Below are 57,409 nucleotides of genomic sequence, written 5' to 3'. Positions count from 1 at the left end.
TATGCTTGCTATTTTGAATATGATTCTGATGGGCGACGGCAGTTCCAACATCTTAAACAAAGACTCGTTGACCGATTTTGACGGCAAATACGGTTTCGGTAAAACCGACCACAAATTCCCCGCCGATGCCTTTATCCTCAATCCCCCGTATTCCGCCAGCGGCAACGGCATGAACTTTGTCGAACGTGCCCTCAGCATGATGAAAAAAGGCTACGCCGCCATCATCATCCAAAATTCCGCAGGCTCAGGAAAAGCCCGTGAAATCAACAAGCGGATTCTGCAAAACAATACTCTGCTTGCTAGCATAAAAATGCCTCTTGATTTATTTATTGGTAAATCCAGCGTACAGACCAATATTTACGTCTTCAAAGTCGGCGAGGCGCATGAAAAAGACGAAACCGTCAAATTCATCGACTTTTCAGACGACGGCTACACCCGCACCAACCGCAAAAAAGCCAGCAACAATTTGAAAGACACGGGTAATGCGCGCGGACGCTATGAAGAACTGGTGCAACTGGTGCGTTTCGGCAAAAAGAAACTCAACATATTTAGTGAAAAAGAATACTATGAAGGCACCATCGACCCGAAAAACGGCGCAGACTGGAACCAAACCGCCCCGATAGACACCCGTCCGACGCTGGACGATTTCAAAAAAACAGTCAGCGATTATTTGGCTTGGGAAGTTTCCAACTTGTTAAAACGTGGAAGCGGACAGAACGACACGCTGGGAAAGTAGATGCCCGCTTGACTGAGATGTTGGAATCGGTTGAGTGGGATAATTTTACGTTAAGTCAGATTTTTAACAGAATTGAACAAGGGAGAAGGCTGAAAAAAGACGACCAAATTCTAGGGGAAATCCCTTTTGTAATGGCAGGTGTAACGAATACAGGGGTGGTTAATTACATTTCAAATCCTGTTGCGAGTTTCCCAGCCAATTCAATTACAGTAGATATTTTCGGAAATGCGTTTTATCGGAGTTATGCTTTTGGAGCAGGCGATGATACGGGTGTTTATTGGAATGATGAAATTGAATATTCGCCGAGAGCAATGATTTTTTTGACTTCGGTTATTTCAAAATCCTTGTTAGGAAAGTATTCATACGGTTCTAAATTGAGAAGTTCACAAAGTTTTGGTTTTAAAATACGATTACCTGTCCAAAACGGTCAAATAAACCTTGACTTTATGGAAAAATTCGTAGCCGAGCTGGAAGCTCGGCGTACCGCCGAGCTGGAAGCTCGGCGTACCGCCGAGCTGGAAGCCTACCTTTCAGCCGCAGGCCTGAAAGACTACACGCTGACGGCTGACGAAGAACGGGCGTTTGCAGATTTTGGACAACAGCAATGGAGAAGGTTCAATCTACACACTTTATTTGGAAAAGCCACACGTGGCAAACGCCTGAAAAGCGATGACAGAATTTCAGGCTGCCTACCATTTGTTACCGCAGGCGAAGCGGATACGGGCATTTCCGCCTTTATCGGTAATCCAGTTCACCGTTTCAAAGCCAATACGGTTACGATAGATATGTTTGGCTCGGCAAAATACCGTAATTACGAATATGGCGCAGACGACCATGTAGCAGTCGTGCATACCGATGAATTGGAAAAAATGGCGGTGTTGTTCATTACTTCTGCCATCCATAAGGCGGCATATACGGGGGAATTTCATTACGGACGGAATTTTTATGCCAAAGATGCCGATGACCTGATGATTAATTTACCCGTAAAAGATGGCGAACCTGACTACGCTTATATGCAAACCCTGATTTCCGCCGTACAAAAACAAGTCATCAAAGATGTGGTACGCTATGCCGATGAAAAAATCTCTGCCACCCAAACGGTAATAGCAAGGTAAACCCATTTAAAATTGAAGGCCGTCTGAATGCGAAAACCGATTTTCAGACGGCCTTTTGATTTGTTCCCAACCTCACAAACCCTTAAAAATCAGCTATAATGCCCAACTATTTGATTTTCGCTTATCCCATATTGAAATGGCACAAAAAATTCAATCTGTAAAAGGCATGAACGACCTTTTACCTGTCGAACAAAAAGATTTCAAACTGACGGCTGCGTTTTGGCAGGCGTTTGAAGATACGGTTAGTCGTTGGACACGCGCTTACGGCTATCAGCAAATCCGTACGCCGATTGTCGAGCAAACCGGTTTGTTTGTCCGCTCCATCGGCGAGGAAACCGATGTGGTCGGCAAGGAAATGTACACCTTCTCCGACTCAAACGATTCTTTGAGTTTGAGCCTGCGTCCTGAAGGTACGGCTTCTTGTCTGCGTGCGGTGGTCGAACACAACCTTCTGTACAACAGCCCGCAAAAGCTGTGGTATATGGGGCCGATGTTCCGTCGCGAGCGTCCGCAAAAAGGCCGTTATCGTCAGTTCCATCAGGTCGGTATCGAGGCTTTGGGTTTTGAAGGGCCGGATATTGATGCGGAAATCATCGCGATGTCTGCCGACTTATGGGAAAAATTGGGTATTCGCGAATACCTGACTTTGGAAATCAACAGCCTGGGCAACCGTGAGGAACGCGCGGCACACCGTGCGGCATTGGTTGAATATTTGACCCGCTATGAAGCGCAACTGGACGAAGACAGCAAACGCCGTCTGAAAACCAATCCTTTGCGCGTTTTGGATACGAAAAACCCTGATTTGCAGGAAATCTGCAATGCGGCGCCGCGTTTGGTGGATTACTTGGGCGAGGCTTCGCAAAACCACTATGCACGCTTCAAGGCGATGTTGGACGGTTTGGGTATCCAATATGTTGAAAATCCGCGCTTGGTACGCGGTTTGGATTATTACAATCAGACGGTTTTTGAGTGGACGACCGACAAACTCGGCGCGCAGGCGACTGTGTGCGGTGGCGGCCGTTACGATGGTTTGATTGAAGAACTTGGCGGCAAACCTGCGCCGTCTATCGGCTTTGCGATGGGTATTGAGCGCCTGCTGCTTTTGGTGAGCGAATACGGCTCGTTGGAAGTGAACGCTGCGCCTGATGTCTATGCAATGCACCAAGGCGAAGGTGCGGATTTGCAGGTGATGAAATACGCGCAAGCCTTGCGCGCACAAGGTTTTAATGTAATGCAGCATTCCGGCTATCAAAGCTTGAAGGCGCAAATGAAAAAAGCAGACAACAGTGGCGCACGCTTTGCCCTGATTGTGGCTCAGGATGAGCTGGCAAACGGTACGGTTACCCTGAAAGATATGCAGGGCAAACATGAACAGAAAACCGTTGCCGCCGCTGATTTGACAGACACTTTACAACAATGGAAGAACGCATAAATGGCAGCCCATTTGGAAGAACAACAAGAGTTAGACAACTTTAAATATTTTTGGAAACGCACCGGCCGTTGGATCTTTGCCTTGCTGATCGTGGCGGCTTTGGGGTATTTGGGTTACACCATTTACCAAGGCCAAAAAGCTTCAAAAGATCAGGAAGCAGCAGCCGTATTGGCGCAAATGGTGGAAAAGGCGCAGCAAAAAACTGACCAAAAAGCCATCAACGCCGATTTGGCCGAATTGCAAAAAAACTATCCTGATTCCATTTCGACAGCCCAAGCTACGTTGATGGTAGCGGCGACCGAGTTTGATGCCGGCCGTTATGATGTGGCGGAAGGTCATTTGAATTGGGTGCTGAAAAACCAAAACGCACCGCTGGTTCAAGCTTTGGCGGCGCAGCGTTTGGGCGTCGTCCTCTTGCAGCAGAAAAAATACGATGCCGCCATCAATGCCCTGAATACTCAGGTTGAGGCTGATTTCGAACCTTTAATGCTGGAAACCAAAGGCGATGTTTACGTTGCCCAAAATAAAACCAAAGAAGCCGTACAAAGTTACGAAGCTGCTTTGAGCAAATTGCCGCAAACCGCAGTAGGCCGCGAATTGCTGCAAATGAAAATCGACAGCTTGAAATAAGTTTGTTTGAAATCAAGGCCGTCTGAAGTTGCCATGACTTTTCAGACGGCCTACACTTATCCTTATCAACCGTGTTTTTAAAACACCTGCTTGTGTTCCGCTCCCGATTTTAGGCGGCACTTGACACAGAAAGACTCCATCATGAAACCAACCATCGCGCTTGTCGGCCGCCCCAATGTCGGCAAATCTACTTTATTCAACCGTTTGACGCGCACCAAAGACGCGCTCGTGCATGACTTGCCCGGCCTGACGCGTGACCGCCATTACGGTCATGGCAAAGTCGGCAGCAAACCTTATTTGGTCATCGATACCGGCGGTTTTGAGCCGGTTGTGGACAGCGGCATTTTGCACGAAATGGCAAAACAGACCTTGCAGGCTGTTGATGAAGCCGATGCAGTGGTGTTTTTAGTGGACGGCCGTACCGGCTTGACCCCGCAAGATAAAATTATTGCCGACCGTTTGCGCCAAAGCCCGCGTCCTGTTTATTTGGCCGTGAATAAAGGCGAGGGCGGCAATAGGGCCGTGCTTGCTGCCGAGTTCTACGAACTTGCCCTGGGAGACCCTTATGTTATTTCAGGTGCGCACGGCGATGGCGTGTATTATCTGATTGAAGATATTTTGGAAACCTTCCCCGAGCCTGAAAAGGAAGAGGAAGAAGCGAAACATCCTGTTTTTGCTGTAATCGGCCGTCCAAATGTCGGTAAATCGACCTTGGTAAACGCCATCCTCGGCGAAGAACGTGTGATTGCCTTCGATATGGCAGGCACGACGCGTGACAGTATCCATATCGATTTTGAACGCGACGGTAAACCGTTTACCATCATCGATACCGCAGGTGTACGCCGTCGTGGCAAAGTGGATGAAGCAGTGGAAAAGTTCTCCGTTATCAAAGCCATGCAGGCGGTTGAGGCGGCAAACGTTGCTGTTTTGGTGTTGGATGCGCAACAAGATATCGCCGACCAAGATGCGACGATTGCAGGTTTCGCTTTGGAAGCAGGCCGTGCTTTGGTGGTGGCGGTCAATAAATGGGATGGCATCAGCGAAGAGCGGCGCGAGCAAGTGAAACGCGATATCAACCGCAAACTGTATTTCCTTGATTTTGCTAAGTTCCACTTTATTTCTGCGTTGAAAGAGCGCGGTATAGACGGTTTGTTTGAAAGCATTCAGGCTGCCTACAATGCTGCGATGATTAAGATGCCGACGCCGAAAATCACGCGCGTATTGCAAAGTGCGATCGAGCGTCAACAGCCGCCGCGTGCTGGCTTGGTGCGTCCGAAAATGCGCTATGCCCACCAAGGTGGCATGAACCCGCCGGTAATTGTGGTACACGGCAATTCGCTGCACGCCATTTCAGACAGCTACACGCGCTATTTGACCCAAACGTTCCGCAAAGCCTTTAATCTGCAAGGCACGCCGCTCAGAATTCAATATAATGTTTCGGAAAACCCGTATGAAAATGCGGAAGACAAACCGAAGAAAAAAACGCTGCGCCGTGTCAGCCTGAGCAACCGTATCGAGAAACGCGAAGGCCGCAAGGAAGAGAAAAACCGCTTCAAGAAAAAAACCAAAGTCAGCGTAAAAAAACAATTCAGCAAATAAGTATAAAGGCCAAAGGCCGTCTGAACGATTTCAGACGGCCTTTTATGATGGAATGTAAGTTATTCATGTTTCATGATATTTATCGATTGGATTTACTGGAATCAAAATACATAAAATCGGGATTGGGAAGGGGTGTAAAGATGAAAATGAAACAGTCGGTTTGTCGGGAATTTCCCTTATTGCTGGATTCCTAAACGGTGTGATAGAAAAAAATAGTTGGTAATTTATTCTATTCGGGGCTACAATCCCATCAAACGCCGATTTTGGCGTCTTTACAATCATAATAATGGAGCTCAAGAATATGACAGCTAAAGGACAAATGTTACAAGATCCTTTTTTGAATGCGTTGCGTAAAGAGCACGTTCCGGTTTCAATCTACTTGGTAAACGGCATCAAGCTGCAAGGCCAAGTGGAATCATTCGACCAGTACGTTGTTCTGCTGCGTAATACTTCCGTCACTCAAATGGTTTACAAACACGCTATCTCAACAATCGTTCCTGCACGCGCAGTCAGCCTGCAACACGAAAACAAACAACCTCAAGCCGCTGCCGCAGCTGCTCCGGTTCAAGTTGAGACTGTGCAACAACCTGCCGAATAAATGATGTAACGCATTCCTGTTTTTCAATACCTTACCGCTTTTGCGGTAGGGTATTTTTATTTTCAGACGACCTTTATCATGCTGCTTGAAAACATTCTTCCCTTTGCCCACTCCCTGTTACGACAAGCCTTAAAAGCAGGCGGCCGCGCTTTGGATGCGACGGCCGGAAACGGACATGATACTTTGCTGTTGGCACAATTGGTTGGCGAAACGGGTAGAGTGTGGGCGTTTGATGTGCAATCTAAAGCACTGGCACAGACTCAAGGCCGTCTGAAAGAAAACGGTGTAGATGGCCGGGTAGCCCTGATACATGATGGCCATGAAAACCTTTTGTCTTATATCGACGAGCCTTTAGATGCCGCAGTATTTAATTTCGGTTGGCTGCCGGGCGGCGATAAAAGTTGTACGACTGAAGCAGCAAGCAGCATCCGTGCGCTGACGGATACTTTGGGTTTACTGAAAGAGGGCGGCCTTGCCGTGGCGGTATTGTATCCGGGGCATGAAGCCGGCCGAATAGAAGCTGAGGCGATTGTGCAATGGGCGGAAACTTTGCCGCAGGAAGCTTTTGCCGTATTACGCTATGGCTTTGTCAACCGCCGCAATGCGCCGCCCTATCTGCTGGCGGTTGAAAAGTTGCGTCAGAAATAGATGTTTGCGGTAAAATAGCCGCTTTCATTCCTTCTACCGACAAGAAACTGTTATGCAATACCTGTTCGTCAAATACAGCCACCAGATTTTTGTAACCATTACCATTTTGCTGTTTAACATCCGCTTTTTCATGCTTTGGCGGCATCCTGAAAAACCATTGGCAGGCATTTGGAAAGCCATGCCGCATTTGAACGACACTATGTTGCTGTTTACCGGCTTGTGGCTGATGAAGATTACCCATTTTTCGCCGTTCAATGCGCCGTGGCTCGGCATGAAAATCCTGCTGTTGCTGGTTTATATTGTGTTAGGCATGATCATGATGCGTTCGCGTCCGCGTTCACCGAAATTTTATATCGTCTATATTTTGGCCATGTCGTGTGTTGCCACGATTGTTTTCCTTGCCAAAACCAAAACGCTGCCGTTTTAAAAGAGGCCGTCTGAAATGTATCCGCATTTAGCCGTTGTCGCTTTGGGCAGTAATCTTGCCAATCCTGCCGAACAGGTTCGCGCCGCTTTGGCCGAATTGGACGCGCATCCGCATATCCGGCTCGAAAAGGTTTCTTCCCTGTATCTGACTGCGCCGGTCGGCTATGACAATCAGCCCGATTTTGTGAACGCCGTGTGTGCCGTGAAAACTTCATTGGACGGCGTGGCGCTGTTGGCAGAGTTAAACCGCATCGAGGCGGAATTTGGTCGAGAGCGTAGCTTCCGTAATGCGCCGCGCACCTTGGATTTGGACATCATCGATTTTGACGGTATCCGCAGCGATGACCCGCATCTGACCTTGCCGCATCCGCGTGCGCATGAGCGCAGTTTTGTGATGTTGCCGCTGGTAGAAATCCTTCCGGATTTCGAGTTGGGCGAGCATGGCCGTGCGGCTGATTTGGCTCAGGCTTTGGGCGGGCAGGGGATTCGCCTGTTGAAAGAATAAAGGCCGTCTGAAAAACAGGCTGAAACAAGAAAGGGCGTGTTGGACACGCCTTTTTTGCTATAAAATATTGTTGGGAAACACATTATAAAGAGTTACTATGAATCCTCGTTATATTGTTGTCGAAGGCGCCATCGGTAGCGGCAAGACCGCTTTGAGCCGCCGCTTGGCAGAGCATTTCAGCGCGTTGCTGTTATCGGAGAATCCGGATCACAATCCGTTTCTCATGAAGTTTTACAGCAATGTTTCCAATAATGGCCTGGCCGCCGAGCTTTTCTTCCTGACGCGCCGCGCTGAAAGCGTGAATATTATTGAAGACCATTGTGCGCAAGGTGGAATGGTTGTGGCTGATTTTCTGCCGGAAAAAGACCGCATTTTTACGCCCATCGTTTTGAATGATGACGAGTGGCAGCTTTTTGCCGATATAAAGCAACGCATTCTGCCGCAATACGCGGAACCTGATGTGGTAATTTATCTGCAAACCGCTGTCGAAAACAACCGCAAACGCCTGCAAAAACGTCAAGAGGGTATCATCAGCTTGTTTCCCGAAGGCTATTTGGGACGGGTGCATGACGAATACAGCCATTTCTTCCATTTGTATCAAAGCGCGCCTTTGCTGACCGTCAATGCCGATGAGTTGGATTTGGCCGGCAATGACGACCACTTCCAGCTTTTGTTGCGCGCATTGGAAGATTTTCAAGGTACGCGCAGTTATTTGAATTTAAGCGAAAAATAAACGCAGGCTAGGTTTAGGCCGTCTGAAAGGAATAATATGTCGAAATATCAATTCACACTCCCATCTTCTTCCGGCAGCGATTTTAACTCCGCCGAACATTTGCCGTTGGTTGTCTATTTTTATCCTAAAGACAGCACGCCTGGCTGTACCACCGAAGGCTTGGATTTCAATGCCCGATTGGAACAATTCAAAGCATTGGGCTATACCGTTGTCGGCATTTCGCGCGACGGCGTGAAATCGCATCAGAATTTCTGCGCCAAACAAGGCTTCCAGTTTGAATTGTTGAGCGATAAAGAAGAAACCGTCTGCAAACTGTTTGACGTGATCAAGCTGAAAAAGCTTTACGGCAAAGAATCCCTCGGCATCGAGCGCAGCACGTTTGTGCTGGACAAAAACGGCGAAATCGCCCATGAGTGGCGCAAAGTCAAAGTAGCCGGACACGCGCAGGAAGTTTTGGATACAATCTCTCAAGCCTCTTAATAGGGCTTTGAAAACCTAAGGCCGTCTGAACGAATGTAAAGCCATGTCGTTCAGACGGCCTTTCAATCAGTTTGATGAATATGGACGATTTAATAGACAAGCTGCTTGAATCCCTTTGGCTGCAAGACAGGCTCAGCCACAATACGCTGCAAAGTTACCGCCGTGATTTGGTCAAAGTCGCCGCGCGGTTGGCCGAGGGTGGGCAGGATTGGTTGAGTGCCGATGAATTTGCTCTGTCTGATGCCGTGTATGCGGAAGGGGAAAAAAATACGTCCCAAGCGCGGGCATTGTCGGCTTGCAAGCGTATGTACGGCTGGTTGGAAGAAACAGGCCAAAGAGCAGACAATCCCACCCGTTTTCTCAAGGCGCCGAAATCTGAACGCAAACTGCCCACGCTGATTACCGAAGCCCAAATCGACGCGCTGCTGGCTGCACCGGATGTGGAAACGCCGCACGGGCTGCGCAACAAAGCCTTGCTCGAAGTCATGTATGCAACAGGTTTGCGCGTGACCGAAGCCGTCAAATTGACACTCAGCGATATCGATTTACATCGCGGCAGTATCCGTACCATAGGCAAGGGCGACAAATTGCGTCTGGTTCCGTTGGGACAGGAAGCGGCATATTGGGTGGAACGCTATTGCAACGAATCGCGCCCATTGTTGCTGAAAAACAAAATCTGCGACGAAGTGTTTGTCAGCCAGAAACGCAGCGGTATCAGCCGTCAGCTTGCATGGATGATAGTCAAAGAATATGCCGAAGCGGCCGGTATTGCTTCGCTCAGTCCGCACGGCTTGCGCCATGCTTTTGCCACGCATTTGGTCAATCACGGCGTCGATTTGCGTTCGGTCCAGATGATGTTGGGACATTCCGACATCAATACCACGCAGATTTATACCCATGTTGCCAATATCCGTTTGAAAAACATGGTTGATGAACACCATTCCCGTTCATAAATAAAGGCGGCATCTCGAAGATGCCGCTTTTTGTTATCGAGGCCGTCTGAACGGTTATAAAGTTTATTATTTATAAAATAACAATCAAAATACAAATTTACATAGAAAAATTTCAAAACAAAAGGACAGTGCCAATATTGCAATGCAAACCGTTTTTATTTATATTTACGTTCAAGAATAAATCCTACTCTCAATTACAGAGGGTAACAAAATTATTGGAGCACATCATGTTTGTCTGCATCTGCAACGCCATTACTGACCACGACATCAAAGAGACCATCGCCGCCGGTGCAACCACCATGAGCGATTTGCAGGCTCAATTAGGTGTGGCGACTTGTTGCGGTTGCTGCGGCGAATTGGCAGCGTCATTTTTGACTGCAAGCAGTGCCCAAAATACCGTGACTGCCGGTATCAACGTTCAGTCTTAATTTCAGAATACACACAAAGGCCGTCTGAAGGCGTGACAGAAATCCTTGATTTCGTTTCGCGCCTATTCAGACGGCCTTTGTCATGCCTGTATGGTTTGGAAGCATTTTGCTATACAATGGCCGCTTTTGTCCCTCCGAGAGTAACCGCCATGAAACTGACCTTGATGTTTCGGGAATATTGCAGCCTGTGCCACAAAATGCGTGAACAATTAAAGCCTTATCAGGAGCAGTTTGGATTTGAGCTGGATATTGTCGATGTTGATGAAGATCCGGTTTTAGAAGAAAAGTACAATGAGCTGGTACCTGTTTTGCTAGATGGCGATACCGAAATCTGCCATTGGTTTTTGGACGAAGAAAAACTGAAAGCGCATTTGAGCGCGTAACAAACCGTTGACCATATTGTCTTTCAGACGGCCTTTGGCTATTTATGCCGTCTGAACATTGATTTTATTATGACTGAAAAACTTTCTCCCGATGCGCTGATTGAAGCGGCGCTGTTGACGCAAGTCGAACCCTTAAACGAAAAAGCCATGCGCGAATTGTGCGTGCCACCGTTGTCGCAAGACAAGCTGATTGACGTGTTGGCGCAACTGAAGGCCCGCTGGCAGGGCAGGGCTTTGCAACTGGTGCATACCCATGAGGGCTGGCGTTTCCAAATCGCCCAAGCTGCCTTTGAACGACTGGGCAGCCTGCAAGAGCAGCGCGCGCCGCGTTATTCCCGCGCCGTGATGGAAACGCTGGCGATTATTGCCTATCAACAACCGGTCACGCGTGGCGATATCGAAGGCATACGCGGCGTGGCGGTGTCGCAAAATGTCATGCAAACCTTGCAGGATAGGGGCTGGATTGAAGTCATCGGCCACCGTGATTCTGTCGGCCGTCCGGCTTTGTGGGCAACCACGGCAACATTCTTAAGCGATTTGCGTTTGGAAAGTTTGGAAGAATTGCCGCCGCTGACTGAATTGGGCGAGCTGGTGTTGCCTGATTTGATGGAAACGCCGCCGACGGGCGATGAGGAATCTGAAGAAGCAGTTGAATCAGGAAGCAGACTGATTAACTGATTTGAATGTAAAGGCCGTCTGAAATAATTGTGTTTCAGACGGCCTTTATTGTTGTGTAACATCATGATTTTAAATATAATTTTCATTTAACTTAGTAACTTATTGATTTTGTGATATAATTTAGAAATTATTAGAATAAATATCTCTCATTCTGGAATAGTTTGAGAAGGCATACGGAAACGTTTCTTTCTTTATCAATCGGCAGCCCGTTTGTTCTTCAAATATGCGCTGTATCAACTACGGAACCGATATGAAATTCAAACAATTCATTCAAAACAAATCTTCTTTCAACCCAAGCGTGGTCGGTATTACGCTTTTCTTCGTCCTTTTGCTTTTGTCAGCTGCTTTGGTTTGGCCTCAAAATACTGAGGCTTTGTTAAATGCCATGAAGCAGTTTATCTTTCAAAATGTCAGCTGGTTTTATATTCTGACTTTCTCTGTATTCCTTATTTTCTTATTGGCGCTTCCCATCAGCAGCCTCGGCAGTATCAAGTTGGGTACAAACGAGGACGAACCTGAGTTTTCGTTTTTATCATGGCTGGCCATGCTGTTTGCGGCCGGTATGGGCGTGGGCTTGATGTTTTTCGGTGTGGCCGAGCCGTTATCGCATTTTTCTTCCCCGATTGCCAAAGGCAATGCGCAAGAGGCGATTCTGCATACGGTGTTCCACTGGGGGATTCATGCCTGGGCAATCTACGGAATCATTGCGCTTGCCTTGGCGTATTTCGGTTTCCGCTATAAATTGCCGCTGGCGTTGCGCTCATGCTTTTATCCGATTTTAAAAGACAAAATCAACGGCAAAATGGGTGATGCCATCGATGTGATGGCTTTGATTGCGACTTTGTTCGGTATTATCACAACCTTGGGATTTGGCGCGGCACAAATGGGTTCCGGTTTGTTGAAGATGGGCTGGGTGCAGGACAACAGCTATGTCTTGCAGGTCGGCATTATCGTTGTTGTGATGGCGATTGCCATATTTTCCGCAACTTCGGGCGTGGGCAAAGGCGTCAAAATTTTGAGTGAAACCAACTTGGTATTGGCACTGTCATTGCTGTTGTTTGTCTTGTTGAGTATGCCGACGACGTATTTGATTTTCGCATTCAGCGACAATTTGGGCACTTATTTGAGTAACTTCGTTTCGTTCAGCTTTAAGTCATATACCTACGAGCCTGAGCATACAAAATGGTTTACCGGCTGGACGGTGTTGTATTGGGCTTGGTGGTGTTCGTGGTCGCCTTTTGTCGGTTTGTTCATTGCCCGAATTTCGCGAGGCAGAACCATCCGCGAATTTATTTTTGGCGTATTGGCAGTGCCTAGCCTGATGAGTATTTTGTGGTTTACCGTATTTGGCAATTCAGCCTTGTGGCTGGACACGCATGTGGCAAACGGTGCCTTGTCTGCCTTGACCAACGAGCCTGAAAAATTGTTGTTTGCCTTTTTGAATTATTTGCCGTGGCCGGTTGTCAGCAGCTTGGTAGCATTGCTGGTGATTTCGCTGTTTTTTATCACTTCTGCCGACTCGGGCATTTATGTGCTGAACAATATTGCTTCGCGCGATAAAGGGCTGGCTTCGCCCAAGTGGCAATCGGTTATGTGGGGCGTGTTGATTTCGGCTGTGGCTATTGTATTGCTGGGTGCCGGCGGTTTGCCTATCTTGCAAACCATGACCCTGATTGCGTCTCTGCCGTTTGCGGTGTTGATGATTTTTATGATGGTTTCTTTGTGGAAAGCCCTGAACAACGATGCCAACTATTTTGCAACCGCCGTCAATCCGAGCAGTATTTTCTGGTCGGGCGATCATTGGAGGGAACGCCTTGGCCAAATGATGAATCAGACGCAGGAAGTCGATATCATCAAATTTATGAAAAATACGGCGCTTCCGGCAATGCAGGAATTGAAAAACGAATTGACCGAAAAATACAATATGGACGTAGAAATCCGTTGCCTGTTGCAACAGGATGAGCCGTCGGTGGAGCTGGTGGTGCATAAAGGGACGGTAAGGGATTTTGTCTATGGGATTAAATCCGTAAAGCGGGAAATTACCGACCAGTTGATTCGTGAAGACAGCCTGCCTCATTTCAAATATGCAGCAACGTTCATACCGTTGACGTATTTTTCGGATGGGCGCGATGGATACGATGTGCAATATATGACGCAAAAAGAATTGATTGCCGATATGCTCAAGCAGTATGAGCGTTATCTGAACCTGCTTGCAGGAGTAGGGCAGGAATTGATGGGGCATGAACAAGTAGAACTGGCAGAGTAAAATAAATTTAGGCCGTCTGAACATGTAGCAATATTCAGACGGCCTTTTTATTGCCCGCTTAAAAAATAATTTGTTTAAAATAAATATCTTAGATAAATCATAAGAAAAATCTGATTTAAACTATAAAAAACCTTAGTTATAATCAACTTATCTAAAGCTATTCCGCATGAGTGCGGGTGATTTACTAAGGAATACTGCAATGCTGTTGGCACTTTCTTTGCGTGATTTTGTCATTGTTGAAAACCTGAATCTTGATTTTCAAAACGGCTTTACCGTTTTAACGGGCGAAACCGGCGCAGGCAAATCGATTACTCTGGATGCGATTGGCCTGTTGTTGGGCGATAAAGCCGACTACAGCCAAGTGCGCAACGGCGCCAAAGAGGCGCAGTTGTCGGCTTTGTTTGACATCAGCGGTTTGCCCGAACTGAAAGCGCAGCTGCAGGAGCAAGGCCTTTTGGAAGAAGATGCAGAAGAGCTCAGCATCCGCCGTATTATCGATGCCAAGGGCAAAAGCCGCAGTTATATCAATAATCAGGCAGCAACGCTGGCGCAGCTGAAAGCCATTGGCGAGCAGTTAATCGATATTCACGGCCAAAATGCCCATCATTCGTTGAATCAAGAATCTGCGCAACGCGAGTTGTTGGACGCATTTGCCGGCAGCAAAGAGCAGGCGGAAACGGTCAAGCAGCTTTATCAAAATTGGGTCAATGCGAAAAAAGCCCTGCAAGAAGCGCAAGAGCAGGCAGAAACCATGGCCATCGAACGCGAGCGTTTGGAATGGCAGTTTAATGAATTAAACCAATTGGAGCTCAAACCCAACGAATGGGAAACCTTAAGCCAAAGCCACGACAGCCTGGCGCATTCGGCCGAGTTGCTGCAAACCGCCGAGCAGGTGGGCGAAAGCATAGACGGCGACAACGGCATCCAACGTCAAATCTACCAATGCCAAAAACTGCTGGGCAATCTGCAAAACATTGAGCCGCGCTTTGCCGAAAGTCTGAATATGTTGGCAAGTATTGAAGCAGAATTGGGGGAAATCAGTGCTAATATGCGCGATGTGGCCGGCCGCAGCGATATCGATCCGAATGAATTGGCCGCACAAGAAAGCCGTATGGGCGAATTGATGAGCATGGCGCGCAAATACCGCATTGAGCCGGAAGAGCTGCCGCAAAAGTTGGCGGAAATTGACGAGCGCCTGCAAAACCTGCAAGCGGCCGCTGATTTGGAAGCCTTGGAAAATACGGTTGCGCGCAATCTTGCCGAATACCACGAAGCCGCTCACGTTCTCTCCGCCATGCGCCATCAGGCTGCCGGCCGTTTGGGCGAAGAGACCACTGAGCATATGCAGCATTTGGCCATGAAGGGCGCACGTTTTGACATCGTCTTGTTGCCGTCTTCGCCGACCGCGCATGGTCTGGAGCAGGTGCAATTCCAAGTGGCGGCAAATAAAGGCAATCCGTCCCGTCCTTTGAACAAAGTAGCTTCCGGCGGCGAATTGGCGCGTATCAGCTTGGCTTTGCAAGTGGTTGCCAGCCAATACACGCAAGTGCCGACATTGATTTTTGACGAAGTGGATACCGGTATCGGTGGCGGCGTCGCCGAAATGGTCGGTAAAGCTTTACGTGCCTTGGGTAAAAAACATCAAGTCTTGGCGGTAACCCATCTTCCCCAAGTCGCCTCTTGCGGTGAAAACCATTGGCAGGTACGCAAACATAGCGAAGGCGAACAAACCGTCAGCGAAATCAGCGTATTGGATCATCATCAGCGCATTGAGGAAATCGCGCGTATGTTGGGCGGCGAAATCATTACCGATACCACACGCAGCCATGCTGCCGAACTCTTACATCTGGCCGCCGCCTAAAAGTCTTAAGGCCGTCTGAAAATGAAATTCAGACGGCCTTTCCCGTATTTTGCGCCCTTTCAGACAAGCAGAATACAAGGTATGATTATAGCGTCTGTTTATAAGGAAATTTTGATGAAAGTCCTGTTTATCGCCGATCCGATGGCAAGTTTTAAAACCTATAAAGACACTACTTACGCCATGATGCGTGAAATGGCAAAGCGCGGTTGGCAGCTTTTTCATACCTTGAGCGGAGAATTGTCCGTCCGTGAAGGCTGGGTGGTGGCTCAGGCAGCGGCATTTGAGTTTGTCGGTGCGAAGAACGATGACGATCACGAATGGTTTAAAGCAGAGGCAAAAGTTCAGACGGCCTTAAAAGATTTCGATGCGGTCATTATGCGCACTGATCCGCCGTTTGATATGCAATATTTGTACGCAACCCAATTTTTGACATTGGCACAGCAGCAGGGCGCAAAAGTATTTAACAGCGGACAAGCAATGCGCGATTTCAATGAGAAATTGGCTATTTTGAACTTCAGCCAGTTCACCGCCCCCACTTTGGTAACCACGCGTTCTGCCGATGTTCGTGCCTTTTTGAAAGAACACGGCGACATCATCATCAAACCGTTGGACGGCATGGGCGGTATGGGTATTTTCCGCCTGACCGAATCCGATCCCAATATCGGCAGTATCCTTGAAACCCTGATGCAGCTTGATTCACGCACCATCATGGCACAACGCTATATTCCTGAAATCGTACATGGCGACAAGCGCATTTTGATTATCGGCGGGGAAGTTGTTCCGTATGCTTTGGCGCGTATTCCGCAAAACGGTGAAACGCGCGGCAACTTGGCTGCCGGCGGCCGCGGCGTGGCGCAGGAATTGAGCGAGCACGACCGTGAAATTGCAGAAACCCTGGCGCCTGAATTGAAGCGCCGAGGCATCTTGCTTGCCGGTTTGGATGTCATCGGCAACAACCTGACCGAAGTCAATGTAACCAGCCCGACCGGCTTCCAAGAAATCATGAAGCAAAAAGATTTCAACGTTGCCGCTATGTTTGCAGATGCCGTAGCATCTTGGGCAAAACAATAAACCCAAAGGCCGTCTGAAAATTGACCCGACCGTTTCTTTTCAGACGGCCTTTTTATGTTGAGAATATGATGGAACCATCTTCCTACGCATCTGAAAAAAAAGGTAAAAACGGCATTAAGCGCATTATCAATGCGTTTGGTTATTCCAAAGACGGACTGGCTGCCGCGTATCGTTATGAAAGCGCATTTCGCCAAGTTTTTTGGTTGAACCTGATTTTAATTTTCTTAGCGTTGTTTCTTGATTTCGGATCGGTCACCAAAATGGTGCTTGTTGTCGCATCGTTTATTTCACTGATTACCGAATTGTTTAATACCGCCATCGAGGCAGCCGTTGACCATACTTCTACTGAAAAACACGAGCTGGCCAAGCGTGCCAAAGATGCCGGCTCGGCCGCGCAATTGATGGCTTTGTTCATGTTATTTATTGTTTGGATTATTGCATTAACTGCTTAAAAATGTGGTAATATAGTAATTCGTTAGGATTAGATAGTATTAATTAATCTATATCAAAGTTTTCAGGCGGCCTTTGGTTGTAAGATGAAGGCTGTATATCCCAGCCATTTGGCAAACACAAGGAGCAAAACATGAAAAAATTAATGGCAACCCTGATTCTGGCAGGCTTGGCAACTTCCGTATCTGCAGCCGGTATCCATATTGAAGACGGTTGGGCACGTGCCACTGTCGAAGGTATGAAAATGGGTGGCGCATTCATGAAAATCCAAAACGATGAAGCCAAACAAGACTTCTTGGTAGGCGGCAGCAGCCCTGTTGCCGAACGTGTTGAAGTACACACCCATATTAACGACAATGGTGTTATGCGTATGCGCGAAGTTAAAGGCGGCGTGCCTTTGGCGGCAAAAAGCGTAACCGAGCTGAAACCGGGCAGCTACCACGTTATGTTCATGGGTCTGAAACAACAATTGAAAGAAGGCGAAAAAGTGCCTGTAACCCTGAAATTCAAAAACGCCAAACCTCAAACTGTCGAGTTGGAAGTGAAAACCGCGCCTAAAGCCGAAATGCAGCACGATCACGGCGCACACGGTGGCGCACATCAGCACTAATTGCTTGAATTTGCATATAAAGGCCGTCTGAAAGTCATTGGGCTTGCAGACGGCCTTTTCTGTCGTCAAATCAAAATGTGCTAAAATCACGCTTTAAAAAATGTATTTGAAACCCACATTCCCCTCATGAATACTCACAACACACCAGCAAACATCATCGTCGGCCTCTCCGGCGGCGTCGATTCCTCCGTTACCGCGGCCCTGCTCAAACAGCAAGGCCATCAAATCAGCGGCGTGTTCATGCAGAACTGGGAAGATGACGACAACGACGAATATTGCAGCATCAAACAAGATTCCTTCGATGCCATTGCCGTTGCCGACATCATCGGCATCGACATCGACATTGTCAATTTCGCCGCACAATACAAAGACAACGTATTTGCCTATTTCCTCAAAGAATACAGCGCAGGCCGCACGCCGAATCCGGATGTATTGTGCAATGCCGAAATCAAATTCAAATGCTTTTTGGACTACGCCATAGAGCAGGGCGCCGATACCATTGCTACCGGACACTATGCCCGCAAAGAAGTTCGCAACGGTGTGCATTACCTGCTCAAAGGCTTGGATCAAAATAAAGACCAAAGCTATTTCCTATACCGTCTCAAGCCTTTCCAACTCGAGCGCGCGATTTTCCCATTGGGCGAGTTGGAGAAGCCTGAAGTCCGCCGTCTTGCCGAAGAATTCAAATTACCGACCGCAACCAAAAAAGACAGTACCGGCATCTGCTTTATCGGCGAACGCCCGTTCCGCGAGTTTTTGCAAAAATACCTGCCGACCAATAATGGCAAAATGGTGACCCCTGAAGGCAAAGTGGTTGGCGAACACGTCGGCTTGATGTTTTACACGCTGGGCCAACGCAAAGGCTTGGGCATCGGCGGCGCAGGCGAGCCGTGGTTTGTTGCGGCCAAGGATTTGACCAAAAACGAACTGATTGTCGTCCAAGGCCATGACCATCCTTTGCTTTATACGCAAAGCCTGGTTATGAACGATTTGAGTTTCACATTGCCCGAACGCCCGAAAGAAGGCCGATATACCTGCAAAACGCGCTACCGTATGGCTGACGCGCCTTGTACGTTGCGTTACTTGGATGATGAAACCATTGAGCTTGTCTTTGACGAGCCGCAGTGGGCAGTAACGCCCGGCCAATCTGCGGTACTGTACGACGGCGATGTGTGCTTGGGCGGAGGTATCATCATGTCCACCGACAAGCCTGTCATTATTACTGCTTAACACAATGGCTGTCTGAAAACGAAGCGGCGGATTAAATCAAGCCTTTCAGACGGCCTCCATTCTAAAAACGACTAAAACAAAGACTGAATCAACATGGAAAAACTCTGGCTCAAAAGCTACGAAAAAGGCGTCAATGCCGAAATCGACATCACGCAATACAGCTCTATCAGCGACGTATTCCGTCAAAGCGTCGAAAAATTTGCGGACAAACCGGCTTTTCAAAACATGGGCAAAACGCTGACTTATGCCGAAGTGGGCAAGTTGGCGACCGATTTTGCGTCTTACCTGCAAAACGTATTGAAACTGCCGCGCGGTGAGCGTGTGGCGATTATGATGCCGAACGTTTTGCAATATCCGATTGCGCTTTTCGGTATTTTGCAAGCAGGCTTGGTGGCAGTGAATACGAATCCGCTTTATACGCCGCGCGAGTTGGAGCATCAGTTGAAAGACAGCGGCGCGACCACGATTGTCGTGTTGGAAAACTTTGCCAATACGCTGGAGCTGGTGTTGCCGCGTACACAAATCAAACATGTGATTGTCGCATCGATCGGCGAGATGTTCGGCATGATTAAAGGCGCGTTGATGAACTTCGTCATCCGCAAAGTGAAAAAAATGGTGCCGGAATACCGCATTCCCAATACCGTGACTTTTCAGACGGCCTTGAAGCAAGGTGCGGCAAATACGTTCAAGTCCGTCGAATTGACGCGCGATGACACAGCCTTGCTGCAATATACAGGCGGTACGACCGGTTTGGCGAAAGGCGCCGTCCTCAGTCACGGCAATATCTGCGCCAATATGTTGCAGGCAAAAGAATGGATTAAAAACAGCCTGCGCGAAGGCGAAGAAACGGTTATTGCCGCGTTGCCGCTTTATCATATCTTTGCCTTGACGGTAAACCTGATGATCTTTGCGAATACCGGTTCTAAAATCATCCTGATTACCAACCCTCGCGATATGAAAGGATTTATCGGTGAATTGAAAAAAGAGCCGATTAGCGTGTTCATCGGTGTGAATACCTTGTTTAATGCGATGGTCAACCGTCCGGATTTCGCCGAAGTCGATTTTTCCCGTTTGAAGCTGACTTTGGGCGGCGGTATGGCAACGCAAAAAGCCGTTGCGGAAAAATGGAAAAAAATCACCGGTACGCCGATTGTGGAAGCTTACGGTTTGACCGAAGCCAGCCCGGGTGTGTGTTGCAATCCTTTGAATATCGAGGCTTACAGCGGCGGTATCGGTTTGCCGGTTCCTTCGACCGAAGTCGAATTACGCGATGCGGACGGCAAAGAAGTGCCTATCGGACAGCCGGGCGAATTGTGGGTACGCGGTCCGCAAGTGATGAAAGGCTATTGGAACCGTCCTGAAGAAACCGCCAAAGCAATCGATGCACGCGGCTTTTTAGAGACCGGCGACATTGCCGTGATGGATGAAAAAGGCTGGCTGAAGCTGGTGGACCGCAAAAAAGATTTGATTGTGGTATCCGGTTTCAATGTATATCCGAACGAAATCGAAGAAGTGGTGGCCAGCAACGACAAAGTCTTGGAAGTCGCCTGTATCGGCGTGGCAAGCGAGAAAACCGGTGAAGCGATTAAGGTCTTCGTCGTACGCAAAGACCCGTCTTTGACCAAGGAAGAACTGATCGATTTCTGCCGCAAAGAACTGACGGCGTATAAAGTGCCGAAAGACATCGAATTCCGCGACGAGTTGCCAAAATCCAACGTTGGCAAAATCCTGCGCCGCGAGCTGCGCTGATATATAGAATCAGTATGATAAGGCCGTCTGAAAACGCTGTTTTCAGACGGCCTGAAGCTTTTGCCGTTTGCCAGAATATGCTGCTTCAAGTTAAAATCACACATTCCAACATGGGTATCACATCATGACTAAATTCATTTTCGTAACCGGCGGCGTTGTATCTTCTTTGGGTAAAGGTATCGCCGCCGCTTCTATTGCTACTATTCTCGAGTCGCGTGGCTTGAACGTGACCATGCTTAAGCTTGACCCGTATATCAACGTTGACCCGGGTACCATGAGCCCGTTTCAACACGGCGAAGTATTTGTGACCGATGACGGCGCGGAAACTGACCTCGACCTTGGTCACTATGAGCGTTTCATCAACGCCACCATGACCCGCCGCAACAGCTTCAGTACCGGCCAAGTCTATGAAAACGTGATTGCCAAAGAGCGTCGCGGCGACTATTTGGGCGGTACCGTACAAGTGATTCCGCACATTACTGATGAAATTAAACGCCGTATCCATGAAGGCGCGGCTGGTTATGATGTGGCGATTGTTGAAATCGGCGGTACAGTCGGCGATATCGAATCGTTGCCTTTCTTGGAAGCCATCCGTCAAATGCGCAGCCAGCTCGGCCGTAATAATACATTGTTTGCCCACCTGAGCTATGTTCCCTACATTGCCGCCGCCGGCGAAATCAAAACCAAACCGACCCAGCATACCGTTAAAGAAATGTTGAGCATCGGTTTACAACCGGACATCCTGATCTGCCGTATGGACAGAGAAATGCCTGCGGACGAGCGCCGTAAGATTGCTTTGTTCTGTAACGTTGAAGAACGCGCCATCGTGGGCAGCTACGATGTGGACAGCATTTACGAATGCCCTGAAATGCTGCACAACCAAGGCATCGATAGCATCATTACCGAGCAGCTTCAACTGAATGTCAAACAAGCCGATTTGACCGAATGGAAGAAAATCGTTCACGCGATTCAAAATCCGAAACATACCGTCAAAATCGCGATGGTCGGCAAATACGTTGATTTGACCGAGTCCTACAAATCATTGATCGAAGCACTGAAACACGCCGGTATTCACACTGAAACCGACGTACAAATTACCTTTGTCGACAGCGAAAGCATTGAGAAGGGCAATGGCGACGTTTCCATGCTCAAAGACATGGACGCGATTTTGGTGCCGGGCGGCTTCGGTTCACGCGGCGTGGAAGGCAAAATTGCCGCCGTACGCTATGCGCGTGAAAACAACGTACCATACTTGGGCATCTGCTTGGGCATGCAAATTGCCCTGATCGAATACGCCCGCGATGTTGCAGGCTTGAAAGGTGCGAACTCTACCGAGTTTGACTTGAAATGCGCTGCGCCTGTCGTTGCCCTGATTGACGAATGGCAAACTGCAGACGGTAGCGTAGAAACCCGTGACGAATCTGCCGATTTGGGCGGTACCATGCGTTTGGGTGCGCAAGAAGTTGACCTCAAACCGGGCAGCCTTGCCGCAAAAATCTACGGTAGCGAACATATCCGCGAACGTCATCGCCACCGCTACGAGGTCAACAACAACTATGTGCCTCAGTTGGAAAAAGCTGGTTTGGTCATCGGCGGCGTATCCGCAGGCCGTGAGCGTTTGGTTGAAACCATCGAATTGCCAAATCATCCTTGGTTCTTCGCGTGTCAGTTCCATCCGGAATTTACTTCCAATCCGCGCAAAGGCCATCCTTTATTCAGCGCGTTTGTGAAAGCCGCGTTGGGTAACAAAAAAGCCTGATTGATGTGATTGAAAAAGCACCCGTTATCCGGGTGCTTTTTTCTTTTCAGACGGCCTTAGAAGTTATTTGTCTTCATTGACTTCGCGGTCGTTCAAAGGTTGTACGGGACGGTTGTTTTCGCCACCGATAATGTCGCGCATGGCTTTAAACTGCGCCGCATCTGCCTGAACCGGAGTTTTTAAGACAACCCAAGTCACGTTTTCGCTGCAAGGCGGCGTTGTCAGCGAGCCTTTCAGCTGAAATGACTTGCTATCTTTAGGCAGCAGGGCTTGGATATTCAAGTTTTTCAAATCTACGGATTCGCCTGCTTTCAGTTTTTTGGCAATGAGTGCGGACAAGGCAGGGTTGTTTTTGCCCGGTTTAAATACAGAGCCGATGACCGCCAAAGTACCGTCTTCGGCTTGATGGACGAAATGCGCTTCCATCGGGAAATGTTTGCCTTTGAAAGTATGTTCGCTCGGCGTATGGAAGTGGAATTGTTTTAAGGTATAGGTTTTACCGTTAATCACGATGGTTTGTGCCTTGCCTTGCGGCGTGGCTTGAAGGGTATGGCCGTTATTTTCTACTTTGTAGTCGGCGACGTTGTAACGGTATGCCAGTTGTTTGCCTTTTACTGCTTTTGTTGCGGAGAAGTCCACAGGAGATTGCTGTTTGCCTGTTTTGCAGACAGCAAAGTCTTCACTTAAATCGCCCCAGTGTGCAGCATCGTTTTCACCTGTGTAAGACCAATGTGCATGATGGGTTTCAGCGGATACTGTTGCAGCGGAGACAGCCATGAGCAAAGATAAAAAGAGGTGTTTGTTCAACATAAAGGCTCCTGTTTATTCACATTAGGTAAAAGGAAAAATTTATACCAAATAAATTATTGATATAAAAAAACTTCTTCATAAGAAGAAAGTTAATGATAGTGGCAATCGGAGAATGTTGGGTTGATATATGGCAAACATTTATCAAGCAATCATTTTTGATTAAATGATTGCAATAAGAGGGTTGATTGTCTTTGTTGTCACTTTGAATAGGAGAGGCCGTCTGAAATTTCTTTCAGACGGCCTGTTTTATTTGATTATGTTGTAAAAAGTCTAAACTCTAATGAATAAAAGTGTTTCTCAAGATGAAAGTAGTTGTTTGTAGCGTTGGAAAACATTAATATTGCTAAACGTGTTTTCACGAGATTTTAACTTTGTTTTGGAGAGAATAATGAAAAAATCGATTATCGCTTTGGTTATTGCCGGTTTGCCGCTGGCTGCATCTGCAGAAGTGATTCTGTATGGTCAAATCAAAAGCAGCGTGACCGTCGGTCAGGTCAAAATCAAAGGTGATGCAGGTTCGGAAACCAGCTCTACCGCAACCAGCATCAATGACAATACCTCCCGCATCGGTTTCAAAGGCAGCGAAAATTTGGGCGGCGATTTAAAAGCCATCTGGCAAGTTGAACAAAAAACAGCCATTACCGGCGGTTCCCAAGGCTTTGCCACTCGTGATTCCTTCATCGGCCTGCAAGGTAACTTCGGTAAGATTCGCGCCGGTAAGCTCAGCAATATGCTGAACGAAATGGACACCATCGATCCATGGATGTATAAAACCAATGCCGCAGGCTTGGGCATCTTTACCCGTACCGGTAACCGTAATGCCGCCGTACGCTACGACAGCCCGGATTTCGGCGGATTCAAATTCAACGTGTCTTATGCACCGCGTGACAACCGCAATCCTTCAGACAAATACACGCACACCAAACCGGCCAAAGACCAGTACACCGGCGGCGTGAGCTTCTCTAAAAACGGCTTTACCGCCAATGCAGCTTACGGCCACTACAACGGCGCGTACACCGACAAATCAGGCAAAGTCAAAGCGGCGCAAATCGCCAAAGTCGAAACTTATTACGACAAAGACAATCTCTTTGTCGGCGGCGGCGTACACTATGCCAAAGGTCATGAGACAGGCAACGAATATTTAGGTTATTTCACCGATGGTTTTAATCAGTACAAGGGTAGTGTCATCACTACCGACACAGGCAAAGAGGAAGCCGTGAAAGTGGTTGATGCAGCGGTAACCGTCGGCTACAAATTCGGCAATGTTACCCCACGCATTACTTACGCACACGGCTGGCCTGCCAAGGGCGTGAACAGTGGCGAAAAATTGGTGGATAAATTCGACCAAGTCGTTGTCGGCGGTCAATACACCTTCAGCAAACGCACCGGCGTAGTTGCCCAACTGGCGTATCTGAAAGTCGGCAACAAAACCCGTCTGACTGCAGCCAACAAAGGCGGTATTGAACAAAAAGCCGCTTCTGTAGGCCTGTATCACAAATTCTAAGCCGTCTAGAAAGACAAGGCCGTCTGAAATTTCAGACGGCCTTTTTGTTGATTAAACAGGTTTATTTGTCGTGGTTGCTCAGCGTGGTACCGTGACGGCCGCCGCGTTCTTTCAAACGTTGTACCAAGCCTTCGACCGTTGTCGGCATGCCGTCGATACAGAATGCCTGATACAGGGCGGTGTGCAGGGCGTCGTTGCGGCTAAACGCATTGCCGATCAACTTCCAATCGCCTTTGCGCGGCTCGATCCAGCGGCGGTTTACTGTGTCGCCGTAAGCGAATACTTTGTAAGAAGAACGCTTGTCGTTGCTGTAAGTAAAGGATGTGCGGGCGCAATAGAGGCCTTCGACGGAGAGGTTGTCGTAGCCTTTGTCGGAGCGAACGTTCAAGACGTAGCGGATGCTGTTGTCCGGCGCAGGCATGATTTGCAGGCTGCTGAGCAGGATTTTGGGCTGCTTGCCGTAGGTTTCGTTGACATAGAGGTCGAACCAATCGCCCGATTGGGTATCGGGCAGGGGCGGCAACTCGGCTTTGTGTTCTTTAAATTCGCGTGCGGCAACTTCTTCAGGGCTTTCCTGATAACGCGTGTTGGTCAGCGTATCTTTTTGGCTGAAACCCAAAGCAAATGCTTGAGTAGCGGCAAGGCTGAGAGCGAGAAGGGCAAAACGGCGCATAGACAGCTCCAAAGTGAAAAACAGCTTTATTTTATGGGCTTGCAGGGTGGGGTGCAAGTAAGTGCGGTATAATTGACGTTAATTCTGATTAATATGACGAGTTTTCATACTAAGGACATAGCGGTAAAAATACAGGAAGGTTAATCGATCGCAAAGCAGCTTTGAAACAACGATTTAATCAAGAACAAGATAAATGCTAAGGGGAAAATATGAAATTAGACAATGTACTAAGTGAGTTAATAGAGCTATATTCAAGAACAACCCCATTTCCTTCAAATAAATTAGAATTTTCATTTGAAGAGCTGGATATTTCATCCTCATCTTTTCAAGGGGAGCTTTTATATTATTATCAGCATGTCCAAATGAAGGGAGATTGCTATTTTGGAAATAGTAATTTCAATTTAATATTGCTGCCTTTACATTCTGAATTTACAACAGTCGAACATTGGGCTTTGCAAGATTATGAAGAATTTATAGATGGGAAATATCAAATTTTTGCTTGTACAGATAGTGATGCCATTATTTTTTGCGATGTAACTCATTTAATGTCTCCTGTATATGCAGGAAGACCAGGAGACCCGAATTTTTATCAGTTGAGTAATAGTCTGACAGAATTTTTTATGTTTTACATTGCTTTCACAAAGATGCAACAAACAAGAGAATTTGAAACATCTACTGAGTATTTTGCAGAAACATCCATATTGATTGAAAAATATATTTCTAAAAATTCACAAAATACCGCAAAAAAATTTCTTTTACATTAAAAATGCTGAATTCCCTAAAATAGTTAAAAGTTAAATTTATCATTGCGTTAGTTATAGCTGAATAGTTGTGCCGCTGTTGGTAACGCGGCAATAAAACCTAACCCCAATACACCTATGGAGCCTTATGAATACACAAACTCTGGATGTCATCGGTTTGAAATGCCCGTTGCCGATTTTGCGTGCCAAAAAAGCTTTGGCGCAAATGCAGGAGGGCGAAGTGCTGACCGTATTGGCCACCGATGGCGGTGCGCCCGGCGATTTTGAAGCGTTTTGCCGTCAGACCGGACATGTTTTGTTGGAATCGAGCGAGGCCGACGGCGTGTTCAAGCTGGTGTTGAAACACAAATAAAGGCCGTCTGAAATGTCTAAAGCCGTCGCGTTGTCTGCCGTCGTATTGGCCGTCTGCCTGAGTGCATGCGGCAATGAAAGTGTTTCGGCACAGAGCGCTGCCGATTATGCTCAAAATGTAACCGACTTATTCCGCCAAAGCTGCGTGGCCGCAGACGGCGATGCCGCCCTTGTCGGCGAGTTTGCCAATGCCAACAAACTGGTTTTATTGTCGAAAAAAGAGATTGCCGATTTGCCTGCCGGAATGATGGATTTGGAGGCATTAAGCATTTGGAAGAAAACGGTAAACGGCGCAGATTATTATTTGAGCCTGACCGAAGACAGTTGCAGCGTGCGCACGGCCAAAGCCAACGACCATCTGATTTTCAAACAATTTTTGGCTTTGGCAGAAAATCCGCCGCAAGGTTTGAACGCTGAGTTGCGTGCCGATAATTTGGCGGAAGCCCCGTTGCCTATGCGTCAGATTTCCTACGCATGGCGCGCGTCCGGCAGTCCGAAAGAAACCTTGCTGACCGTCAAAACAACTTCGTCCGAGCATTTTCCGGTACAGGCTGTTTTTTATTTGACCCATCATTCTTACGACAATAAGGCCGCCGTTTTGCCTTAGGCCGGTTGACGATTGAAACATCAAATTAATAGAAACCGTTACCGCCGAATAAAGGCCGTCTGAAACATTATCAAACCAAACCACTCGAAAGTAAGCTATGCAAACCCTGACCATCATCCGCCCCGACGATATGCACTTACACCTGCGCGACGGCGACGCGCTCAAAGCTGTTGCCCCGTACACCGCCCGACAAATGGGCCGCGCGGTTATCATGCCCAACCTCAAACCGCCCGTCGTCAGCGTTGCCGATGCTCAAGCCTACAAAGCGCGCATTATGGCCGCCCTGCCTGAAGGCAGTACCTTCCAGCCGTTGATGACGCTTTATTTGACCGACAATGCCACGCCCGAACTCGTGCGCGAAGCCAAGGCTGCCGGTATTGTGGCTTTCAAACTCTATCCTGCGGGCGCGACCACCAATTCTGATTCCGGCGTAACCGACTTGTTCAAACTGATTCCCGTGTTGGAAGAAATGGCGAAGCAGGGCATTTTGTTCTTGGTTCACGGCGAAGTAACCGACCCTGAAATTGATATTTTCGACCGAGAGGCCGCCTTTATCGAGCGCGTAATGAAGCCAGTTTTGGTGCAAGTGCCGAATCTTAAAGTCGTGTTTGAACACATCACCACTGCCGAGGCCGCCCGACTGGTATTGGAAGCAGGCGATAATGTGGCCGCATCCGTGACGCCGCAACACTTGCTGCTCAACCGCAACGACCTTTTGGTCGGCGGCGTGCGCCCTCATCATTTCTGCCTGCCCGTACTTAAACGCGAAACCCACCGTCAGGCTTTGGTTGCCGCCGTTACCGGCGATAAGGCGCACAAATTCTTCCTCGGCACGGACTCTGCGCCACATGTCAAAACTGCCAAAGAAAATGCTTGCGGTTGCGCCGGTATGTTCAGCGCGATGACCGCCATCGAGCTTTATGCCGAAGTGTTTGAGAAAGCAGGCGCGTTGGACAAACTGGAAGCCTTTGCTTCTAAAAACGGCCCGCGTTTCTATGGCCTGCCTGAAAATTCCGATACCATCACATTGGTCAAACAAACGCAAACCGTACCTGCCAGCGTGCCTTACGGCGATGGCGAGCTTGTACCGATGAGGGCCGGCGGTGAGATTGAATGGACGGTGCAATATTAAATTTGCCGTCAATAAGGCATAAAAAGAAACAACCTGCTTGAAAAGGCAGGTTGTTTTTTATTGTCGTTCAGACGGCCTGTTATGGGGAGGAAAGACAGACAAGGCCGTCTGAAAACTGGATTATATTGTGTGTTTATTCGGTCAACATGGGTTTCAGCGCTTCCCAAGCCTGCGGCAGTTGGGTAAAACCGTCCGAAGCCATCAAATGGCCGCCTTCGGGAATATGGGTAACAGGACTTTTGAGTTTGGCCGCCATGTCCAAAGTCAGTTCGGGTGGAACATGGGTGTCGTTGTCGGAAACCAGGCAGTGTTTGGGCATGTCAATTTTGCGCAGGATGTCGAAATCAGGCGACGCTGCTTTAATGTAGGCATCGAGCGCAGGTAGGGGCGGCAGCATATCGGCAAAACCGGCGGCAAGCAGCAGGCCGCCGATTTTTTGCGGCTGTTGGCGGCTGAGGAAGTGAAGGAGGGTAATGCAACCGAGGCTGTGGCCGACTAGGAAGGTATGGGCATCGGGCTTGCCAATGTGCTGGTCAAGGGTAAACTGCCACGCGGTCGTGCTTGGTTTGTCGGGATTGGGCATGGCGAGGGAGATTGCTTGTGCGCCGGTGCTTTTGATTTGGGCGCAAAGCCAGTCAAACCAGTTGCCGCGCGGATTGCCTTCAAAGCCATGTACGATATAAACGCGTCGATTCATGTTTCTCCTCCTTCAGACGGCCTGAGATCTTTGTCTACATCTCTGCCTGCAAGTGTTTATTATACCATGTTTGTTTATGTTTTATTGTTTGTCGCTTGGTAAGGATTTTTAATTAAGCTTTTGTTGTTAAATGATATTTGCAAGAATAATAAAGCAAACAACACGGCAGGGGCAGATGGCTTTGCCGTGTTGTTCGGGTTTGAAATATATAGGGGCCGTCTGAAAAAAACGGTTTAGAAATAGCCTTGTTTTTTGCGCTCTTCCATTGCCGCTTCCGATACGCGGTCGTCCATGCGTGTGGCACTGCGTTCGGAAATGGTCGCGGCGGCGGTTTCGGCAATGATGTCTTCGGGTGTGGCGGCGGTACTGGCAACCGGGCAGGTGCAGGAAATATCGCCGACGGTACGGAAGCGGACATCACGGATTTGGGCAACTTCGCCTTCGCGTTTGGGGGTCAACGGGGTAACGGGAACAAGCAGGCCATTGCGTTCGACAACTTCGCGCTTGTGGGTGTAATAAATCGGTGGCAGGGCGAGTTTTTCGCGTGCGATGTATTGCCAGATGTCCAATTCCGTCCAGTTGGAAATCGGGAACACGCGCATGTTTTCGCCTTGGAACAGGCGTGTGTTGTAGAGCGACCATAATTCAGGACGTTGGTTTTTGGGATCCCATTGGCCGAACTCGTCGCGGAAAGAGAAGATGCGTTCTTTGGCGCGCGCCTTTTCTTCATCGCGGCGCGCGCCGCCCATCAGTGCATCAAAGCCTTGTTCTTCGATGGTTTCAACCAGTGTAACGGCTTGGGCGGCGTTGCGCGAATCGGTTTCGCGGCGCAAGACGACACTCCCTTTGCGGATGGATTCTTCTACGCTGCCGACCACAAGTTGTACGCCAGTGCGTGCGACCGTGTCGTCGCGGAACTGGATGACTTCGGGGTAGTTGTGGCCGGTATCGACGTGCAGGAGTTTGAACGGCAGTTTCAGCGGACGGCCTTCGATTTGGAAGGCTTTGACGGCAAGCGCCAGCAAGACGACGGAGTCTTTGCCGCCGGAAAACAGTAGGGCCGGGTTTTGGGCGTTGGCAATCACTTCGCGGATGATGTAGATGGACTCGGCTTCGAGCCAGTCGAGGTGGTGGTTTTGGATGGACATTTTTTCTCTCTTTGCAATCTTGGCGATAGCCGATACTTTAGTGAGGCCGTCTGAAAAAGGGAAAGAATGGTTTGTTTGTTGCAAAGATGTTTTTGTTATATTGCTCGAATGTGTTTTCAGATGGCCTTTGTGCTTTAACTTATTTTTAACCCGATTTCTCTGACGAAGCGCCTGTCTTCGCGTACACTTTGGTTTTTTAGAAATGAGAATGGTTTATGTATCACGGCGAGAGATTTAATGCGTACAGCCATTTGGCCGGTTTCTTATTGGCAGTGGCGGCGTTGGTGCTGATGCTGGTGAAAGCGGTGGAATCGGCGGACGGCTATCGGATTGCCGGTGCACTGACTTATGGAGTTTGCCTGCTGCTTCTGTATTTGGGCTCAACCTTATACCACAGCATTCCGCAGCCGAAGGCCAAGGCGATTTTGCAAAAGGTCGATCATTGCATGATTTATCTTTTGATTGCAGGCAGCTATACGCCGTTTACGCTGATTACCCTTCACGGCGGCTGGGGCTGGTCGCTTTTCGGTGTGTCATGGGGGCTGGCTTTGCTGGGCATTGTGCAGGAGCTGACGATTGGGCGCAAAAGCGAGAAGCGGCTGCTGTCGATGGTGATTTATGTGTTGATGGGCTGGTTGATTGTGGTGGCGGTATGGCCGCTGATACAGTCGCTTTCGGCCGGTGGATTATTTTGGCTGGTGTTGGGCGGCGTATTGTATAGCGCGGGGATTTATTGGTTTATCAACGATACGAAAATCCGCCACGGCCACGGTATTTGGCACTTATTTGTCTTGGCAGGCAGTTTGACGCAATTTATCAGTATTTATTTTTATGTGTTGTAGTTTCAGACGGCCTGAAATAAAAAACCTCTCAGTTTGACTGAGAGGTTTTTGTTTGTCGTTAACCTGGGTTTTTGTCGTGGAATTCGTGGAATTCATAGTGATAGGTCAGCTCTTTTCCGGCTTTGGTTTGCGCCAGATAATCGTCGTAAACCGCACGGATTTCCTTACGCAGCAGGAAGAGGGCGATTAAGTTCGGCAAGACCATAAAGCCGTTGAACATATCGGACATACTCCAAACCAAATCCACTTTGCCCAATGTACCCAATACGATGGCCACCAAAACCAGTGCGCGGTAGATGCCCAAGTGTTTGCCACGGAACAGGAAGCGGATATTGGATTCGCCGAAGTAGTACCAGCCGATGATGGTGGTAAAGGCGAAGAAGGTCAGGCAGACGGCAAGCAGTTGCGAACCGAAACCCGGGAAGGCTTTGTTAAACGCCAGTTGGGTAACTGCCGCGCCGGTTTCGCCGGACAGGTTGGCATCGGTCAGCAGGATAATCAGCGCGGTTGCCGTGCAGACCATCAGCGTATCGATAAAGATACCGATAAACGCGGCCATACCTTGTTGCACAGGGTGTTTGACGTTGGCGGTCGCATGAGCGTGCGGGGTTGAACCCATACCGGCTTCATTGGAAAACAGGCCGCGCGCCACACCGAAGCGGACTGCCTCGCGCATACCGATACCGGCCGCACCGCCCAATACCGCTTCAGGATTGAAAGCGGCGACAAAGATATTGTGGAACATCGGGATGATGTGGTCGGAGAATTTGAACAAAATAATCACCGCACACAAGATGTAAATCACCGCCATAAACGGCACGACAAATTGCGCGATACCGGCAATGCGGTTGATGCCGCCGATGATGATCAGACCGGCGAATACCGCCAAAGCAATGCCGACAGCCATCGGGGGAATATCGAAAGCCAAATTCATGGCAGAGGCGATAGAGTTGGATTGGGTCGCGTTACCGATGAAACCCAGAGCGATAATCAAGGCGATGGAGAAAAAGCCGGACAGGAAACGCGCCGCGCCACGGCCGATTTTCGGGGTCAGGCCGTGCGTGATGTAAAACGCAGGGCCGCCAATGTATTTGCCGTGGCTGACCACGCGGTATTTTTGCGCCAAAACGGCTTCTGCAAAAATGGTAGACATGCCCAAAATGGCAGACAGCCACATCCAAAAAATGGCACCCGGGCCGCCGGCAGTAATTGCAGTGGCGACACCGGCAACGTTACCGGTACCGATTTGCGCGGAAATCGCTACGGCAAGCGCTTGAAATTGAGACAGGGATTTGCCTTCGTGGTCTTTGTCTTTTTTGCTGAACAAGCCGCCGAAAACGGATTTGAAACCCGTCCCCAATTTGGTCACTTGCGGTGCGCCCAAGTACAGGGTAAAGAATAGGCCGATACCGATTAAGGCATAAATCAGCAGGTAGTCCCAAAGAACCTGATTGACTGCACCCACCAGAGCAGACAATATTTCTTCCATAATAAAACCTTTAATAAAAACAATAAAAATAAAATGATACGGGTAACTACTCCCACTCATTTTTCGCGTTTGGCAATATCGGCGAGCAGGCCGTTTTGCCATTTGATACCGGTTAAGTTGTTAACAATTTTGACCGATTTTGTCATCATACCGTAAACCTTCGTGAATTAAAACGAAAACTGACAAAGGGTTGCCGCAAATGTGCTTCTTTATTTAAAAAAGGTTTTTTTGTTTTCAGACGGCCTGTTTTTGCAAATGTTTGGGCCGTCTGAATATTTTGGGTAAAGACAACTTATGATAAAATGCACGCCTTATAAATGAAGCAAATTCCGCCTCAACGCGTGAAAAAATGAAAGGAATCAATATGGCAGGCCATAGTAAGTGGGCAAATATCCAACACAAAAAAGCCCGACAAGATGCCAAACGCGGCAAAATCTTTACCCGTCTGATTAAAGAAATTACCGTTGCTGCCCGCATGGGCGGCGGCGACCCCGGCGCAAACCCGCGCCTGCGCCTGGCTTTGGAAAAAGCTGCTGAAAACAATATGCCTAAAGACAACGTGCAACGTGCCATCGATAAAGGTACGGGCAATCTGGAAGGCGTGGAATACATCGAGTTGCGTTACGAAGGCTACGGTATTGGCGGCGCAGCTTTGATGGTGGACTGTCTGACCGACAACAAAACCCGTACCGTTGCCGATGTGCGCCATGCGTTCACTAAAAACGGCGGTAACTTGGGTACCGACGGCTGCGTAGCGTTCAACTTCGTTCATCAAGGCTATTTGGTGTTTGAACCAGGTGTTGACGAAGATGCGCTGATGGAAGCGGCTTTGGAAGCCGGTGCGGAAGACGTCATCACCAACGACGACGGTTCCATCGAAGTGATTACCGCGCCGAACGACTGGGCAGGCGTGAAAGCGGCATTGGAAGCCGCAGGCTACAAATCTGTTGACGGTGACGTTACCATGCGCGCCCAAAACGAAACCGAGCTGAGCGGCGAAGATGCGGTTAAGATGCAAAAACTGATTGACGCATTGGAAGATTTGGACGACGTACAAGACGTTTACACTTCTGCCGTGTTGAATCTGGACTAAATGGTTTAAAGAACAAAAGGCCGTCTGAAATTTCAGACGGCCTTTTTATATTGAAACCAATCAGATTTTTCTGGTTTTCAACCAAGCCCAAAGCAGCAGCAATACCACGAAGCTGAAATACAAAATACTCCACACCGGCAGGGCGACGCCGAATAGATAGTCCGGCTCGGCGCAGTTGCCAAAGCCGCGGACGATGGGTTCAAACCAATCGAACAAAGGCCAGTCGCGCAGGCGGAAGGTCCAAGGTGCGCCGCAAGAAGGGGCGGTGCCGGGCGGCAGGCTTTGCAACCAAATTTGATAGGCGGCGACACCGGCGCCGTAGACGGCCGGAGCGGCAATCAACAATGCAGAGAGCGAACGGGCAAATTTGGAAGATTGCGAGCTGAACGCTGTAACAATGGCCAACAGCCCGACACCCAATACGCACAAGCGTTGCAGGATGCACAATACGCACGGGTTCATGCCCAAAACGTATTGGGAAATAAAGGAGCCGCAGGCGGCAAATATGGAGAGGACGACTAAAAATAAAACAGTCTTGCGGAAAAAGTTCATAAGATAAAACCTTTCAGACGGCCTGGACGCAAAACAGCCGATAAATAATGTTTACTTTAACACAAAACGCATATGCTTTTTTTGGTTTGACGGTTTTTTGCGTATGTTTGTTGATATTGCGTAACGATATACATAGAAACAAAATGTGTCGTACAGAAAAGGCCGTCTGAAATGTTCAGACGGCCTTTAGGGGAGAGACGTTTTATTTTTTCCCGTGAGATTTTTTGACATCTGCTTCAGTAATCGTACCGCCGCCATTATTAAAGGCGTTCATGATGTAAGTGGCAACGGCGGCAACATCGGCATCATTGATGGCGGTAGAAGGCATGAAGCCGTTGTAGGGTTTGCCGTTCACTTTAATCGGGCCGTTGATGCCCTTGGTCATGCTTTGCAACAGGACTTGAGGTTTTTTGTTGATATAGTCGGACTGGAACAGTGGCGGGAACATGGCGCCACGGCCTTCGCCCTTTTTGCCGTGGCAGGCGGCGCAGTTGGTTTCGTAAATCTTTTGTCCTTTGCTCATCAGCGTGGCATCAGCGGCAAAAGCGGTTGGGAGGCTGAGTGCGGTCAGGAGGAGCAGGATGGGGCGGAGTGCAGTCATGATGTGTTCCTTTTTGAGTCGTGTTTTTGATGGCTACACGCTTGGTTTGCGTTTGAATAACTTGATGATAACGCTAAAGGCCGTCTGAAAGTGGATTTTTCAGACGGCCTTTGGTTTAGGTCAAATCCAGCCTTGCAGATTGGCCCGGCTTAATTGGGCAAGTGCGGCAATCCAGTCGGCGGAATCGTTGAGGCAGGGGATGTAACGGTATTCTTTGCCGCCAGCGGCGTGGAATTGTTCGCGTCCCATAATGGCGATTTCTTCCATGGTTTCGAGGCAGTCGGCCATGAAACCGGGGCAGAAGACGTCGAGTTTGGTCGTGCCTTGTTTCGGAAGCTCATCAAACAAGGCTTGCGTGCTGGGCTTGACCCATTGGGATTTGCCAAACTGGCTTTGGAAAGAAACGATGTATTCTTGTTCGGACAAGCCCAATGCCTGCGCGAGCAGTTTGGCGGTATGGTGGCACTCGTCAGGATAGGGGTCGCCGTCGTCATGATGCTTTTGCGGAATGCCGTGGAAGCTCAACATCAGTTTTTCGCCGCGTCCGTTTTGGGCCCAATAGGCTTCGATGTGCTGCTTCATGGCTTGAATATAAGCGGCATCGTCGTAATAACGGGAAACAGTGCGGACGCTCATTTGGTTGCGTTGCAGCAATAATTCTTGGAATACTTTGTCCAAAGCCGCGCCGGTGGAAGAGCCGGCATATTGCGGATAAAGCGGGATGACCAGCAATTTGCCCACGCCTTGGGCTTTGAGTTCCGCCAAAACGTCGGCAACGCTCGGGTTGCCGTAAGTCATGGCATGACGGACGATGACATCGGGCAAATGTTTGGCCAGGGCTTCTGCTTGGCGGTGTGTGTAAACCTCAAGCGGCGAACCTTCTTTAAACCAAACTTTTTCATAGGCATGCGCGCTTTTTTTCGGGCGAAAAGTTAATACCAAGCCGCGCAATATCGGTTGCCATAAGAGCTTGGGCAATTCGACAACGCGTTGATCGGACAGAAATTCTTTCAAGTAGGGCTTGACTGCGGCAGCAGTGGGCGCGTCAGGCGTGCCGAGGTTGAGCAGCAGGACGGCGGTACGGTTTTGTGCGGTGTAGGCTAGGGCCGGTTCGGTATGGAAACGGGACATGGTTGTGCTTTATTAATGAAGAATATTGAGGCCGTCTGAAAAGTAGTTTGAATCAAAACCTGGTTTCAGACGGCCTTTAAAAGGATTAATCCACACCACGGGCGCGGTTTTCATGGAATTGCGCCTGCCAATCGGCAAATTTGCCTTGTTCGATGGCTTCGCGCATTTCTGCCATGATGACTTGGTAGAAGTGCAGATTGTGGATGGTGTTGAGCTGTGCGCCCAAGATTTCGCCGACTCGGTGCAGGTGGTGCAAGTAGGAGCGGCTGAAATTCTGACAGGCGTAGCAGGTGCAGCTTTCATCAATCGGACGCTTGTCGAGTTTGTGTTTGGCGTTTTTGATTTTCAAATCGCCAAAACGGGTAAACAGCCAGCCGTTACGCGCATTGCGGGTGGGCATGACGCAGTCGAACATATCCACGCCGTGTGCCACGCCGTACACCAAGTCTTCAGGCGTGCCGACGCCCATTAAATAGTGTGGTTTGTGTTCCGGCAGGATAGGGCCGACGGCGCGCAACATGCGGTACATTTCGGGCTTAGGTTCGCCAACGGACAAGCCGCCGATGGCCAAGCCGGGGAAGTCGAGCTCTTCCAAACCTTTCAGTGATTCTTCGCGCAAATCTTCATACATCGCGCCTTGTACAATGCCAAACAGCGCATTCGGATTTTTCAGGTCTTCAAAAGCCTTTTTGCTTCGCTCCGCCCAGCGCAGGCTCATTTGCAGCGATTTTTGCGCTTGGCTGTGTGTTGCTTCGCCCGAGGTGCATTCGTCCAACTGCATCACGATGTCGGAATTCAACACAGTTTGGATTTTCATCGACACTTCTGGTGAGAGGAACAGTTTGTCGCCGTTGATCGGGCTTTGGAATGTACAGCCTTCTTCGGTCAGCTTGCGCATGTCGGACAACGAAAACACTTGGAAACCACCTGAGTCGGTCAAAATCGGCTTGTCCCAACCGATAAATTCGTGCAGGCCGCCGAATTGTTCGATGACTTCTAAACCTGGGCGCAGCCACAGATGGTAAGTGTTGCCTAAGATGATTTGCGCTTTGATGTCATGCAGGTTTTGCGGGTTCATCGCTTTGACCGAACCGTAAGTGCCGACCGGCATAAATACCGGCGTTTCGATTTTGCCGTGGTTCAGTTCCAAAGTACCGCGTCGGGCATGACCGTCTTTTTTGTGTAAGGTAAATTTGAGCATAATAATAAGAGATTGGACGTTCGCGTGTGTGCGAAATGAAAGGGCAGATTATAAAGGATTTTTCGTTGGTTGACGGCTGGATTTTATCTTTGTCAAAACAATGCTTCAGACGGCCTGAATAATAGAAGAAATAAAAAATGAGACATAAATCAAACAAAAATATCCAGGCCGTCTGAAAAGTATTTACAGATGCTTGCAAAAGGGAACACGCTTCGTTACAATAAGCGACTTAGATGAAGGCACATAGCTCAGTTGGTTAGAGCACCACCTTGACATGGTGGGGGTCGTTGGTTCGAGTCCAATTGTGCCTACCAAATTTCCATAACGGCTTTATGCCGTTATTTTTTAATGTTTTGGAGCTTTCTGATGTTGAACATTACCTTGCCGGACGGTTCGGTCCGCCAATATGAATCACCCGTTACCGTGGCGCAAATTGCAGCGTCTATCGGTGCAGGTTTGGCAAAGGCAACGGTAGCAGGCAAGGTTAACGGTAAATTGGTGGATGCTTGCGATCCGATTACCGAAGATGCCCACGTTCAAATCATTACGCCTAAAGATAAAGAAGGCGTGGAAATTATCCGCCACTCCTGCGCGCACTTGGTCGGTCATGCGGTCAAGCAGCTCTACCCTGATGCCAAAATGGTTATCGGCCCGGTGATTGAAGACGGGTTCTATTACGATATTGCAACTGAAAAACCATTTACGCCTGATGATGTAGCCGCCATCGAAGCGCGCATGAAAGAATTGATTGCACAAGACTATGACGTCATTAAAGTGATGACGCCCCGTGCAGAAACCATCAAAATTTTCCAAGATCGCGGCGAAGAGTACAAATTGCGTCTGATTGAAGACATGCCTGAAGTGGAAGCAATGGGTATGTATCATCATCAAGAATACGTCGATATGTGCCGCGGTCCTCACGTTCCCAATACCCGTTTCTTGAAAAACTTCAAGCTGACCAAACTGGCAGGCGCATACTGGCGCGGCGACAGCAACAATGAAATGCTGCAACGTATTTACGGTACAGCTTGGGCAAGTAAAGACGAATTAAAAGCCTATATCCAACGCATCGAGGAAGCGGAAAAACGCGATCATCGTAAGCTGGGTAAACAATTGGATTTGTTCCACCTGCAAGATGAAGCGCCAGGCATGGTGTTCTGGCATCCTAAAGGCTGGGCTTTGTGGCAAGTGATTGAGCAGCATATGCGCAAAGAGCTGAATACTGCCGGCTATAAAGAGGTGAAAACACCTCAGATTATGGATAAAACCTTCTGGGAAAAATCCGGCCACTGGGAAAACTATAAAGACAATATGTTTGTGACCAGTTCAGAAAAACGAGAATACGCGGTTAAACCGATGAACTGTCCGGGTCATGTGCAAATTTTCAATAACGGTTTGCGCTCATATCGCGATTTACCGATGCGTTTGGCTGAGTTCGGTTCTTGCCATCGTAATGAACCAAGCGGTGCGTTGCATGGTCTGATGCGTGTTCGCGGTTTTGTGCAGGATGATGCGCATATCTTCTGTACTGAAGATCAAATCGTTGATGAAGCACGTGCATTCAATGAATTGCTGGTTCGCATTTACAAACAATTCGGCTTCCATGATGTTGCTGTGAAGTTGTCCCTCCGCCCTGAGCAACGTGCAGGTTCTGACGAAGTCTGGGATAAAGCCGAACAAGGCCTGCGTGATGCGTTGACCGCTTGCGGCGTAGAGTGGGAAGAATTGCCTGGCGAAGGCGCATTCTACGGTCCTAAGATTGAGTACCATGTCAAAGATGCCTTGGGTCGCTCTTGGCAGTGCGGTACCCTGCAATTGGACTTCGTATTGCCGGAGCGTTTGAATGCAGAATATGTAACCGAAAACAACGACCGTGCGCGTCCTGTAATGTTGCACCGTGCTATTTTGGGTTCATTGGAACGCTTCATCGGTATTCTGATTGAAAACCATGCAGGCTCATTCCCATTATGGCTTGCGCCGGTTCAAATGGTGATTATGAATATTACCGAGAACCAGGCAGATTATTGTCGCGAAGTAGCTGCCAAGTTGCAGGCAGCAGGCTTCCGTGTTGAATTGGATTTGCGTAACGAAAAAATCGGTTACAAAATCCGCGACAACAGCCAATACCGTTTCCCTTATCAAATCGTTGTCGGCGATAAAGAGAAACAAGAAAACAAAGTTGCGGTACGCCGCAAAGCAGAAGACTTGGGTTCTTTGAATGTCGATGATTTCATTGCACAATTGCAGCAAGAAATCACCGACGCCCTCGTCAATCATTAATTTTTATAGGAGTATTCATCATCGCTCAAGAACGCGAAGCACGAATCAATGGTGAAATTACCGCCAAAGAAGTGCGATTAATCAGTGAGTCAGGCGATCAGCTTGGTGTCGTTTCAGTTCGTGAAGCTCTGGCTATGGCCGAAGAGCAAGATGTCGATTTGGTAGAAATTTCCCCGACTGCCAAACCACCTGTATGCAAACTGATGGATTACGGTAAATATAAATACCAACAAGCCAAGAAGCGCGACGAAGCCAAGAAAAACCAAAAGCAGGTACAAATCAAGGAAATTAAATTCCGTCCGGGTACAGATGAAGGCGACTATCAAATCAAGATGCGCAACATCAACCGTTTCCTTGCCGATGGTGACAAAGTCAAAGTAACATTGCGTTTCCGCGGTCGTGAAATGGCCCACCAACAATTGGGTGCACAACTGCTTGAGCGCGTAAAAGAAGATTTGGCGGAAGTAGCGCAAATCGAGTCCTTCCCTAAAATGGAAGGCCGCCAAATGGTGATGATGATTGCGCCTAAGAAAAAATAAAGCTATAATCCAAGGCTTATTTCGATTGCCGCTCGAAATAAGGTTTAATTAGCGGCAAAAACCGTGGTATTTTGGGTTTCAAGCGTTTGAAATTTATTTCAAAACCCCCTTATACCTTATCTAATAACGAATGGAGTTTTCCAATGCCTAAAATGAAAACCAAGTCTAGCGCGAAAAAACGCTTTAAAGTACTGGGTAACGGTGGTGTAAAACGCGGTCATGCGTTCAAAAGTCACATCCTGACTAAAAAAACCACTAAAACTAAACGTCAATTGCGCGGCACCGCTATGGTGGATTCACGCGATTTGGCTTCTGTTGCTAAAATGTTGCCCTACGCTTAAGGAGTTTAGAATATGCCACGCGTAAAACGCGGTGTTACCGCTCGTGCTCGTCACCAAAAAGTCTTCGCGTTAGCCAAAGGCTATCGCGGTCGTCGTAAAAACGTTTACCGTGTTGCCAAACAAGCGGTAATGAAAGCCGGTCAATATGCATACCGTGACCGTCGCCAACGCAAACGTCAATTCCGTCAACTGTGGATTGTTCGTATCAACGCAGGTGCCCGTGAAAATGGTCTGTCTTACAGCAAATTCATGAACGGCCTGAAACGCGCTGCTATCGAAATCGACCGCAAAGTATTGGCTGATTTGGCTGTATTCGACAAAGCTGCATTTGCACAATTGGTTGAAAAAGCTAAAGCTGCTTTGGCTGCTTAATTCGATAAGATTATTTAAAAAGGAAGCTTATGCTTCCTTTTTTCTTTTCTAAAAGAAACTCTATGTAGTTGATTTTCTTTCTTTAAACTCTATTTTTTTATACTGATTTGCGATAAAATAGGCCCCTCTTATCAAACGGATTGGCCGCACTAATACAAAAGGCCGTCTGAACAGGTTTGAAATCAAACCCAACAGACGGCTTTGTTGTTTCAGACGGCCTGCCATCAACAAACAGACGATAAACCACCATGGAAAATGTAAACCGTATCGTTGCAGAAGGTATTGCCGCTATTGAAGCCGCGCAAGACTTCAATGCTTTAGAACAAATTAAAGCACGCTATCTTGGTAAAACCGGCGAATTGACCGGACTTTTGAAAACTTTGGGTCAAATGTCTCCTGAAGAGCGTAAAACCATAGGCGCGCACATCAACGAATGCAAAAATCAGTTTCAGACGGCCTTTAATGCCAAACGCGATGCCCTGAATGAAGCCAAGTTGCAAGCCCAATTGGCTGCAGAAGCCTTGGATATTACTTTGCCGGGCCGTGCACAAGAGTATGGCGGTTTGCATCCTGTTACTTTAACTTTGCAACGAGTGGTCGAGCTGTTTCACGGTATGGGTTTCGAAGTGGCAGACGGCCCTGAAATCGAAGATGATTTCCATAATTTCCAAGCCTTGAATATTCCTGCAAATCACCCCGCGCGTGCGATGCAAGATACCTTCTATGTTGAAAACGGCGACGTTTTGCGTACACACACTTCGCCTATTCAAATCCGCTATATGCTCGACAAAAAAGAGCCGCCTATCCGCATTATTGCTCCCGGCCGCGTTTACCGTGTGGACAGTGATGCCACTCACTCGCCTATGTTCCATCAGGCCGAAGGTTTGTGGGTGGAAGAGGGTGTCACTTTTGCCGATTTGAAAGCAGTGTTTACTGACTTTATCCGTCGCTTCTTTGAACGCGATGACCTGCAAGTGCGTTTCCGTCCGTCTTTCTTCCCATTTACCGAGCCTTCTGCCGAAATCGACATCATGGGCGAAAACGGCAAATGGTTGGAAGTAGGCGGTTGTGGTATGGTACATCCTAACGTATTGAAAAACGTCAATATCGACCCTGAAAAATATACCGGTTTCGCTTTCGGTATCGGTCTCGACCGCTTTGCCATGTTGCGCTACAACGTCAATGACCTGCGCTTGTTCTTCGATAACGATTTGAACTTCTTGAAGCAGTTTAAATAAATTTCAGATGGTCTTTTGATAGGCCGTCTGAAAAAGTGAATAGATATTACTGATTTCGTCTGATAAAAATTTGTTTCAGACGGCTTGATAGTAGAGAAAATAATATGCAATTTCCTTATTCATGGCTGAGAACCCAAGCCAATCCTGATCTTTCTGCCGATAAACTGGAACATCTTTTGACCATGGCTGGTTTGGAAGTGGAAGAAATCGATACTGCTGCCCCTGCTTTCAGTGGCGTGGTTGTTGCCGAAGTAAAATCTGTTGAAAAGCATCCTGATGCAGACCGTTTGAACGTTACCCAAGTTGATGCCGGTACGGGCGAGTTGGTTCAGATTGTTTGTGGTGCGCCGAATGTTAAGCCAGGCATTAAAGTACCGTGTTCGCTGCCGGGTGCCGTTTTGCCGGGTAATTTCAAAATTAAGCCGACTAAAATGCGCGGTGTACCATCAAACGGTATGCTGTGCTCGACCAATGAATTGGGTTTGCCTGATGATGGTGTAGACGGTCTGCATATTCTGCCTGAAGATGCGCCTGTCGGTACCAATATCCGCGAATACTTAGATTTGGACGATACGCTGTTTACGTTGAAAATTACGCCCAACCGCGCTGACTGCTTGAGCGTTAAGGGCATTGCGCGTGAAGTTTCTGCGTTGACCCAATGTGCGTTTACGCCTGTTGAAATTCAGACGGCCTCTATCAGCAGCGAGAAAAAACAGGCTGTCCGTATTGATGCACCGGCCGACTGCGGCCGTTTTATCAGCCGCGTTATTGAAAATGTCAACGCGAAAGCGCCTACTCCAGATTGGATGAAACAACGTTTGGAACGCAGCGGTATCCGCAGCATTTCCGCATTGGTGGACATCGGCAACTATGTCATGCTGGAAATCGGTCAGCCTATGCATGTTTTCGATGCTGACAAGCTGTCGGGCAGTTTGATTGTCCGCCGTGCTCAAAATGGCGAGACGTTGGCGTGTCTGAATGAGAAGACCGTTACTTTGGCTGACAATACATTGGTGGTTGCTGATGAAAAAGGTGTGTTGAGCTTGGCTGGTTTGATGGGCGGCGAGGCAAGTGCGGTTTCTGATGAGACGCAAAATATTGTATTGGAAGCGGCTTGGTTTGCCCCGGAGATTATTGCCGGCAAATCCCGTCAATACGGTTTTGGTTCGGATTCTTCTTTCCGCTTTGAGCGTGGCGTGGATTACCGCTTGCAAGCTGATGCCATTGAGCGCGCTACCGAATTGGTGTTGCAGATTTGCGGTGGCGCGGCCGGTGAAATGGTTGAGGCACAAGGCAAATTGCCTGAGGCTAAACAGGTTGAATTGCGTTTAGGCCGTCTGAAAACGGTATTGGGCGTTGAAATCCCTGCCGAGCAAGTCGAAATTATCTTGCAACACTTGGGTTTGCAGCCTGAGAAAACTGCAGAAGGCTTCCGTGTCACTTCTCCTAGCTTCCGTTTCGATATTGAAATTGAAGCCGATTTGATTGAAGAAATCGGTCGTGTTTACGGTTATGAAAATATTCCTGACGACTATACTTCAGGCCGTCTGAAAATGTTGGCTTTGCCTGAAACCAAACGCCCGCGTTTTGCGGTTTATAACGAAATGGCGGCTCGCGGTTACCGCGAAGTGGTCAGCTATGCGTTTGTGGATGAGCAATGGGAGCAAGACTTTGCTGCCAATACCCATCCTATCCGCCTGCAAAATCCGTTGGCGGCGCAGTATGCCGTCATGCGTTCTACGCTGATCGGCGGTTTGGTGGAAGTTTTGCAAAACAATTTGAACCGTAAGCAAAACCGTGTACGCGTATTTGAAATTGCCCGCGTGTTCCGCAAAGATTCGGCTGATCAATTTGTTCAAAACGAACGTATCGGCGGTTTGTGGTATGGCTCCGTGTTGCCCGAGCAATGGGGCGAGAAAACACGCAACGTAGATTTCTACGATATGAAAGCCGATGTTGAGAGCCTTTTGAAAAACAAAGAAGTATCCTTTGTGAAGACAGAACATCCGGCATTGCACCCAGGACGTGCCGCCAATATCGTTTCAGACGGCAAAGTAGTTGGTTTTGTCGGCGAGTTGCATCCGAAATGGCTGCAAAAATATGATTTGCCACAAGCGCCGCTGGTGTTTGAAATCGATATGGATGCGGTATTGGGCCGTGAGAAAACCCGTTATCAGACCGTATCCAAATTCCAGCCTGCACGCCGAGATTTGGCATTTGTAATGCCTGAGGCTGTAACGCATGATGATTTGTTAAATGCCCTGAAAGCGGCGGCGAACAAACTGGTTCAAGAAATCAGCGTGTTTGACGTTTACCGCGGTACGGGCGTGCCTGAAGGCATGAAGAGCGTTGCCGTCAAAATCATTTTGCAGGATATGGAAAATACGCTGACAGATGAAGTCATCGAACCTTTGGTTGCGAAAATGATTAAAGCTGCAGCCGAAAAAGACGCGCAACTTCGCGCTTAAAACAAGATAAAAGTTGTCGCCAAAAATTGCCAATCATATTTGATTTTTTGGTGAGGACTTGATTTTTAAAAGAATTTTGGTAATAATTGCACCAGTTTGAATGAAGGTAAACACATGACACTAACTAAAGCAGAATTGGCCGATATTTTGGTCGACAAAGTCAGCAACGTCACCAAAAATGATGCCAAAGAAATCGTCGAGCTCTTTTTTGAAGAAATCCGCAGCACTTTGGCGCGTGGCGAAGAAATTAAAATTTCCGGTTTCGGCAATTTCCAATTGCGCGACAAACCTCAACGCCCGGGCCGTAACCCTAAAACCGGCGAAGAAGTGCCGATTACCGCACGCCGTGTGGTAACTTTCCATGCCAGCCAAAAACTTAAAGGCATGGTGGAGCATTACTATGACAAACAACAATAACCCGGTTATTCCTGCCAAGCGTTATTTTACGTTGGATGAGATGTGCCAATTGGTGCAAATCAGTCCGGCTCAGTTTGCCCAATGGCAACATGAAAATAATGTTGTGATTGGATACGGTGGCGATCGATATACGCGCTCAGATGTCGTTAAGTTGTTGAAACTGAAAGATACGTTTGAACCGTATATCGATACGTTCAGCCGTGGCGCTTTGGATGCAAACGGCAACCCTGCCGCCAATGCGGAAGAAGTCCGTCATGGTCTGGTGCAGATTTTGTCTGATTTGGAGCGTCATCTGGGTTCTGAACAACAAAACCACCATGTCGAGCCGTAATCGATAAGGAAATTGTGATCAAAAGTGCGAAGGCATACAAAGATTTGCATGATTGATTATTGTAAAGGCTGTTTGAATTGTTTTCAGACGGCCTTTATTGTTTTATATTGCTTTCAAAATATCAGAATCTTGATTGCAAATGATTCTATGAAATAGCCGTAAATGTTATACTTAGCCTCTTGTTTGCCGATTGGGAAAAGTGGCCATTTGTTTTTGCGGCAGACTAAGTTTTTTACAATAAATGTAACGGCAGAATAGATTAGGCTGTCGGACAACATTCAAATCGATGAAATGGATAGCAGAAAATGAGCAGAATCCAACAAACTTTCTCAGTGCTCAATGGCGCAAAAGCACTGATTCCTTATATTACGGTGGGTGATCCCAACCTTGAGACGACCCTGGCATTGATGCACAGCCTGGTGGTTAACGGTGCCGATATTTTGGAACTGGGTGTGCCGTTTTCTGACCCGATGGCGGATGGTCCGACCATTCAGCGTGCGGCCGAAAGGGCGTTGACAAATCATGTTTCTTTGCACGACGTATTGGAAACAGTACGCTTGTTCCGCCAAACCAATGATAAAACGCCGGTTGTCTTGATGGGCTATTTGAACCCAGTACATAAAATGGGTTATCAAGCGTTTGCACAAGCGGCTGCCGACGCGGGCGTAGATGGCGTGTTGACTGTGGATTCCCCGGTAGAAACCATTACCCCGCTGCATGACTCTTTGAAAGCGCAAGGTATTGATTGTATTTTCCTTATTGCGCCGACAACAACTGAAGAGCGTATTCAAACGATTGCCAAAGTAGCCGGTGGTTTTGTGTATTATGTATCGCTCAAAGGTGTAACCGGTGCGGCAAGTTTGGATACTGAAGAAGTTTCGCGTAAAATAGAGCTTTTGCGCAAATATATTGATATTCCGATCGGTGTCGGCTTCGGCATTAATAATGCGGAGAGTGCGCGTAAGATTGGTGCGGTAGCGGATGCCGTTATTGTCGGCAGCCGTATCGTCAAAGAGATTGAAAGCCACGCAGGTAGCGAGGCTGAAGCGGTAGGCGTGTTGGTTAAAGAGTTGAAAGACGCGATTCGCTAAATTTTTTATTCCATTGTTTCAGACGGCCTTACATTCAACAGGCCGTCTGAATTCTGAATTCCAAGGAGTCATTCATGAGCTGGCTAGATAAAATTCTTCCTCCGAAAATTAAAAACCGAAGCAGTTCGTCCAGCGTCCCTGAAGGCCTGTGGCACAAATGTCCGTCTTGTTCGGCAACGGTTTATTCAACCGAGTTGAAGCAAAACAGCGAAGTCTGCCCAAAATGTAATCATCACAATCCGCTTTCTGCGCGCGAACGTTTGAATCTGCTTTTGGATGAAGAAGGCCGTGAAGAGATTGCAGCCAATATTAAACCGACCGACCCGCTGAAATTCAAAGACAGTAAAAAATATCCCGACCGCCTCGCGGCTGCACGTAAAGCAACCGGCGAAGACGATGCATTGGTCGTTATGAAAGGCACCATGAACGGCCTGCCTGTCGTTGTGGCTGCGTTTGAATTCCGTTTTATCGGCGGCTCCATGGGTTCGGTCGTGGGCGAGCGTTTCGTTCAGGGTGTACGCCGTGCCGTTGCAGATAATTGTTCGTTTATTTGCGTGGCGGCTTCCGGTGGTGCACGTATGCAGGAAGGGGTTAACTCTCTGATGCAGATGACGAAGACTAGCGCGGCTTTGCATTTGCTGACTGAAAAACGTCTGCCGTTTATTTCCGTATTGACTGACCCGACCATGGGCGGCGTGTCTGCCAGCTTTGCCTTCTTGGGTGATGTGGTTTTGGCAGAGCCGAATGCGCTGATTGGTTTTGCCGGTCCGCGCGTTATCGAGCAGACTGTACGTGAAACCTTGCCGGAAGGTTTTCAACGTGCAGAATTCTTGTTAGAGAAGGGCGCAATCGACCAAATCGTCGATCGCCGTTCCATGAAAAAACGTATCAGCGATTTGATTACCTTGTTGTGTCATGAGGACAAAGTAACCGCTGCTTGATGGGTATAATAAAAAAAGGCCGTCTGAAAATCATATTTCAGACGGCCTTTTTGTTTGACGATTAGGCAGTCAATGCGGCTTTTAAAACCTTGTTGACTTCACCCATATCGGCTTTGCCGGCCAGACGGGTTTTCAATACCCCCATGACTTTGCCCATATCGGCCATGCCTGATGCACCGGTTTCTGCAACAGCTGCTTCCACGGCAGTTTTGATTTCTTCTGCGGACATCATTTGCGGCAGGTAGCGGTTGAGGATTTCGATTTCCGCGTTTTCTTTGTCAGCCAAATCTTGGCGGCCGGCTTCGGTATAGATTTTGGCGCTGTCTTTGCGCTGTTTCACCATTTTGGTCAGAATGGAGATGACTTTGGCGTCATCGGCTTCGGTACGCTCGTCTACTTCAAATTGTTTGATGGCGGCATTAATCAGGCGGATGGTGCTTAAAGATACTTGGTCTTTGGCACGCATGGCGGTTTTCATGTCTTCGGTTAATTGTGTTTTTAGGCTCATAATGTTCTCACTTTATATCAATAAAAAGATGCCGTCTGAAAAACAAAACACACCGCAAAGCTGCCCTTGCGGTGTGTCGTTTATCACAGGGCAGGCCTGTAATTAGTACATTTTAGGAGGCAGTTGTTGGCTGCGCAGACGTTTTTGCAGACGTTTTGCTGCAGCAGCTTTTTTGCGTTTGCGTTCGGTAGTTGGTTTTTCGTACGCTTCACGGGCGCGCAACTCGGTCAACAGACCGGTTTTTTCTACGGCACGTTTGAAACGACGCATGGCAACTTCAAATGGTTCATTCTCTTTAACACGAATAGCTGGCATTTTATTTCCTTTAAATTTTGTTCAATCAAACCGTTTTAAGAAATAGGGGACGGCTTGTCATAATGGGGTAGTTGTTGTATCGCTGGTTTGCCGAGGGCAGGGCGGGATACGCGCCGTGATGTAAACATCACCTCCTAACAAGTCGGCTTTTGCCGTGCAAGTGACCTTTTGGGTCAGAAACAATCGGGCGATTATCTTATAAACCCGATAGTCTGTCAAGGTTGCAGGCCGTCTGAATGTCTGATTCTGTCTCACTTTTCAGACGGCCTATGGATATTAATAGCGGCCGGGAACCGTACCCATACGTTGTTTCAACGAAGTTTGCGGTTCGTTGAACAATGACGCGTAATAAGTCGCATTGGTCATGACTTTTTTCACGTAATCGCGGGTTTCGGTAAATGGGATGGTTTCGGCGTAAATCGCGCCTTCCAACGGTGAAGAAGCCTGCCAGTTACGGGCGCGGCCTGGGCCGGCATTGTAGCCTGCGGTGGCCATTATTTCGTTATTTTGCAGGCGGCGTTTGGCATCTGCCATGTACCACGTACCCATGCGGATATTGCCGTCCATGGTGTAGAGTTCGCTGCTGCTCATGCCGATTTTGCCGGCGATTTCGCGGGCGGTTGCAGGCATGACCTGCATCAGGCCTTGTGCGCCGACGCTGGATTGTGCGCCCATGACAAAGCGGCTTTCTTGGCGAATCAAACCGTAAACCCAAGCGGGATCGATGCCTGCTTGCGAGGCGTAGCGGACGGTCAGGTCTTTAAACGGAGAGATATAGCGCAGTTTGTAGTTGAGTTTGTGGTCGGTACGGTCTGCGCTGTTGATCGCCATGTCGTAGAACTGGTTGTCAAAAGCGACTTGTGCGGCAGTCAGCAGGTTGTCTTCGTTGAAGTCGCGGGTGGCGAAACGCCATTCTGCCTGTGCCTGACGGCGCATTTTGGAGTCGCCGTTGCTTTGGCTGTTTTTAAACAAAACCAATGCGCGTTTAATAGCGCCGTCTTCGCTCATGCGGCGGACATCTTTGGCATCGGCATCGGAAACGTTGTTGCGCGTATTGATGCGGCGGCCCAGCTCTTCACCTGCCAATACAGCGTAGAAATTGCGGCCGGAAGCAGCGGCTTTTTCATACATTTCTTTGGCTTGGCTGTTTTTGCCTTGTGCGGCAAAGCTGCGGCCCAGCCAATATTGCCATGTCGGGTCTTTTTGCAGTTTTTCAGGCATATGCTGAATCACGCTTGCCAATTCGTCCCAACGTTGCAGGCGCAAAGCGGCGCGTGCGTACCATTCCAATTGCTCGTCGGTCAGTTGCTTGCGGTCAGAAACGCGGCCGTAGTAGCTTAAAGCAGTCGGCATGTTTTGGCTTTGTGCATGGTAGTGGCCCAATACGCCCCATGCGAAGCTGCGTTGTTCGCGGCTGAGGCCGGATTCCATGTCGGACAGGGTGGCGGTGGCAGAAGCGGATTTGCGTGCATCTTTGCCGATTACGCTCAACAGGCTGTATTCGGTCGCACCTTGCGCACCACCTTCAAACGGGCTGCCCAATGCGGCGGCGAGGTTGCGTGCATCCGTGGTTTGGCTGTTGCTCAACAAGCCGCGCACGCGACGCCATGCGTCGTTGGTGTTCAGACGGCCTGAAGCTGCCGCGCTTTCAACCAAGCGGGTACAACCGGCAGGCAGTTTGCCGGTCACGCGAACCAGCTCGGCGGCTTTGCTGTAATTGCCGCTGCTCAAATCGGCATAACATTGCACTTCTTGTGCGACACCGGCGGCGTTCAATTTGCCGAATTCTTGACGGAATAAATCCCATTGGCCGCGCGCGCCCAAGGTTTTCAGCCATTCGTTGCGGACGTTTTCAGCCATTGCGCTGTCGCTGGCTTGGGATAAAAATTGTTGTACCCAAGCATCGTCGCCGCGTTTGGCGGCATCAATGGCGCTTTGGTATTGGCTGTAATCAGACAGGACTTTGGACTCGCTGTCGGCTCGGCGTGAAGGAATAGAAGTGGATTTAGGCTGAACGACGCTTTCGGTTTTTGAAGCAGTCGGTGTGTTTTGGGTGGCGCACGCCGATAAAACAGCGGCGGTAATCAAGCTGAGGGAGAGAGGGAAAAGACGTTGAACGTTCATTGGATACCGTGTCGTTTTTAGAATCAAAATAGCTGCTTATTTTAAATGATTTATGCGGAATAACCGAATTACAAACCGATATTTACATTTTCAAAGCCCGGAAATGACTCAGGCCGTCTGAAATATGAAACACTTTTGAGTATTCCTAATTCAGACGGCTTGTTATGAAGGAAGTCGTCAATCGGGTTTGTGCTCGATATAGTCTTGCGGTTTATCGGCTTTGCCGGTGCGCGTAACCGTGTATTCGCCTTCGATAATGTCTTCATCATCTTTGGCAGGGCCGTAAGTCTGACGGCTTTGGAAAGACTGTGCAGAAGAAACGGGCGTATTGCCTTTAAACGGAATCAGCAAGAGCAGGGCGACGGCGGTTGAAATAAAACCGGGGCTGAGCAGGAAAACCGCGGCGGCGGTATAGCGAATCGGCCACAGCATTTGATAGAGGGAAATGTTTTGGCCGCTGCGGACGGCTGCACCTGCGAGCAAAAGGCCGGAAATGCCGGTATGGCGCAGCATAAAGATACCGCTGATAAAGCTGACGGCCATCACAAACAGCGTCCAGCCGCCGCCTATCCAGTCGGCAACCCAGACGATGGACATGATTTCCAAAAAGATTAAAACCAAAAAACCGATTCCAAAATACTGCATAAGTGTTTGTTCCTTCATTCAACGGATAGTGTCGATTGTGTTTTATCTAGATAAAGATAAACCTTATTTTTTCAAGCAAATGCTGTGTGAAAAAGGGTAAACGGACGATGAGGCCGTCTGAACGGAGATAAAAAGAAGACAGATGTTTCAGACGGCCTTTAGATATTCTATCGCATCACATTGTTCCAATCGCTTTCAAAATAGCTGACGAGGATTTGGTTGTTCAAATAATTTGCTTCAACCTTGCGCCTTGCCATATCGGGCGGAAAGCGGAACATTTCGGCGGCGGTCTGGGCATTGAGATAGCGGGTGGGTACGTCGAATTTTTGCGGAATGGGGAAGTTTTGGTCAAACCCTGCCAGCACAAATCCCCATTCGCCAAAGGAGGGGACGTAGACATGATAGGGCGCGGTGTTCAACTTGGCCGCTTCGAGGGTGGCGACGACCGACCAGTAGGCATTGGGGGCGAAGTAGGGCGAAGTGGATTGGACGACGATTTTGCCCTGCGGCTCAAGATGGCGGGCGACGAGGCGGTACATGGGGACGGAGTAGAGTTTGCCCAGCGAAAAATTGGAGGGATCGGGCAGGTCGATGATGATAACGTCGAATTTTTCAGACGACCCTTCCAGCCATTTGGCGGCATCGTCGTTGACGACGTGCATTTTGGGGTGGGACAGCGAGCCTTGATTGAGCGCGCTTAAGGTGGCGGAGGTTTTAAAAGTAGCAGTCATGTCGGGGTCGAGATCGACCAAAGTAACATTTTTGACTTGCGGATATTTCAAGACTTCGCGTGCCGCCAATCCATCGCCGCCGCCGAGAATCAGGACGCGTTCGGCATTGGGAACCATCTGCATGGCGGGCAGAACGAGTGCTTCGTGGTAACGGGCTTCGTCTCGTGAGGAGAATTGCAGGTTGCCGTTGATGTAGAGGCGGGTATCGTCTTTCCAGCGGGTAACGACCAGCCGCTGGTAGGGTGAGTGGCTTTGATAGACGACGGGATCGCCGAAATAGCTTTGTTCGGCTTTGAAGGAAATGCGGTCTGCGTAGGCGAAGGTGATGGCGAGGATGGACAAGACAATCAGCGCACGCAGGCGAATGGCGCGGTAGCGTGGCAGTTCGGCTTTAAACACGCGCGCGGTCAGATAGGCAACGGCGGCGTTGAAAATGCCAAATAATAAGGCTGAACGCGCCATGCCGAGTTTGGGGGCGAGCAGGAGCGGAAATAATAACGAGACGGCAAGTGCGCCCAAGTAGTCGAAGGTCAATACTTTGGAAACGAGTTCTTTAAATTCCGCACCTTTTTGGTTTAACACGCGCATCACCAAAGGAATTTCCATACCGACAACCATGCCGACAATCAGTACAAAAGCGTAGAGCAGGGTACGGAACGGGGCGGCGGATAAACCGAAGGCCACAAACAATGCCAGCGCGGAAATACCGCCGATGATGCCGACCAGAAGTTCAATTTCGATAAAGCGGTGCAATACGTCTTTATCTTTGATGTATTGGGTCAGGTGCGCACCTATGCCCATTGAAAACAGATAAAGCCCGATGACGGAGGAAAACTGCAAAATACTGTCGCCCAAAAGATAGCTTGCGAGCGCGGCGATGATGAGCTCGTAAGCGAGGCCGCAGCTGGCGACGATGAAGACAGAGATAATGAGGGTACGGTGGGCATTCATGATGACGTTTTTGTGGCTTGAGTGTGGGCAATGTAATGATTTTTAAGGTGGGCTGCAAGTTTATTTATAGGATGTAGAAAAGGCCGTCTGAACGAATTGTTTCAGACGGCCTTTAATCTGTCAGGCATTAATAGCGGTGTTTGAATACCATGCCCACTGCGTAAGAAGATTTTTTCGGCAAATCTTCGTCGTATTTCGGATTGACACTTTCTTTCAACCAGCCGGCGCCGAGTGTGGCGGTCGTCCGTTTGGAGAAGCTGTAATCGGTGCTGACGGCGACGTGTTTGTAGTTTTCGCCGATGGAGCTTTTACCGTAGGCAAAGCCGATTTGAGGTTTGAAATTGCCGATTTTATATGAACCTGACACCATAAATTCTTTGGTGTTGTTGATTTCTTTGTCGTAAGAACCGGCTACGTTGCCTGCCGCATCTTTCCATACGCCCCAGCAGCTGAAGCCGTCGCAAGTGTTTTTGGCGTATTGGAACGCGGCATCGACGGAAATTTTGTCTTTGCTGTATCCGGCCATGAATGCATGGGCTTGGAAGTCTTTGGTTTCGGTTGGGGAGTCGTTGGGTGCGTATTCGGCAGCGTAGTGCGCGTTAAAGCCGTTGTTGGGGTGGTAGTAGTCCACGCCCCAGCCGAAGACCCAGTCGCCGTCACGTTTTTTGTCCGGATTCCAGTCGTTGTTGTTGCGCGCGGCATTGGAACCTGGGGAGACGTTGAATTTGAATTGGAAACCGTTTTTCCAAGGCGATTCATAAGCCATGGAAACGCGGCGTTGGCCGAAGCGGGAAATTTTACTGAATTCCAAAATCGGGCTGTTGGTATCGAACGGATTCAGATAAATGCTGTTCATAGGGGTACTGATGTAACCCATTTTGACGGTGCCGAGGTTTTTGTAGCTGTTGAGCGCGACGTATGAGTCGGCAGTACCCCAGCCGCCCCAGCGGTCGGAATCGAAGTAAATAAAGGAGCCAAGTTGCCATTTCAACCATAAGTCGTTGTTGAGCGGTACTTCATCGGAGAGATAAAGACTGGAACTTTTATCGGAAATGGTTGTAGAGGTTACACCGGTTTTATTGTTGTGTTCGACCTCGGTCATGATGTAGATGGTACCGCTCATTTTAGGTTCGGCGTGGGCGAAGCTTATGGAAGAGCCGATGAGGGCAGTGGCAACAAAACAAGATAACTTGTTCATTTTGTTCTCCTTTTATGTCTTTTTCTTAATTAGGGACGGGAAATTCGGATAATCTTATTTGACAAATTATAAAAAATCAATACATTTGTAACTTATCGTAGGATAAATTGAAAAATAGTTTTCAGTTACGTTTTTTTGTGTTAATTTGCCAACAATCTTGGACGACTGCTTTTATTTCGATGGTATAGGTAGTTTGAAACACTATTTTTATATCTGGAAATAGAGGATTTGACTGGGTTTAAAAACTTCAAATATTTGTAGTTAAATGTAGTTTGAATAATCAGGCCGTCTGAAAAAGAAGAATACCCAAAAGAAGGAATGAAATATGGCCGGAAAAACCTATCCGCTGTTGGCTGCATCATTGGCCGCCGTATTTGCGTTGTCGGCGTGCAGCCGCGATGTCAAACCCGCCCCTGAGTTTAAGCGTACTGATTATGAGCGCGTGGTGGTCAGCAACGGCGTCGAGCCGGGCACGCTGGACCCGCAGATGAGCGGCGATATGGCGGCGGGTGCGATTATCCGCCAGCTGATGGATGGTTTGGTCGGTACGGATGCCGAAGGTAAAACCATTCCTGCTTTGGCGGAAAGATGGGAAAGCAAGGGCGAGCGTGTCTGGACTTTCCATCTGCGTGATGCCAAATGGAGCAATGGCGATCCGATTACCGCCGAGGATTTTGTGTACAGCTTCCGCCGTCTTGCCGATCCGGCCACGGGCGCACCTTTCGGCAGCTATTTGGTCGATGCCCAAGTGGAAAATGCGGAAGATATATTAAACGGCAAAGCCAAGCCTGAGACATTGGGCGTCAAGGCGTTGGACGCAAAAACCCTGCAATTTACGCTGATTGCACCCGTACCTTATTTCCCCGATATGCTGATTCAGCAATTCACTTTCCCGGTGCACCGCGCCACTGTCGAAAAATACGGCAATAAGTGGACGCAGCCCGGTCATTATGTTTCCAGTGGCGCTTATCTGTTAAAGGATTGGAAAGTCAACAGCCACATCAATATGGAACGCAATCCTAATTATTACGATAAAGACAAAGTGGCTATTCCGAAGGCGGTTTTCTTGTCAGGCAGCGGCGAGTACAACCGTTATCGCGCCAATGAAATTGATGTAACTTACGGCATTCCCAGCGATCAGGTTAAGGTGGCGGATATTGAGTTTCCGGGACAAGTGAAACGTACAACTTCTTTGTGTAGCTGGTATTTGGAGCCGAACCACGAAGCGGCGCCGTTTAATGATCCGCGCGTCCGCAAGGCACTCAATATGCTGACGCGCCGCGACATCGTTGTCAAAGTGGGCGGCCGCGGCGACACGCCTGCGTTCCAGTTGACACCGCCGCAAATGCAGGGCGTGATTCCTGTTTATCCGGAGTGGAAAGAATGGACGCCTGAAAAACGCATCGAAACCGCGCGTAAACTGTTGAACGAAGCAGGCTACAACGATGACCATCCGCTTGAGTTCGATATTTTGTACAGCACCAGCGAAGCGTCTAAAAAACAAATCACTGCCGTGCAGTCGGTGTGGAAAGCCGCCATTCCGTTTATCCGTCCGACTTTGTCCAACGAGGAATGGAAAACTTATTTGGATACGCGCGCGCAAGGTAATTTCAAGGTTTCGTTCAGCGGCTGGTGTTCCGATTTCAACGATCCGGCAGGCATGCTCAATATCTTGAAATCCAACAATTCAAACAATGCATTCCGCTACAAAAGCGCGGCGTTTGACGCATTTATGAACAATACGTTGAAAGATGGCGTCAGCAAGGAAGCGCGCAGCCGTCTTTATGCCGATGCGGAGAAGCAGCTTCAAGAAGACGCTGCGCTGATTCCGCTGTATCATCAGGTTGAAGTGCGTATGGTCAAACCTGATATTATCGGCTATTCCGACAAAGACCCTTTGCGGAACTATACAGTCAAGAGCTGGTCGTTCGCACCGAAAAAATAGATTGATGATAGACAGCACAAGCTTTCAGACGGCCTTGATGACAGGGGCCGTCTGAAACAATAGGAGACATAACACATGAAATCTGTACAACAACGTTTGTCCGCTTTACGCGAAGCCATGAAAAAACATGGCGTGGACGCGTTTGTCATTCCTTCCGCCGATCCGCACCTTTCCGAATACCTGCCCGAGCATTGGCAGGCACGCCGCGATTTTTCCGGCTTTACCGGTTCGGCAGGCACTTTGGTGGTAACCGCCGATAAGGCAGGCGTGTGGACAGACAGCCGCTATTGGGAACAGGCCGGCCAACAGCTTGCGCCAAACGGCATCGAGCTGCAAAAAATGGGCGTTGATGCGCCTTATACCGAATGGCTGGCACAAAATCTGCCCGAGGGCGCAGTGGTCGGCGCGCCTGCCGATATGTTCGCACTCAGCGGCGAGCGCGGTTTGAAGCAGGCACTTGCCGCCAAAAACATCCGCCTCGAATACCCAGAAACCTTGTTGGACGAAGTGTGGGACGACCGTCCTGCATTGCCGACTCCGGAAATCTACGTTCACCATCCCGATTACGTTTCTGAAACCGCGGCCGAAAAACTGGCCCGTATCCGTGCGGCCATGAAGGAGCAGAGTGCAGATGCGCATTTGGTTTCTTCTTTGGACGACATCGCTTGGATTACCAATCTGCGCGGCGACGATGTGCCGTTCAACCCCGTGTTCTTGTCCCATCTGTTTATCAGCCAAGACAAAGCCGTATTGTTTACCGATGCAGGCCGTCTGAAAGCCGAATCTGCCGAAGCTTTGAAAGCGGCAGGTTTTGAAGTATTGCCTTATGCGCAAGCGGCAGACTATTTGGCAGGTGTTAAGGGTGCATTGCTGATTGATCCGAACAAAACCGCCGTCGGCACTTTGCGCCGCCTGCCTGAAGACGTTCGTTTGATTGAAGCCATCCACCCCAGCACATTCTTCAAATCAGTTAAATCCGATGCCGACATCGCCCATATCCGCAATACCATGGCGGAAGACGGCGCAGCATTGTGCGGCTTCTTTGCCGAGTTTGAACAAATCTTGGCAGACGGCGGCGAATTGAGCGAGTTGGACATCGACGGCATGCTCTACAAACACCGCAGCCAACGTCCCGGCTTTATTTCGCCAAGTTTCGACACCATCGCCGGCTACAATGCCAATGCTGCCTTACCGCATTACAGCGCAACACCGGAAAACAACAGCAAAATCAAAGGCGACGGTATGCTGCTGATTGACTCCGGAGGCCAATACTGGGGCGGTACGACCGACATCACGCGCGTGGTGCCTGTCGGCAATCCGAGTGCGGCCATGAAACGCGACTACACTTTGGTATTGAAAGCGCATATTTCTCTGGCGGAAACCATTTTCCCTGAAAACATCAAAGGCCCGATGATTGATGCCATCTGCCGCAAATCACTCTGGCAGGCGCAATGCGATTACGGTCACGGTACCGGTCATGGCGTGGGCTATTTCCTCAATGTGCACGAAGGCCCGCAAAGCATTGCCGTTGCCGCCGTACCGCAACCACATCACGCAATGAAGTCAGGTATGCTGACTTCCAACGAGCCGGGTCTTTACCGTCCGGGCAAATGGGGTATTCGTATTGAAAGCCTGGTGATCAACCGTCCGGTTGAAAACCCTGAGGAAACCGAGTTCGGCAAATTCCTGTATTTCGAGACCGTTACCCTCTGCCCGATCGATACGCGCCTGATCGATACCAAACTGATGACCGGCAGCGAAATCGAATGGCTGAACCAATATCACGCCGAAGTGCGCCGCCGTCTCGAGCCTTTGACAGAAGGTGTGGCCAAAGCATGGCTGATCGAACGCACCGAACCTTTGGCGCGTTAACGTGAAAGGCCGTCTGAAACGGCGGATACCAAGTTTCAGACGGCCTGATAACAACAATTATCTACAAACTACAAAACCTTACCCGACTCCGAATAAAAACAATAACCCGGTCGGAATAGAGAGAGAAACCGGCGCGGCGACGTTACAGATGCCTGCTGCCATTCATCCGA

The 57,409-nt window shown here is 48.8% G+C and carries 57 protein-coding genes and 1 tRNA gene (1 of these 58 only partly in view); 43 read left to right on the top strand and 15 right to left on the bottom strand.

Features of this window, described 5'->3' with window-relative positions; genetic code table 11:
• From ACTHUF_RS02790 to ACTHUF_RS02680, 23 genes are all read left to right on the top strand, one after another.
• On the top strand, positions 1-736 hold the 3' end of the coding sequence (locus ACTHUF_RS02790) for an HsdM family class I SAM-dependent methyltransferase (protein ID WP_440406974.1). The gene continues 1,325 nt to the left of window position 1, outside the view; the window shows 736 of its 2,061 coding nt (coding positions 1,326-2,061); its start codon lies beyond the left edge, outside the window; it ends in the stop codon at positions 734-736.
• Between the two features lie 17 nt (positions 737-753).
• The gene (locus ACTHUF_RS02785; protein WP_440407115.1) at positions 754-1,851 is read left to right on the top strand and encodes a restriction endonuclease subunit S; all 1,098 of its coding nucleotides are present in this window, start codon (positions 754-756) and stop codon (positions 1,849-1,851) included.
• Between the two features lie 136 nt (positions 1,852-1,987).
• Positions 1,988-3,283: a histidine--tRNA ligase gene (gene hisS, locus ACTHUF_RS02780; RefSeq protein ID WP_107858089.1), complete on the top strand. Its 1,296-nt coding sequence runs from the start codon at positions 1,988-1,990 to the stop codon at positions 3,281-3,283.
• Positions 3,284-3,913, top strand: coding sequence for a YfgM family protein (locus ACTHUF_RS02775; RefSeq protein WP_219089580.1), 630 nt, complete (start codon positions 3,284-3,286; stop codon positions 3,911-3,913).
• A gap of 141 nt (positions 3,914-4,054) precedes the next feature.
• Positions 4,055-5,512, top strand: coding sequence for a ribosome biogenesis GTPase Der (gene der, locus ACTHUF_RS02770; RefSeq protein ID WP_315093911.1), 1,458 nt, complete (start codon positions 4,055-4,057; stop codon positions 5,510-5,512).
• 301 nt (positions 5,513-5,813) lie between these two features.
• Complete coding sequence (gene hfq / locus ACTHUF_RS02765) at positions 5,814-6,110, top strand: RNA chaperone Hfq (RefSeq protein ID WP_036493792.1); 297 nt, start codon at positions 5,814-5,816, stop codon at positions 6,108-6,110.
• Positions 6,111-6,188: 78 nt separating this feature from the next.
• Entirely contained in the window at positions 6,189-6,758 is a 570-nt protein-coding gene (locus ACTHUF_RS02760) for a class I SAM-dependent methyltransferase (protein ID WP_315093912.1), read from the top strand.
• Positions 6,759-6,810: 52 nt separating this feature from the next.
• Positions 6,811-7,185 carry a SirB2 family protein gene (locus ACTHUF_RS02755; RefSeq protein ID WP_036491806.1) on the top strand — a complete coding sequence of 125 codons (375 nt, stop codon included), beginning with the start codon at positions 6,811-6,813 and terminating at the stop codon, positions 7,183-7,185.
• A gap of 15 nt (positions 7,186-7,200) precedes the next feature.
• Positions 7,201-7,689, top strand: a complete 489-nt coding sequence (gene folK / locus ACTHUF_RS02750; RefSeq protein WP_315093913.1) for a 2-amino-4-hydroxy-6-hydroxymethyldihydropteridine diphosphokinase — start codon at positions 7,201-7,203, stop codon at positions 7,687-7,689.
• A 97-nt stretch (positions 7,690-7,786) separates the two neighbouring features.
• Complete coding sequence (locus ACTHUF_RS02745) at positions 7,787-8,422, top strand: deoxynucleoside kinase (RefSeq protein WP_315093914.1); 636 nt, start codon at positions 7,787-7,789, stop codon at positions 8,420-8,422.
• A 36-nt stretch (positions 8,423-8,458) separates the two neighbouring features.
• Positions 8,459-8,902, top strand: a complete 444-nt coding sequence (locus tag ACTHUF_RS02740) for a peroxiredoxin (protein ID WP_003745910.1) — start codon at positions 8,459-8,461, stop codon at positions 8,900-8,902.
• A gap of 74 nt (positions 8,903-8,976) precedes the next feature.
• On the top strand, positions 8,977-9,855 hold the full coding sequence (gene xerD / locus ACTHUF_RS02735) for a site-specific tyrosine recombinase XerD (RefSeq protein WP_440406970.1): 879 nt from the start codon (positions 8,977-8,979) through the stop codon (positions 9,853-9,855).
• A 227-nt stretch (positions 9,856-10,082) separates the two neighbouring features.
• Complete coding sequence (locus tag ACTHUF_RS02730; RefSeq protein WP_003681978.1) at positions 10,083-10,283, top strand: (2Fe-2S)-binding protein; 201 nt, start codon at positions 10,083-10,085, stop codon at positions 10,281-10,283.
• 149 nt (positions 10,284-10,432) lie between these two features.
• Entirely contained in the window at positions 10,433-10,666 is a 234-nt protein-coding gene (locus tag ACTHUF_RS02725; protein ID WP_036472354.1) for a glutaredoxin family protein, read from the top strand.
• 69 nt (positions 10,667-10,735) lie between these two features.
• Complete coding sequence (scpB, locus tag ACTHUF_RS02720) at positions 10,736-11,344, top strand: SMC-Scp complex subunit ScpB (protein ID WP_315093918.1); 609 nt, start codon at positions 10,736-10,738, stop codon at positions 11,342-11,344.
• A 250-nt stretch (positions 11,345-11,594) separates the two neighbouring features.
• Positions 11,595-13,610 carry a BCCT family transporter gene (locus ACTHUF_RS02715; RefSeq protein WP_440406968.1) on the top strand — a complete coding sequence of 672 codons (2,016 nt, stop codon included), beginning with the start codon at positions 11,595-11,597 and terminating at the stop codon, positions 13,608-13,610.
• Positions 13,611-13,809: 199 nt separating this feature from the next.
• A complete protein-coding gene (gene recN, locus ACTHUF_RS02710) occupies positions 13,810-15,471 on the top strand; it encodes a DNA repair protein RecN (RefSeq protein WP_049344080.1) in 1,662 nt (553 codons plus the stop codon).
• 114 nt (positions 15,472-15,585) lie between these two features.
• Positions 15,586-16,542, top strand: a complete 957-nt coding sequence (gene gshB / locus ACTHUF_RS02705) for a glutathione synthase (RefSeq protein ID WP_049344082.1) — start codon at positions 15,586-15,588, stop codon at positions 16,540-16,542.
• A gap of 68 nt (positions 16,543-16,610) precedes the next feature.
• Complete coding sequence (locus ACTHUF_RS02700) at positions 16,611-16,994, top strand: diacylglycerol kinase (RefSeq protein WP_039862003.1); 384 nt, start codon at positions 16,611-16,613, stop codon at positions 16,992-16,994.
• A gap of 131 nt (positions 16,995-17,125) precedes the next feature.
• A complete protein-coding gene (locus ACTHUF_RS02695; RefSeq protein WP_070849462.1) occupies positions 17,126-17,602 on the top strand; it encodes a copper chaperone PCu(A)C in 477 nt (158 codons plus the stop codon).
• Between the two features lie 126 nt (positions 17,603-17,728).
• A complete protein-coding gene (gene mnmA / locus ACTHUF_RS02690) occupies positions 17,729-18,832 on the top strand; it encodes a tRNA 2-thiouridine(34) synthase MnmA (RefSeq protein WP_070616050.1) in 1,104 nt (367 codons plus the stop codon).
• A 93-nt stretch (positions 18,833-18,925) separates the two neighbouring features.
• Positions 18,926-20,581: an AMP-binding protein gene (locus ACTHUF_RS02685; protein WP_315093928.1), complete on the top strand. Its 1,656-nt coding sequence runs from the start codon at positions 18,926-18,928 to the stop codon at positions 20,579-20,581.
• Between the two features lie 124 nt (positions 20,582-20,705).
• A complete protein-coding gene (locus tag ACTHUF_RS02680; RefSeq protein WP_004519451.1) occupies positions 20,706-22,340 on the top strand; it encodes a CTP synthase in 1,635 nt (544 codons plus the stop codon).
• A 63-nt stretch (positions 22,341-22,403) separates the two neighbouring features.
• On the opposite strand, the gene ACTHUF_RS02675 is transcribed toward ACTHUF_RS02680, so the two are convergent.
• Entirely contained in the window at positions 22,404-23,150 is a 747-nt protein-coding gene (locus ACTHUF_RS02675; protein WP_440406964.1) for a carbonic anhydrase, read from the bottom strand.
• Between the two features lie 388 nt (positions 23,151-23,538).
• Between ACTHUF_RS02675 and ACTHUF_RS02670 the strand changes: the two genes are divergently transcribed.
• Entirely contained in the window at positions 23,539-24,654 is a 1,116-nt protein-coding gene (locus ACTHUF_RS02670) for a porin (protein WP_315093931.1), read from the top strand.
• A gap of 61 nt (positions 24,655-24,715) precedes the next feature.
• Here the strand turns inward: ACTHUF_RS02670 and ACTHUF_RS02665 are convergent, their stop codons facing one another.
• A complete protein-coding gene (locus tag ACTHUF_RS02665; RefSeq protein WP_003745936.1) occupies positions 24,716-25,327 on the bottom strand; it encodes a CNP1-like family protein in 612 nt (203 codons plus the stop codon).
• Between the two features lie 209 nt (positions 25,328-25,536).
• On the opposite strand from ACTHUF_RS02665, the gene ACTHUF_RS02660 reads away from it, so the two are divergent.
• The 4 genes from ACTHUF_RS02660 (at position 25,537) to pyrC (ending at position 28,178) form a co-directional block, all read left to right on the top strand.
• Positions 25,537-26,091: a hypothetical protein gene (locus tag ACTHUF_RS02660; protein WP_315093932.1), complete on the top strand. Its 555-nt coding sequence runs from the start codon at positions 25,537-25,539 to the stop codon at positions 26,089-26,091.
• A 124-nt stretch (positions 26,092-26,215) separates the two neighbouring features.
• On the top strand, positions 26,216-26,440 hold the full coding sequence (locus ACTHUF_RS02655) for a sulfurtransferase TusA family protein (RefSeq protein ID WP_003681929.1): 225 nt from the start codon (positions 26,216-26,218) through the stop codon (positions 26,438-26,440).
• Between the two features lie 12 nt (positions 26,441-26,452).
• A complete protein-coding gene (locus ACTHUF_RS02650) occupies positions 26,453-27,046 on the top strand; it encodes an NMCC_0638 family (lipo)protein (protein ID WP_315093934.1) in 594 nt (197 codons plus the stop codon).
• Between the two features lie 97 nt (positions 27,047-27,143).
• Positions 27,144-28,178, top strand: a complete 1,035-nt coding sequence (pyrC, locus tag ACTHUF_RS02645; RefSeq protein WP_440406961.1) for a dihydroorotase — start codon at positions 27,144-27,146, stop codon at positions 28,176-28,178.
• Positions 28,179-28,311: 133 nt separating this feature from the next.
• On the opposite strand, the gene ACTHUF_RS02640 is transcribed toward pyrC, so the two are convergent.
• Positions 28,312-28,875 carry an RBBP9/YdeN family alpha/beta hydrolase gene (locus tag ACTHUF_RS02640; RefSeq protein WP_440406959.1) on the bottom strand — a complete coding sequence of 188 codons (564 nt, stop codon included), beginning with the start codon at positions 28,873-28,875 and terminating at the stop codon, positions 28,312-28,314.
• A 233-nt stretch (positions 28,876-29,108) separates the two neighbouring features.
• Complete coding sequence (gene cysD / locus ACTHUF_RS02635; protein ID WP_269208297.1) at positions 29,109-30,041, bottom strand: sulfate adenylyltransferase subunit CysD; 933 nt, start codon at positions 30,039-30,041, stop codon at positions 29,109-29,111.
• A gap of 197 nt (positions 30,042-30,238) precedes the next feature.
• Here cysD and trhA point away from each other — a divergent pair, with 197 nt between their 5' ends.
• Positions 30,239-30,865 (top strand): PAQR family membrane homeostasis protein TrhA, encoded by a 627-nt coding sequence (gene trhA / locus ACTHUF_RS02630; protein WP_070625855.1) that lies wholly within the window; start codon positions 30,239-30,241, stop codon positions 30,863-30,865.
• Between the two features lie 58 nt (positions 30,866-30,923).
• On the opposite strand, the gene ACTHUF_RS02625 is transcribed toward trhA, so the two are convergent.
• On the bottom strand, positions 30,924-32,354 hold the full coding sequence (locus ACTHUF_RS02625; RefSeq protein WP_315093938.1) for a sodium:alanine symporter family protein: 1,431 nt from the start codon (positions 32,352-32,354) through the stop codon (positions 30,924-30,926).
• Between the two features lie 364 nt (positions 32,355-32,718).
• Here ACTHUF_RS02625 and ACTHUF_RS02620 point away from each other — a divergent pair, with 364 nt between their 5' ends.
• Complete coding sequence (locus ACTHUF_RS02620; RefSeq protein ID WP_003745951.1) at positions 32,719-33,447, top strand: YebC/PmpR family DNA-binding transcriptional regulator; 729 nt, start codon at positions 32,719-32,721, stop codon at positions 33,445-33,447.
• A gap of 60 nt (positions 33,448-33,507) precedes the next feature.
• On the opposite strand, the gene ACTHUF_RS02615 is transcribed toward ACTHUF_RS02620, so the two are convergent.
• The 4 genes from ACTHUF_RS02615 to tgt form a co-directional block, all read right to left on the bottom strand.
• Entirely contained in the window at positions 33,508-33,999 is a 492-nt protein-coding gene (locus ACTHUF_RS02615; protein WP_003745954.1) for a disulfide bond formation protein B, read from the bottom strand.
• 202 nt (positions 34,000-34,201) lie between these two features.
• Entirely contained in the window at positions 34,202-34,600 is a 399-nt protein-coding gene (locus tag ACTHUF_RS02610; protein WP_003745956.1) for a c-type cytochrome, read from the bottom strand.
• A gap of 120 nt (positions 34,601-34,720) precedes the next feature.
• Positions 34,721-35,731, bottom strand: a complete 1,011-nt coding sequence (hemH, locus tag ACTHUF_RS02605) for a ferrochelatase (protein WP_315093939.1) — start codon at positions 35,729-35,731, stop codon at positions 34,721-34,723.
• Positions 35,732-35,816: 85 nt separating this feature from the next.
• The gene (gene tgt / locus ACTHUF_RS02600; RefSeq protein ID WP_440406956.1) at positions 35,817-36,932 is read right to left on the bottom strand and encodes a tRNA guanosine(34) transglycosylase Tgt; all 1,116 of its coding nucleotides are present in this window, start codon (positions 36,930-36,932) and stop codon (positions 35,817-35,819) included.
• A 237-nt stretch (positions 36,933-37,169) separates the two neighbouring features.
• Between tgt and ACTHUF_RS02595 the strand changes: the two genes are divergently transcribed.
• The 11 genes from ACTHUF_RS02595 (at position 37,170) to accD (ending at position 46,950) form a co-directional block, all read left to right on the top strand.
• Positions 37,170-37,246 (top strand) — tRNA-Val (locus tag ACTHUF_RS02595).
• A 52-nt stretch (positions 37,247-37,298) separates the two neighbouring features.
• Entirely contained in the window at positions 37,299-39,212 is a 1,914-nt protein-coding gene (gene thrS, locus ACTHUF_RS02590) for a threonine--tRNA ligase (protein ID WP_440406954.1), read from the top strand.
• Positions 39,213-39,229: 17 nt separating this feature from the next.
• The gene (gene infC, locus ACTHUF_RS02585) at positions 39,230-39,751 is read left to right on the top strand and encodes a translation initiation factor IF-3 (RefSeq protein WP_079453755.1); all 522 of its coding nucleotides are present in this window, start codon (positions 39,230-39,232) and stop codon (positions 39,749-39,751) included.
• A gap of 143 nt (positions 39,752-39,894) precedes the next feature.
• Positions 39,895-40,092: a 50S ribosomal protein L35 gene (gene rpmI, locus ACTHUF_RS02580; protein WP_003675505.1), complete on the top strand. Its 198-nt coding sequence runs from the start codon at positions 39,895-39,897 to the stop codon at positions 40,090-40,092.
• 12 nt (positions 40,093-40,104) lie between these two features.
• Complete coding sequence (gene rplT, locus ACTHUF_RS02575) at positions 40,105-40,464, top strand: 50S ribosomal protein L20 (RefSeq protein ID WP_003675502.1); 360 nt, start codon at positions 40,105-40,107, stop codon at positions 40,462-40,464.
• A gap of 248 nt (positions 40,465-40,712) precedes the next feature.
• Positions 40,713-41,702, top strand: coding sequence for a phenylalanine--tRNA ligase subunit alpha (gene pheS, locus ACTHUF_RS02570; protein WP_049322746.1), 990 nt, complete (start codon positions 40,713-40,715; stop codon positions 41,700-41,702).
• Positions 41,703-41,806: 104 nt separating this feature from the next.
• Positions 41,807-44,170, top strand: a complete 2,364-nt coding sequence (gene pheT, locus ACTHUF_RS02565; RefSeq protein ID WP_440406951.1) for a phenylalanine--tRNA ligase subunit beta — start codon at positions 41,807-41,809, stop codon at positions 44,168-44,170.
• A gap of 114 nt (positions 44,171-44,284) precedes the next feature.
• Positions 44,285-44,587, top strand: coding sequence for an integration host factor subunit alpha (locus ACTHUF_RS02560; RefSeq protein WP_003680933.1), 303 nt, complete (start codon positions 44,285-44,287; stop codon positions 44,585-44,587).
• Complete coding sequence (locus ACTHUF_RS02555; RefSeq protein WP_070823468.1) at positions 44,571-44,918, top strand: hypothetical protein; 348 nt, start codon at positions 44,571-44,573, stop codon at positions 44,916-44,918. Before ACTHUF_RS02560 ends, ACTHUF_RS02555 begins: the two co-directional genes overlap by 17 nt.
• A gap of 305 nt (positions 44,919-45,223) precedes the next feature.
• Complete coding sequence (gene trpA, locus ACTHUF_RS02550; RefSeq protein WP_440406949.1) at positions 45,224-46,009, top strand: tryptophan synthase subunit alpha; 786 nt, start codon at positions 45,224-45,226, stop codon at positions 46,007-46,009.
• A gap of 74 nt (positions 46,010-46,083) precedes the next feature.
• Positions 46,084-46,950 carry an acetyl-CoA carboxylase, carboxyltransferase subunit beta gene (gene accD, locus ACTHUF_RS02545; protein WP_315093942.1) on the top strand — a complete coding sequence of 289 codons (867 nt, stop codon included), beginning with the start codon at positions 46,084-46,086 and terminating at the stop codon, positions 46,948-46,950.
• A gap of 61 nt (positions 46,951-47,011) precedes the next feature.
• Here the strand turns inward: accD and ACTHUF_RS02540 are convergent, their stop codons facing one another.
• The 6 genes from ACTHUF_RS02540 to ACTHUF_RS02515 all read right to left on the bottom strand — a co-directional run bounded on the left by ACTHUF_RS02540 (position 47,012) and on the right by ACTHUF_RS02515 (position 53,422).
• The gene (locus tag ACTHUF_RS02540; RefSeq protein WP_036490300.1) at positions 47,012-47,458 is read right to left on the bottom strand and encodes a GatB/YqeY domain-containing protein; all 447 of its coding nucleotides are present in this window, start codon (positions 47,456-47,458) and stop codon (positions 47,012-47,014) included.
• A gap of 102 nt (positions 47,459-47,560) precedes the next feature.
• Positions 47,561-47,773, bottom strand: a complete 213-nt coding sequence (rpsU, locus tag ACTHUF_RS02535) for a 30S ribosomal protein S21 (protein ID WP_003680926.1) — start codon at positions 47,771-47,773, stop codon at positions 47,561-47,563.
• Between the two features lie 276 nt (positions 47,774-48,049).
• The gene (locus ACTHUF_RS02530; protein ID WP_315093943.1) at positions 48,050-49,897 is read right to left on the bottom strand and encodes a lytic transglycosylase domain-containing protein; all 1,848 of its coding nucleotides are present in this window, start codon (positions 49,895-49,897) and stop codon (positions 48,050-48,052) included.
• Positions 49,898-50,074: 177 nt separating this feature from the next.
• Positions 50,075-50,542, bottom strand: a complete 468-nt coding sequence (locus ACTHUF_RS02525) for an FxsA family protein (RefSeq protein ID WP_036490296.1) — start codon at positions 50,540-50,542, stop codon at positions 50,075-50,077.
• Positions 50,543-50,709: 167 nt separating this feature from the next.
• On the bottom strand, positions 50,710-52,227 hold the full coding sequence (locus ACTHUF_RS02520) for a polyamine aminopropyltransferase (RefSeq protein WP_315094015.1): 1,518 nt from the start codon (positions 52,225-52,227) through the stop codon (positions 50,710-50,712).
• 124 nt (positions 52,228-52,351) lie between these two features.
• On the bottom strand, positions 52,352-53,422 hold the full coding sequence (locus tag ACTHUF_RS02515) for a porin (RefSeq protein ID WP_315093944.1): 1,071 nt from the start codon (positions 53,420-53,422) through the stop codon (positions 52,352-52,354).
• 325 nt (positions 53,423-53,747) lie between these two features.
• Between ACTHUF_RS02515 and ACTHUF_RS02510 the strand changes: the two genes are divergently transcribed.
• Complete coding sequence (locus tag ACTHUF_RS02510; protein WP_003745986.1) at positions 53,748-55,367, top strand: ABC transporter substrate-binding protein; 1,620 nt, start codon at positions 53,748-53,750, stop codon at positions 55,365-55,367.
• A 75-nt stretch (positions 55,368-55,442) separates the two neighbouring features.
• Positions 55,443-57,239, top strand: a complete 1,797-nt coding sequence (locus tag ACTHUF_RS02505; protein WP_440406945.1) for an aminopeptidase P family protein — start codon at positions 55,443-55,445, stop codon at positions 57,237-57,239.
• Positions 57,240-57,409: the final 170 nt, after the last annotated feature.

Source organism: Neisseria sp. P0024.S006 (assembly GCF_051956595.1).
GTDB lineage: Bacteria > Pseudomonadota > Gammaproteobacteria > Burkholderiales > Neisseriaceae > Neisseria.
Note: the sequence above shows the minus strand (reverse complement) of the source record. Positions and strands in the feature narration are given on the sequence as shown.

Excerpts from the sequence above, each read along its gene's own strand:
- ACTHUF_RS02785 (WP_440407115.1), top strand. The coding sequence starts at position 754 with ATGTTGGAATCGGTTGAGTGGGATAATTTTACGTTAAGTCAGATTTTT.
- ACTHUF_RS02740 (WP_003745910.1), top strand. The coding sequence starts at position 8,459 with ATGTCGAAATATCAATTCACACTCCCATCTTCTTCCGGCAGCGATTTT.
- ACTHUF_RS02730 (WP_003681978.1), top strand. The coding sequence starts at position 10,083 with ATGTTTGTCTGCATCTGCAACGCCATTACTGACCACGACATCAAAGAG.
- ACTHUF_RS02525 (WP_036490296.1), bottom strand. The coding sequence starts at position 50,542 with ATGCAGTATTTTGGAATCGGTTTTTTGGTTTTAATCTTTTTGGAAATC.
- ACTHUF_RS02745 (WP_315093914.1), top strand. The coding sequence starts at position 7,787 with ATGAATCCTCGTTATATTGTTGTCGAAGGCGCCATCGGTAGCGGCAAG.
- ACTHUF_RS02555 (WP_070823468.1), top strand. The coding sequence starts at position 44,571 with ATGACAAACAACAATAACCCGGTTATTCCTGCCAAGCGTTATTTTACG.
- trpA (WP_440406949.1), top strand. The coding sequence starts at position 45,224 with ATGAGCAGAATCCAACAAACTTTCTCAGTGCTCAATGGCGCAAAAGCA.
- ACTHUF_RS02560 (WP_003680933.1), top strand. The coding sequence starts at position 44,285 with ATGACACTAACTAAAGCAGAATTGGCCGATATTTTGGTCGACAAAGTC.
- ACTHUF_RS02775 (WP_219089580.1), top strand. The coding sequence starts at position 3,284 with ATGGCAGCCCATTTGGAAGAACAACAAGAGTTAGACAACTTTAAATAT.
- ACTHUF_RS02680 (WP_004519451.1), top strand. The coding sequence starts at position 20,706 with ATGACTAAATTCATTTTCGTAACCGGCGGCGTTGTATCTTCTTTGGGT.
- ACTHUF_RS02700 (WP_039862003.1), top strand. The coding sequence starts at position 16,611 with ATGGAACCATCTTCCTACGCATCTGAAAAAAAAGGTAAAAACGGCATT.
- rpsU (WP_003680926.1), bottom strand. The coding sequence starts at position 47,773 with ATGCCAGCTATTCGTGTTAAAGAGAATGAACCATTTGAAGTTGCCATG.
- ACTHUF_RS02715 (WP_440406968.1), top strand. The coding sequence starts at position 11,595 with ATGAAATTCAAACAATTCATTCAAAACAAATCTTCTTTCAACCCAAGC.
- der (WP_315093911.1), top strand. The coding sequence starts at position 4,055 with ATGAAACCAACCATCGCGCTTGTCGGCCGCCCCAATGTCGGCAAATCT.
- ACTHUF_RS02685 (WP_315093928.1), top strand. The coding sequence starts at position 18,926 with ATGGAAAAACTCTGGCTCAAAAGCTACGAAAAAGGCGTCAATGCCGAA.
- ACTHUF_RS02760 (WP_315093912.1), top strand. The coding sequence starts at position 6,189 with ATGCTGCTTGAAAACATTCTTCCCTTTGCCCACTCCCTGTTACGACAA.
- ACTHUF_RS02610 (WP_003745956.1), bottom strand. The coding sequence starts at position 34,600 with ATGACTGCACTCCGCCCCATCCTGCTCCTCCTGACCGCACTCAGCCTC.
- gshB (WP_049344082.1), top strand. The coding sequence starts at position 15,586 with ATGAAAGTCCTGTTTATCGCCGATCCGATGGCAAGTTTTAAAACCTAT.
- trhA (WP_070625855.1), top strand. The coding sequence starts at position 30,239 with ATGTATCACGGCGAGAGATTTAATGCGTACAGCCATTTGGCCGGTTTC.
- xerD (WP_440406970.1), top strand. The coding sequence starts at position 8,977 with ATGAATATGGACGATTTAATAGACAAGCTGCTTGAATCCCTTTGGCTG.
- folK (WP_315093913.1), top strand. The coding sequence starts at position 7,201 with ATGTATCCGCATTTAGCCGTTGTCGCTTTGGGCAGTAATCTTGCCAAT.
- mnmA (WP_070616050.1), top strand. The coding sequence starts at position 17,729 with ATGAATACTCACAACACACCAGCAAACATCATCGTCGGCCTCTCCGGC.
- ACTHUF_RS02540 (WP_036490300.1), bottom strand. The coding sequence starts at position 47,458 with ATGAGCCTAAAAACACAATTAACCGAAGACATGAAAACCGCCATGCGT.
- ACTHUF_RS02670 (WP_315093931.1), top strand. The coding sequence starts at position 23,539 with ATGAAAAAATCGATTATCGCTTTGGTTATTGCCGGTTTGCCGCTGGCT.
- ACTHUF_RS02725 (WP_036472354.1), top strand. The coding sequence starts at position 10,433 with ATGAAACTGACCTTGATGTTTCGGGAATATTGCAGCCTGTGCCACAAA.
- ACTHUF_RS02625 (WP_315093938.1), bottom strand. The coding sequence starts at position 32,354 with ATGGAAGAAATATTGTCTGCTCTGGTGGGTGCAGTCAATCAGGTTCTT.
- ACTHUF_RS02755 (WP_036491806.1), top strand. The coding sequence starts at position 6,811 with ATGCAATACCTGTTCGTCAAATACAGCCACCAGATTTTTGTAACCATT.
- ACTHUF_RS02505 (WP_440406945.1), top strand. The coding sequence starts at position 55,443 with ATGAAATCTGTACAACAACGTTTGTCCGCTTTACGCGAAGCCATGAAA.
- recN (WP_049344080.1), top strand. The coding sequence starts at position 13,810 with ATGCTGTTGGCACTTTCTTTGCGTGATTTTGTCATTGTTGAAAACCTG.
- ACTHUF_RS02695 (WP_070849462.1), top strand. The coding sequence starts at position 17,126 with ATGAAAAAATTAATGGCAACCCTGATTCTGGCAGGCTTGGCAACTTCC.
- accD (WP_315093942.1), top strand. The coding sequence starts at position 46,084 with ATGAGCTGGCTAGATAAAATTCTTCCTCCGAAAATTAAAAACCGAAGC.
- ACTHUF_RS02655 (WP_003681929.1), top strand. The coding sequence starts at position 26,216 with ATGAATACACAAACTCTGGATGTCATCGGTTTGAAATGCCCGTTGCCG.
- rplT (WP_003675502.1), top strand. The coding sequence starts at position 40,105 with ATGCCACGCGTAAAACGCGGTGTTACCGCTCGTGCTCGTCACCAAAAA.
- hfq (WP_036493792.1), top strand. The coding sequence starts at position 5,814 with ATGACAGCTAAAGGACAAATGTTACAAGATCCTTTTTTGAATGCGTTG.
- ACTHUF_RS02640 (WP_440406959.1), bottom strand. The coding sequence starts at position 28,875 with ATGAATCGACGCGTTTATATCGTACATGGCTTTGAAGGCAATCCGCGC.
- pheT (WP_440406951.1), top strand. The coding sequence starts at position 41,807 with ATGCAATTTCCTTATTCATGGCTGAGAACCCAAGCCAATCCTGATCTT.
- rpmI (WP_003675505.1), top strand. The coding sequence starts at position 39,895 with ATGCCTAAAATGAAAACCAAGTCTAGCGCGAAAAAACGCTTTAAAGTA.
- ACTHUF_RS02675 (WP_440406964.1), bottom strand. The coding sequence starts at position 23,150 with ATGTTGAACAAACACCTCTTTTTATCTTTGCTCATGGCTGTCTCCGCT.
- pheS (WP_049322746.1), top strand. The coding sequence starts at position 40,713 with ATGGAAAATGTAAACCGTATCGTTGCAGAAGGTATTGCCGCTATTGAA.
- ACTHUF_RS02615 (WP_003745954.1), bottom strand. The coding sequence starts at position 33,999 with ATGAACTTTTTCCGCAAGACTGTTTTATTTTTAGTCGTCCTCTCCATA.
- ACTHUF_RS02515 (WP_315093944.1), bottom strand. The coding sequence starts at position 53,422 with ATGAACAAGTTATCTTGTTTTGTTGCCACTGCCCTCATCGGCTCTTCC.
- tgt (WP_440406956.1), bottom strand. The coding sequence starts at position 36,932 with ATGCTCAAATTTACCTTACACAAAAAAGACGGTCATGCCCGACGCGGT.
- ACTHUF_RS02660 (WP_315093932.1), top strand. The coding sequence starts at position 25,537 with ATGAAATTAGACAATGTACTAAGTGAGTTAATAGAGCTATATTCAAGA.
- hemH (WP_315093939.1), bottom strand. The coding sequence starts at position 35,731 with ATGTCCCGTTTCCATACCGAACCGGCCCTAGCCTACACCGCACAAAAC.
- pyrC (WP_440406961.1), top strand. The coding sequence starts at position 27,144 with ATGCAAACCCTGACCATCATCCGCCCCGACGATATGCACTTACACCTG.
- ACTHUF_RS02620 (WP_003745951.1), top strand. The coding sequence starts at position 32,719 with ATGGCAGGCCATAGTAAGTGGGCAAATATCCAACACAAAAAAGCCCGA.
- ACTHUF_RS02510 (WP_003745986.1), top strand. The coding sequence starts at position 53,748 with ATGGCCGGAAAAACCTATCCGCTGTTGGCTGCATCATTGGCCGCCGTA.
- thrS (WP_440406954.1), top strand. The coding sequence starts at position 37,299 with ATGTTGAACATTACCTTGCCGGACGGTTCGGTCCGCCAATATGAATCA.
- hisS (WP_107858089.1), top strand. The coding sequence starts at position 1,988 with ATGGCACAAAAAATTCAATCTGTAAAAGGCATGAACGACCTTTTACCT.
- ACTHUF_RS02650 (WP_315093934.1), top strand. The coding sequence starts at position 26,453 with ATGTCTAAAGCCGTCGCGTTGTCTGCCGTCGTATTGGCCGTCTGCCTG.
- scpB (WP_315093918.1), top strand. The coding sequence starts at position 10,736 with ATGACTGAAAAACTTTCTCCCGATGCGCTGATTGAAGCGGCGCTGTTG.
- ACTHUF_RS02530 (WP_315093943.1), bottom strand. The coding sequence starts at position 49,897 with ATGAACGTTCAACGTCTTTTCCCTCTCTCCCTCAGCTTGATTACCGCC.
- ACTHUF_RS02665 (WP_003745936.1), bottom strand. The coding sequence starts at position 25,327 with ATGCGCCGTTTTGCCCTTCTCGCTCTCAGCCTTGCCGCTACTCAAGCA.